General features: G+C 46.7%; 50 protein-coding genes (2 of these 50 running past the window's edge). 11 read left to right on the top strand and 39 right to left on the bottom strand.

Translation table 11 applies throughout. From position 1 onward, the window contains the following. From J3P40_RS05255 to J3P40_RS05225, 7 genes are all read right to left on the bottom strand, one after another. Positions 1 to 259, bottom strand: the beginning of a protein-coding gene (locus J3P40_RS05255) for a DUF6266 family protein (RefSeq protein WP_256003563.1). The gene continues 425 nt to the left of window position 1, outside the view; the window shows 259 of its 684 coding nt (coding positions 1-259); the start codon lies at positions 257 to 259; the stop codon falls past the left edge of the window. Next, entirely contained in the window at positions 204 to 842 is a 639-nt protein-coding gene (locus tag J3P40_RS05250; protein ID WP_256003560.1) for a C40 family peptidase, read from the bottom strand. Before J3P40_RS05250 ends, J3P40_RS05255 begins: the two co-directional genes overlap by 56 nt. Next, the gene (locus J3P40_RS05245) at positions 761 to 1,132 is read right to left on the bottom strand and encodes a hypothetical protein (protein ID WP_256003558.1); all 372 of its coding nucleotides are present in this window, start codon (positions 1,130 to 1,132) and stop codon (positions 761 to 763) included. The genes J3P40_RS05250 and J3P40_RS05245 overlap by 82 nt, the downstream gene beginning before the upstream one ends. A 51-nt stretch (positions 1,133 to 1,183) precedes the next feature. Beyond that, complete coding sequence (locus J3P40_RS05240) at positions 1,184 to 1,831, bottom strand: DUF6266 family protein (protein ID WP_256003557.1); 648 nt, start codon at positions 1,829 to 1,831, stop codon at positions 1,184 to 1,186. Between the two features lie 251 nt (positions 1,832 to 2,082). Further along, positions 2,083 to 2,445, bottom strand: coding sequence for a hypothetical protein (locus tag J3P40_RS05235; RefSeq protein ID WP_256003555.1), 363 nt, complete (start codon positions 2,443 to 2,445; stop codon positions 2,083 to 2,085). Between the two features lie 109 nt (positions 2,446 to 2,554). Further along, complete coding sequence (locus J3P40_RS05230; protein WP_256003553.1) at positions 2,555 to 3,613, bottom strand: permease prefix domain 1-containing protein; 1,059 nt, start codon at positions 3,611 to 3,613, stop codon at positions 2,555 to 2,557. Further along, positions 3,559 to 3,930, bottom strand: a complete 372-nt coding sequence (locus tag J3P40_RS05225; protein ID WP_256003551.1) for a PadR family transcriptional regulator — start codon at positions 3,928 to 3,930, stop codon at positions 3,559 to 3,561. The genes J3P40_RS05230 and J3P40_RS05225 overlap by 55 nt, the downstream gene beginning before the upstream one ends. Positions 3,931 to 4,030: 100 nt before the next feature. Here J3P40_RS05225 and J3P40_RS05220 point away from each other — a divergent pair, with 100 nt between their 5' ends. Then, positions 4,031 to 4,369, top strand: a complete 339-nt coding sequence (locus J3P40_RS05220; protein WP_256003549.1) for a hypothetical protein — start codon at positions 4,031 to 4,033, stop codon at positions 4,367 to 4,369. A 3-nt stretch (positions 4,370 to 4,372) separates the two neighbouring features. On the opposite strand, the gene J3P40_RS05215 is transcribed toward J3P40_RS05220, so the two are convergent. Next, entirely contained in the window at positions 4,373 to 5,242 is an 870-nt protein-coding gene (locus tag J3P40_RS05215) for a tetratricopeptide repeat protein (RefSeq protein WP_256003547.1), read from the bottom strand. A 113-nt stretch (positions 5,243 to 5,355) separates the two neighbouring features. Between J3P40_RS05215 and J3P40_RS05210 the strand changes: the two genes are divergently transcribed. Further along, complete coding sequence (locus J3P40_RS05210) at positions 5,356 to 5,700, top strand: hypothetical protein (protein WP_256003544.1); 345 nt, start codon at positions 5,356 to 5,358, stop codon at positions 5,698 to 5,700. Between the two features lie 24 nt (positions 5,701 to 5,724). Here the strand turns inward: J3P40_RS05210 and J3P40_RS05205 are convergent, their stop codons facing one another. Together J3P40_RS05205 and J3P40_RS05200 are read right to left on the bottom strand one after the other, a co-directional pair. Beyond that, positions 5,725 to 6,078 (bottom strand): response regulator, encoded by a 354-nt coding sequence (locus J3P40_RS05205; RefSeq protein WP_256003543.1) that lies wholly within the window; start codon positions 6,076 to 6,078, stop codon positions 5,725 to 5,727. After that, positions 6,071 to 7,591 (bottom strand): PAS domain-containing protein, encoded by a 1,521-nt coding sequence (locus J3P40_RS05200; protein ID WP_256003542.1) that lies wholly within the window; start codon positions 7,589 to 7,591, stop codon positions 6,071 to 6,073. The genes J3P40_RS05205 and J3P40_RS05200 overlap by 8 nt, the downstream gene beginning before the upstream one ends. Before the next feature lie 148 nt (positions 7,592 to 7,739). On the opposite strand from J3P40_RS05200, the gene J3P40_RS05195 reads away from it, so the two are divergent. Both J3P40_RS05195 and J3P40_RS05190 read left to right on the top strand, forming a co-directional pair. Next, positions 7,740 to 8,942, top strand: coding sequence for an RtcB family protein (locus tag J3P40_RS05195; RefSeq protein ID WP_256003541.1), 1,203 nt, complete (start codon positions 7,740 to 7,742; stop codon positions 8,940 to 8,942). A 77-nt stretch (positions 8,943 to 9,019) separates the two neighbouring features. Further along, positions 9,020 to 9,922: a winged helix-turn-helix domain-containing protein gene (locus tag J3P40_RS05190; protein WP_256003540.1), complete on the top strand. Its 903-nt coding sequence runs from the start codon at positions 9,020 to 9,022 to the stop codon at positions 9,920 to 9,922. Between the two features lie 3 nt (positions 9,923 to 9,925). Here the strand turns inward: J3P40_RS05190 and J3P40_RS05185 are convergent, their stop codons facing one another. Further along, on the bottom strand, positions 9,926 to 10,246 hold the full coding sequence (locus J3P40_RS05185) for a DMT family transporter (protein WP_256003539.1): 321 nt from the start codon (positions 10,244 to 10,246) through the stop codon (positions 9,926 to 9,928). 150 nt (positions 10,247 to 10,396) lie between these two features. Between J3P40_RS05185 and J3P40_RS05180 the strand changes: the two genes are divergently transcribed. Further along, positions 10,397 to 11,053, top strand: coding sequence for a hypothetical protein (locus J3P40_RS05180; protein WP_256003538.1), 657 nt, complete (start codon positions 10,397 to 10,399; stop codon positions 11,051 to 11,053). On the opposite strand, the gene J3P40_RS05175 is transcribed toward J3P40_RS05180, so the two are convergent. The 3 genes from J3P40_RS05175 to J3P40_RS05165 all read right to left on the bottom strand — a co-directional run bounded on the left by J3P40_RS05175 (position 11,031) and on the right by J3P40_RS05165 (position 13,199). After that, complete coding sequence (locus tag J3P40_RS05175) at positions 11,031 to 11,855, bottom strand: hypothetical protein (RefSeq protein WP_256003535.1); 825 nt, start codon at positions 11,853 to 11,855, stop codon at positions 11,031 to 11,033. The two genes, J3P40_RS05180 and J3P40_RS05175, sit on opposite strands and share 23 nt — an antisense overlap. A 54-nt stretch (positions 11,856 to 11,909) precedes the next feature. Further along, on the bottom strand, positions 11,910 to 12,683 hold the full coding sequence (locus tag J3P40_RS05170) for a hypothetical protein (RefSeq protein ID WP_256003533.1): 774 nt from the start codon (positions 12,681 to 12,683) through the stop codon (positions 11,910 to 11,912). Positions 12,684 to 12,938: 255 nt separating this feature from the next. After that, on the bottom strand, positions 12,939 to 13,199 hold the full coding sequence (locus J3P40_RS05165) for a helix-turn-helix domain-containing protein (protein ID WP_256003530.1): 261 nt from the start codon (positions 13,197 to 13,199) through the stop codon (positions 12,939 to 12,941). A gap of 113 nt (positions 13,200 to 13,312) precedes the next feature. On the opposite strand from J3P40_RS05165, the gene J3P40_RS05160 reads away from it, so the two are divergent. Continuing rightward, positions 13,313 to 13,537, top strand: a complete 225-nt coding sequence (locus J3P40_RS05160; RefSeq protein ID WP_256003528.1) for a hypothetical protein — start codon at positions 13,313 to 13,315, stop codon at positions 13,535 to 13,537. A 34-nt stretch (positions 13,538 to 13,571) separates the two neighbouring features. On the opposite strand, the gene J3P40_RS05155 is transcribed toward J3P40_RS05160, so the two are convergent. From J3P40_RS05155 to J3P40_RS05095, 13 genes are all read right to left on the bottom strand, one after another. Then, the gene (locus J3P40_RS05155; protein WP_256003525.1) at positions 13,572 to 14,981 is read right to left on the bottom strand and encodes a TlpA family protein disulfide reductase; all 1,410 of its coding nucleotides are present in this window, start codon (positions 14,979 to 14,981) and stop codon (positions 13,572 to 13,574) included. Beyond that, a complete protein-coding gene (locus J3P40_RS05150; RefSeq protein WP_256003523.1) occupies positions 14,981 to 16,282 on the bottom strand; it encodes a TlpA family protein disulfide reductase in 1,302 nt (433 codons plus the stop codon). The genes J3P40_RS05155 and J3P40_RS05150 overlap by 1 nt, the downstream gene beginning before the upstream one ends. Before the next feature lie 24 nt (positions 16,283 to 16,306). Continuing rightward, the gene (locus J3P40_RS05145) at positions 16,307 to 17,380 is read right to left on the bottom strand and encodes a TlpA disulfide reductase family protein (protein ID WP_256003521.1); all 1,074 of its coding nucleotides are present in this window, start codon (positions 17,378 to 17,380) and stop codon (positions 16,307 to 16,309) included. Positions 17,381 to 17,397: 17 nt separating this feature from the next. Further along, positions 17,398 to 18,885 carry a RagB/SusD family nutrient uptake outer membrane protein gene (locus tag J3P40_RS05140; RefSeq protein WP_256003518.1) on the bottom strand — a complete coding sequence of 496 codons (1,488 nt, stop codon included), beginning with the start codon at positions 18,883 to 18,885 and terminating at the stop codon, positions 17,398 to 17,400. A gap of 19 nt (positions 18,886 to 18,904) precedes the next feature. Next, the gene (locus tag J3P40_RS05135) at positions 18,905 to 22,462 is read right to left on the bottom strand and encodes a SusC/RagA family TonB-linked outer membrane protein (RefSeq protein WP_256003516.1); all 3,558 of its coding nucleotides are present in this window, start codon (positions 22,460 to 22,462) and stop codon (positions 18,905 to 18,907) included. A 181-nt stretch (positions 22,463 to 22,643) separates the two neighbouring features. Continuing rightward, the gene (locus J3P40_RS05130) at positions 22,644 to 23,564 is read right to left on the bottom strand and encodes a TlpA family protein disulfide reductase (protein ID WP_256003514.1); all 921 of its coding nucleotides are present in this window, start codon (positions 23,562 to 23,564) and stop codon (positions 22,644 to 22,646) included. A 10-nt stretch (positions 23,565 to 23,574) separates the two neighbouring features. Next, on the bottom strand, positions 23,575 to 24,738 hold the full coding sequence (locus J3P40_RS05125; RefSeq protein WP_256003512.1) for a FecR family protein: 1,164 nt from the start codon (positions 24,736 to 24,738) through the stop codon (positions 23,575 to 23,577). A 96-nt stretch (positions 24,739 to 24,834) separates the two neighbouring features. Further along, positions 24,835 to 25,428, bottom strand: a complete 594-nt coding sequence (locus J3P40_RS05120) for an RNA polymerase sigma-70 factor (RefSeq protein ID WP_256003511.1) — start codon at positions 25,426 to 25,428, stop codon at positions 24,835 to 24,837. A 132-nt stretch (positions 25,429 to 25,560) separates the two neighbouring features. Beyond that, positions 25,561 to 26,634, bottom strand: coding sequence for a TlpA disulfide reductase family protein (locus tag J3P40_RS05115; RefSeq protein ID WP_256003510.1), 1,074 nt, complete (start codon positions 26,632 to 26,634; stop codon positions 25,561 to 25,563). 40 nt (positions 26,635 to 26,674) lie between these two features. After that, positions 26,675 to 28,087, bottom strand: a complete 1,413-nt coding sequence (locus J3P40_RS05110; protein ID WP_256003509.1) for a RagB/SusD family nutrient uptake outer membrane protein — start codon at positions 28,085 to 28,087, stop codon at positions 26,675 to 26,677. 9 nt (positions 28,088 to 28,096) lie between these two features. Then, positions 28,097 to 31,504, bottom strand: a complete 3,408-nt coding sequence (locus J3P40_RS05105) for a SusC/RagA family TonB-linked outer membrane protein (RefSeq protein WP_256003508.1) — start codon at positions 31,502 to 31,504, stop codon at positions 28,097 to 28,099. Positions 31,505 to 31,619: 115 nt separating this feature from the next. Next, positions 31,620 to 32,795 (bottom strand): FecR domain-containing protein, encoded by a 1,176-nt coding sequence (locus J3P40_RS05100; protein ID WP_256003507.1) that lies wholly within the window; start codon positions 32,793 to 32,795, stop codon positions 31,620 to 31,622. A gap of 76 nt (positions 32,796 to 32,871) precedes the next feature. Further along, positions 32,872 to 33,468: an RNA polymerase sigma factor gene (locus tag J3P40_RS05095; RefSeq protein WP_256003506.1), complete on the bottom strand. Its 597-nt coding sequence runs from the start codon at positions 33,466 to 33,468 to the stop codon at positions 32,872 to 32,874. A 276-nt stretch (positions 33,469 to 33,744) separates the two neighbouring features. Between J3P40_RS05095 and J3P40_RS05090 the strand changes: the two genes are divergently transcribed. Further along, a complete protein-coding gene (locus tag J3P40_RS05090) occupies positions 33,745 to 34,101 on the top strand; it encodes a hypothetical protein (protein WP_256003504.1) in 357 nt (118 codons plus the stop codon). A 25-nt stretch (positions 34,102 to 34,126) separates the two neighbouring features. Here the strand turns inward: J3P40_RS05090 and J3P40_RS05085 are convergent, their stop codons facing one another. The 5 genes from J3P40_RS05085 to J3P40_RS05065 form a co-directional block, all read right to left on the bottom strand. Next, a complete protein-coding gene (locus J3P40_RS05085) occupies positions 34,127 to 35,149 on the bottom strand; it encodes a nucleotidyl transferase AbiEii/AbiGii toxin family protein (protein ID WP_256003503.1) in 1,023 nt (340 codons plus the stop codon). Further along, a complete protein-coding gene (locus J3P40_RS05080) occupies positions 35,146 to 35,748 on the bottom strand; it encodes a DUF6088 family protein (RefSeq protein ID WP_256003502.1) in 603 nt (200 codons plus the stop codon). Before J3P40_RS05080 ends, J3P40_RS05085 begins: the two co-directional genes overlap by 4 nt. Before the next feature lie 236 nt (positions 35,749 to 35,984). Continuing rightward, on the bottom strand, positions 35,985 to 39,215 hold the full coding sequence (locus J3P40_RS05075; protein ID WP_256003501.1) for an error-prone DNA polymerase: 3,231 nt from the start codon (positions 39,213 to 39,215) through the stop codon (positions 35,985 to 35,987). A 5-nt stretch (positions 39,216 to 39,220) separates the two neighbouring features. Next, positions 39,221 to 40,729, bottom strand: coding sequence for a Y-family DNA polymerase (locus tag J3P40_RS05070; RefSeq protein ID WP_256003500.1), 1,509 nt, complete (start codon positions 40,727 to 40,729; stop codon positions 39,221 to 39,223). Between the two features lie 2 nt (positions 40,730 to 40,731). Next, on the bottom strand, positions 40,732 to 41,466 hold the full coding sequence (locus J3P40_RS05065) for an ImuA family protein (protein ID WP_256003499.1): 735 nt from the start codon (positions 41,464 to 41,466) through the stop codon (positions 40,732 to 40,734). Positions 41,467 to 41,571: 105 nt separating this feature from the next. Here J3P40_RS05065 and J3P40_RS05060 point away from each other — a divergent pair, with 105 nt between their 5' ends. Then, entirely contained in the window at positions 41,572 to 42,213 is a 642-nt protein-coding gene (locus J3P40_RS05060) for an alpha-ketoglutarate-dependent dioxygenase AlkB family protein (RefSeq protein WP_256003498.1), read from the top strand. Positions 42,214 to 42,911: 698 nt separating this feature from the next. Then, on the top strand, positions 42,912 to 45,437 hold the full coding sequence (locus J3P40_RS05055; protein ID WP_256003497.1) for a type I restriction enzyme HsdR N-terminal domain-containing protein: 2,526 nt from the start codon (positions 42,912 to 42,914) through the stop codon (positions 45,435 to 45,437). 38 nt (positions 45,438 to 45,475) lie between these two features. Here the strand turns inward: J3P40_RS05055 and J3P40_RS05050 are convergent, their stop codons facing one another. The 3 genes from J3P40_RS05050 to J3P40_RS05040 form a co-directional block, all read right to left on the bottom strand. Next, positions 45,476 to 46,747, bottom strand: coding sequence for a DGQHR domain-containing protein (locus tag J3P40_RS05050; protein WP_256003496.1), 1,272 nt, complete (start codon positions 46,745 to 46,747; stop codon positions 45,476 to 45,478). A 2-nt stretch (positions 46,748 to 46,749) separates the two neighbouring features. Beyond that, complete coding sequence (locus tag J3P40_RS05045; RefSeq protein ID WP_256003495.1) at positions 46,750 to 47,091, bottom strand: hypothetical protein; 342 nt, start codon at positions 47,089 to 47,091, stop codon at positions 46,750 to 46,752. Between the two features lie 347 nt (positions 47,092 to 47,438). Beyond that, a complete protein-coding gene (locus tag J3P40_RS05040) occupies positions 47,439 to 48,410 on the bottom strand; it encodes a hypothetical protein (protein WP_256003494.1) in 972 nt (323 codons plus the stop codon). Positions 48,411 to 48,777: 367 nt separating this feature from the next. On the opposite strand from J3P40_RS05040, the gene J3P40_RS05035 reads away from it, so the two are divergent. Next, complete coding sequence (locus J3P40_RS05035) at positions 48,778 to 49,056, top strand: hypothetical protein (RefSeq protein WP_256003493.1); 279 nt, start codon at positions 48,778 to 48,780, stop codon at positions 49,054 to 49,056. A 44-nt stretch (positions 49,057 to 49,100) separates the two neighbouring features. Beyond that, positions 49,101 to 52,781 (top strand): ATP-dependent DNA helicase, encoded by a 3,681-nt coding sequence (locus J3P40_RS05030; RefSeq protein WP_256003492.1) that lies wholly within the window; start codon positions 49,101 to 49,103, stop codon positions 52,779 to 52,781. Positions 52,782 to 53,312: 531 nt separating this feature from the next. Here J3P40_RS05030 and J3P40_RS05025 read toward each other — a convergent pair. The 4 genes from J3P40_RS05025 to J3P40_RS05010 form a co-directional block, all read right to left on the bottom strand. Next, positions 53,313 to 53,711, bottom strand: coding sequence for a DndE family protein (locus J3P40_RS05025; RefSeq protein ID WP_256003491.1), 399 nt, complete (start codon positions 53,709 to 53,711; stop codon positions 53,313 to 53,315). Beyond that, positions 53,704 to 55,776, bottom strand: a complete 2,073-nt coding sequence (locus J3P40_RS05020) for an AAA family ATPase (RefSeq protein ID WP_256003490.1) — start codon at positions 55,774 to 55,776, stop codon at positions 53,704 to 53,706. Before J3P40_RS05020 ends, J3P40_RS05025 begins: the two co-directional genes overlap by 8 nt. A gap of 2 nt (positions 55,777 to 55,778) precedes the next feature. Further along, entirely contained in the window at positions 55,779 to 57,098 is a 1,320-nt protein-coding gene (dndC, locus tag J3P40_RS05015) for a DNA phosphorothioation system sulfurtransferase DndC (protein WP_256003489.1), read from the bottom strand. 119 nt (positions 57,099 to 57,217) lie between these two features. Continuing rightward, a protein-coding gene (locus J3P40_RS05010; protein WP_256003488.1) for an FtsK/SpoIIIE domain-containing protein crosses the window boundary here: on the bottom strand, positions 57,218 to 57,671 show its 3' portion. The gene runs 4,835 nt beyond the window's last position; 454 of the gene's 5,289 nt are visible here — the last part of the coding sequence; the start codon falls outside the window, past its right edge; the stop codon is at positions 57,218 to 57,220.

Below are 57,671 nucleotides of genomic sequence, written 5' to 3'. Positions count from 1 at the left end.
ACTGCTGGTACCCTATGGTTATAACCTCCCTGATGGAACGCAGCCAGCTGCTCACGTCCGAAAGCAGTTTTCGTTGCCTCAACTGCTTTTCTGTAGGCTGCTGATTTGATTTGCCGGGCAGACTCCGGAAATAGTCAACACCCCGCCAGGACACCCCTACCACCGTACCCACTTTGCCATGAAAGCTCCCGTTTATACCATTCCTATATTTTGCCACGCTTGCCTCCATTTCTTTTTCCGGATTGCGGGCGACCCGCATTGTCCAGCCAGTTTGCCAGCTTAGCAACCGTTCGTTGGTGCCTTATCTTTCTGTATACACCTTCACCATCGCGTGCCCCGCTCATGTTGGTATTTCCCTCCGTGCCAAGCACCCAGTCGCCCTGCCAGCCCGTTACAATTCCGCAATGGCCCACCCGTCCCAGCGAGGGATAATACAGCCCATACACAAGGGCTTTTTCCTGACGCGCCGGTATATCTGCCAAACCGTTTACCATCTCCCGTCCACTGGGGAACAAGGCCGGCGTCCAGGCGGTACGTGGATGAGCGAAACCCGCTTCAGCAAACACCCAGCTTACATACGCCGCGCACCACGGCGAACCCTTTCCGAGACCCACGTACTTAAGATATGCTTCAACACGCCGACCACAATTTTCACAACCTTCCTCCCTAACGCCGATCTCCTTTTCGGCGATTCTGATAATTCTTTCCTCATCATTCTCCTTTTTGTACATCAAAAAACGCTGCTCCGACACCCGGGCTGCTACAACACCGCTGCCAGGCAGCCAACCCCCGCAAACAAAAGCAAGGCAAAACAAGCCAGATAAAAACTTAACTGTACCCATACATCCATCTCCTTAATTTTTAAAGCCAAAACACCCGGGCTTGGCAAACCCAGGTAAATCAAAAAACCCTTCAGCAGCCACAGACTCATCCCTATCACCATCAGAAAACAAAGCATGCTGATCACGATAAGCACCACAATGCCCGGATCTACATAGCCCGACCTCACATCGAAAGCGAGCACCATACGCTGAACCAGCGGCCATAGCAGCACCAGCGTTGTAAACACCAGCACGCGCCTGGTCAGCTCATAATTGCCTTTGCGAAATACGCTTAATAATAAACCGCCCATAAAATATTCATTTAAAAAAGGCGGCGCACATCGCGCCGCCTGATACTACCACTACGCGATATCCATATCGCCCAGATACACACTGTCACTGGCATGCTTGCCATCAGCGCTTACAAAGAACACCCAGATATCTACACTGTCGCCGCTAAAATCCGGTGGGAGTGAAAGCGCATAGCTTTGGGTCGACCGCGCCACGGAGTCCTGCACCACAACGAAGCGGTCTTTCACCGTATTGTACACCACAATCGTGACCTTGTCAGTGCCATTGGTGTTTCCCAGACCAGTACCTGCATTGTTCAGCCAGCTAAAATCAAGCTGCGCATCTACCGCGGCCGAAACATCCATAACCGGTGGCTCCAGCAGCGGGCCGCGGCTGAGCGTGATCTTGCTGTAGTCGAGCGACAGGTCCGGATACACACCAACGATCGCCTCGTTCAGGTTATACTGCATCGCGGCGTTATTGGCCGACTGCCCCCGCTTCCTGTTCCTGAATCCAGCCTTAAGCACCTGCCCTATCGGGCGGAAAAACCCGATCATCAAACCAAAAGCAGCACGCTGTGCGAGCTGCGCCGCCGTAGCCGGCTTACTCGATTTCGACGGCAAACTTCGCATCGTCCATTCACCTTCACGAACGGCACCAATCACCGTCCCAACTTTTCCTGAGAATGGCCCCAGGATACCTTTACCAAATTTTCCCATAATGTTTATTTGTTTTAAAAAGTCAATACACGAGCGCGTTAATCTCTTTCTGTTACACGATTTGTAACCCAATATGTCAAAGAACTTACTTCAGCACCCCCCGGTGCCTAAAATTGCTTTTGTTATGTTTTTGCTGAGCTGACCTTAGCGCTTTGTTGCGGAGCTTCAAAGGAGGCCTTTCCGGTGGGCAAAAAAATTGCTTTTGCTGAGCTGACCTTAGCGGCTTTGTTGCGAAGCTTCAAAGGATGCAGTCAGCGAAGCAAATGCAATTTTTTAACAGCATAATCAAACTCCGCAATACTGCAGTCACAAGCAAACTCACACCTCACTTCACCTTGAAAAGCATCCAGCCTGCGCCACAAATTCACAGAAACCATCCGCGCCGCACAGGAAACCTCCAGTACAAACTCATTGCAGGCCTCATCAAGCAAATCAAACCAGCTCTCCCGGCCGCCACCAGCAATTACCGCACGGCGCAACTGCTCCAGTTTGGCTACGAAAGGCAGCACGCCAACCAAACGCGAAAGCTTAAACGCAAAGCCATTCGCAGCAAAAACCACTTCGGCCTTGTCATCCGCTACCGCTCCTAAAGAAATCTTAAATCTATCATCCATAATACCTGATCGTTTAACCTGACACAAAAGTCGCCTTCTGAAAATCAAACAGATCAGGGTGTGGTAACAATGGCACTGGCCGACACAACTTTGTCACCAGTTGTCGGACTTAGTCCGCGAAATGCCTCTCGCGGCCGTTACGCAACGACAAAAACCATCCGGCTGCAACACTTAGAACAATCGCAATAACGGGATAACCCATCTCGAAACCTCTGCGTTCCAATAGCATGTAACCCGCCCCCACTTCCATCAAAAGACCCGACAGAAATGCAACAAAAAGGTATCTTACATTCGAGCGGCGGTTGTAGGCAGAAATTAAGTAGGAGGCAGCAAGGTATACCAGTCCGAATATCACGCTGCGCAACACCAAAGCTTCAATATGCATTGCCCTTGTAGCAGCCGCAAGTAACTCCACCATTACGCCAAAAACCAATAAAAACGAAATCGCAGGCTTTTGCAGGAAAGTTTCCGGCTTTATAGCTTCAACCTTATCAACGCTAAATATCAGACACGCTGCCACACCAACCAGGCTCACCGAAGCCGCATAATAACTAAACTCTATCCAGCGGTCGTTGAAAACATAGACCGGCGTGTTAAAGGTTGAAAGCTCAGGCAGTGCGCTGTTCACATATCGGCTAAGCATAGCAACAGCAATGAGCATCAGAAAAGTTGATGCAATAAACCTGAGCGGCCTGCGCTCGATCTGCATCTCAACGAAGTAGGAAACAGCCCGTTTATATCTGAGTGAGCGCCATATAGCAATGATAAATGCAACGTGAAAACCGGTGATCATAAGTACTGAAACACCGGAATCCTGAAAAGCGTCATGTACCAGGAAATAAAATAAGGCGAGCAGCGTAAAAAAGGCGGCCGGTATTCCGTAAAACAAATTAAATCCAACCATTAAATAAGCCCAGACCTTGTTCGTTTTTACAGAAGGATTTACCTTGCTGTATTCTTCAGCCAGCAAGTCCTCATTACCAAGACGCCGGGTTGCGATAAGGAATGCCTCTTCCTCAGACAAGCCCTGTTTCGACAGGACCTCCGTCGAATCAAACAGATGTGCGCTTAGCTCAGTGGCATCGGAACTCGTGAGGCTCCCTTTGTTGCTGATTACCGTGATGTACTGGTCGACGGCTTGTCCAAGATCGAATTTGGAAGATTCCATAACTTATGTATTAGATCGTTAATATAATTTAGCTGAGAAAATTGAGTCTCAAGTTCCTTTATTCCTTTTTCAGTCAAGGTATAATATCTGCGCTCACGCCCGGAGTCGACCTTCTTCCAATCGCCGTCAATCCAGCCCTTAACCTCCATCTTTTTAAGCACCGGATATAAAGTACCTTCCGCAACCTGGAGTTCACCTCCCGTTTTTTCCTTGAGTTCCTGGATAATCTGGTAGCCATAACTCTCCTGCCGCCTTAAAATCAGCAACACCAGCGGTGCCAGCGAGCTGGCCATTAGGTCTTTATTTAACTCAAGCATATGCAAACATACATAGAAGTTCTAAGTAATGCAACATGTATTGATTTTTCTACTGCGTATGAACGATTTTTTTTGTAACTTAGCTCATATATAAACTGTTATGAAAAAAACGCTTACCCCAATTGCCGCACTTACCTTAATCGCCCTGGCAAGTCATGCCCAGCAGACAGAAGTCGAGAAGCTCGACTCGACACATAAAAAAACTGACATGGTTAAGATCAGAAGCTTTCACATCAGTCCGGGCAAGTCCGGACCTTTCGTTAAAAAGATGGGAACAGATACAGTACATGGCCCAGTTAAGATGCCCAACGGCTACCGGGAATCTGGAATCGAACCCGTTTCCATGCCCACTTACCGGATCGGGGAACCGGGAGAGCCAAAAGTCCGGGGACTGAACATTCAAAACCTTGAAGAACCTAAAAAGAATAAGAAGAAGTGATGCTTAAAGCTTTTGCTTCATGTCGTTCAAATTCCGCATCATCACAGAATTTGGATTAGCAATAAGTTGTTCCGCTTTCTTATACCACTCCTCAAATTTACCTTTGTTCCGTACGCTAAAAAAGCCATACGCCATATTGTAGGCCATTTCCATTTTTTGCGGGCTTTGCCCAGCAAGATCAATCCCTGCTGAATAAGTCTTTTCGGCGTCCTCCAGTTTGCCTAGATTCATATACGTATAGCCAAGTTCGCGGTAAAACCAGAAGTTTTTCGGATCATGCCTCATCGCCACGTTTAACACTTCGGCAGCTTTATCAAACTTTTTGGTAGCATTATAATTAAAAGCAAGTTCAAATTCAAGGCCTGCTGCATGAGGCTCTTTCGCGTATGCATTAAGCAAATATTCTAATGCCTTAGCGTAAGCACCTACATGGTTGTAGTGCCGGCCCCAGGTAACAATGTTCCTGGTCTCTTCCATGTTTACCTTATAATGCTTGAGGAATGCTGCTTCTTGAGGGAGATTCAACTGCTTCAGCCGGTCAGCCGACAATGGAGAAACCTGGGCAATGTTTGTCTCGAGCCGGACTTTCGCATTTCCACTATTGCTGAATGGCTTGGGGGAGAAGGTTCCGTCGTCCATGACCTTAAATGTACCTTGAAAATCAAAAGTAAAACCCGCTGAGGAATCGACATAAACCACTCCGTAAGCATAAGCAGAATCTGTATGCTTTTTAGGGAACACCACCCACTGATTTTCCATGTCGTAGAAGTTCTTATTGAAAACAAGATCGGTTGCAGCTTTTTGCTGTGCAGACAGAAACAGGGGAGCAATACTTATCAGCAGAATGAGGCATTTAAATGTAGAGAAATTCATAAGCGGTAATCAACGATTTGGTCAACCTAATATAACAATATTAAATAAATTATCTAAAAGCACTTTGAATTACAAAGTTATTATATATACCTTTGTATCAAACATGTAGAACTATGACAACATCAGTTAAAAACATCGAACCCAAACAACCACTCTTTTCTCCGTTACTGACCCGCAGAATGATCGCCTGCGCACTCGTAGGGCTTATAGTGGTCAGCATATTTGTGATCGGAGCCGGGGAAGGCAATCCGGCCTGGGGTAAATACTGGCGCATTAAACCTTTACTGCTTACCCCAACGCTTTGTGCTATTGTCGGCTTATGCTATGACATTACGCAGCCGCTCAGAGATATTAAAGGCTGGAGAGGTAATGTACTTTTCATTTTAAGTCTGCTTGCAATGCTGGTTGGCTTATGGATGAGCCTGATCCTCGGCTTAAACGGCACCATGTGGGACTAAGTACCGGGTAGATGCATAAGATCGTCAAGAAAGCGAAATCTTGTCAACGAGCGCATCAATATCAAATGGCTTGGCAATAAAGCCATCGGCACCCGCGGCCATGGCAACAGACTGGCCGTCGCGGCTGGCCGACATAATGATCACCTTGGTTTCCCTGGTGCGCTCGTCTTCCCTCAACCGCTTCAGCACCTGGTCTCCGGAAAGGCCGGGCATCCACAGATCCATCAGCAGCAGATCCGGATTAAGGTTAAGCACCCGATCCAAAACCTTTCTGCTGTCTGTTTCTGTAACTACTTCAAACGGGGTATCCTCAAGTACCATTTCAAGCATCTCTAGGATGTCCGCATCATCATCACAAATGATAAGCTTTTTAATCATTCCCCACCTCCCTGCTTTCTACCGGCAACGTTAAACTGAACGTGGAGCCGCGGCCCGGCTCACTGTCTACCCAAAGCGTTCCGCCATGATGCGATACGATCTGCTGACAGATATATAAACCAATACCCATACCCGGAAATTTTCGTTGTATATCGTTCGCCCTGTAAAAACGATCAAAAACCCGTTTCTGGTCGTCTGCGGAAATGCCGATACCATAGTCCGTCACCGCAATCTTCGCATATTCACTCACCTCCGAGAGATGCACGCTGACCGCTTTAGAGTCTGGCGAATACTTGATCGCGTTAACGATAAGGTTTGTCAGCACCTGTGCAAGCTGCGAATCATCACCCAAAACATTGCGCCTCACCTTGCCTACCACCTGAATCTCATGATTGGGATGATTCGGCCGGAGTTCATCCGCAACCTCAGATACCAGCAAATTCAAATCAAGCGACTCCTTGTTTACCGTAAAAATGCCATTCTGTATTCTCGACATCTCCAGCAAACTCGTGATAATACTATCCAGGCGCGCAATCTGCTTTCCTGTCTTTTCTACAATCGTCCGGATCTTTGGCTGGGTGTCTAGGGGAAGATACTTTTTGAGGGCCTGATGATAACCCTTAATCGTCGTCAGCGGGGTTTTAAGTTCATGACTGGACACCGAAAGGAAATCGTCCTTTCTGTTTTCGGCAGCGCGTACCTCCGTAATGTCCTCTATAGCCAGCAAAATGCGGTCCTTATAGGTGCCCTCCAGCTCAACCCGGTGCGCATTTAGCAACATAAGTTTCCTTCCGATATGCGGAAAGTCATGCTCCACCTCAAAATCGAGCACCGGGTTATTGGTAGGAAGGATACGCTCAAGCAATTCCTTCAAACGTGTGATGTTCCACTGTCCGTTTCCAAGCTCGTACAGACTCTTCCCCTCGGTTTCCCGCTTCTCCACCTTAAATGTTTTCAGAAAAAAATCATTTGCAGAAATCACCCGGTAGCCCGAGTCAAGTACCAGCAGCCCCTGTCTTATCGTTTGTACAATACTGTCCAGGTACTCCTCGCTTTCCCTGAGCTGTGCCGTACGCTCGGCCACCTTGCCTTCTACCAGCTCACGCTCATGGATCAGGTCTTCCTCTGCATTCTTTCGGCGGGTCACATCATTCTGAACGCCTACAAAATGCGTCACATTCCCGCTTTCATCTCTTATAGGAGAAATATACAGCTCATTCCAGAAGAACTGACCGTTTTTCCGGTAATTGCGTATCTCAACAGTCACAGCCTCACCGCTGTCAACAGCCGCCCGTATAGCCGCCCTTGAAGCCTGCTCGCGTTCGCTGCCCTGAAGAAACCGGCAGTTCCTGCCAATAACCTCCTCACGCTGGTAGCCTGAAAGTTTAACAAAGGCTTGGTTACAATATATGATCGGATTATCCGGGAGTTGGTTATCCGTAACAATAATCCCACAGGTAGAGGCGTCGAGGGCAGCCCGCAGCAACTGGTTTTCCGCGTTAGAATTATTCATAGTTATTCGAGATTCTAAATGCTGAAAAATCTAAGCAATTGCTTTGCCAAACAAGTAGTTTTACGGACGGCTTGCGGAAAACACGGAAAACTTGTTGCCTTCAAGATGCCTATCAATATTTGGCTCAGCATTAGCAGATATCTCGAGTATGGAAAAGGAGAAGATACAAAATAAGGAACTGACCGAATTTCCAATATGGGGTCAGGAACACATCGAGTCTGGCGCCCTTGCACAAATGCGGACCGCCATAAACCTGCCCATCGCGGTTGCAGGTGCGCTTATGCCCGATGCACATCAGGGCTACGGCCTCCCTATCGGCGGTGTGCTGGCTACAGCAGCCAACACCATCATCCCTTTCGCCGTGGGCGTCGATATTGCTTGCCGAATGTGCCTGAGCATTTACGACCTGCCGGCCGAAGCCGTGGATACAGAAAAAGATAAGCTAAAAAGGATATTGGTAAACAACACCTATTTCGGCATGGGCTGTACCACCAAATCATACTTCGACAGTTCCTTGTTCGACAAGAAAACCTGGAACGAGACCAAAGTGATCCGCAGCCTGAAAGATAAAGCCTATGCACAACTGGGTACCAGCGGCACGGGCAACCACTTCGTGGAATGGGGGGAGCTGACGATTGCAGAAGGAGCCCTGGAAGAAATTCCCGCAGGCAGGTACCTGGCCCTGCTGTCTCACTCCGGTTCGCGTGGATTTGGGGGTTCTGTGGCCGACCATTACAGCAAGTTAGCCATGAGCAAAACAAAGCTGCCTGGCGATGCCAAACACCTGGCATGGCTCAGCCTGGATGAGGAGGAAGGCCAGGAATACTGGATTGCTATGAACCTCGCCGGTGAATACGCAAGCGCGAACCACTACGAGATACACAACAAGATCGCGCGCGACCTGGGTGTTAAACCGATCGCGATGATCGAAAACCACCACAACTTCGCCTGGAAGGAACAGCTGGCCGACCGTACAGAAGTGATGGTGCACCGCAAAGGCGCCACACCAGCCGGCGAAGGCGTCTTAGGCATCATCCCCGGAAGCATGAGCACACCCGGCTTCCTGGTACGTGGCAAAGGTAATGCAGAGAGCATCAACTCGGCCAGTCACGGTGCGGGCCGACTAATGAGCAGAAGAGCAGCATTTAAAACGCTCGACCGAAAAGTCATTGCAGAGAACCTGGCCGAGAAAAGGATAACCCTGATGGGCAGTGACGTAGACGAAGCACCAATGGTCTACAAAGACATCCATGCCGTCATGGCCGCACAGGACGACCTCGTAGAAATACTTGCCAGATTTGAACCCCGAATCGTAAGAATGGCCAATCCTAAAGAAAAACCGGAAGATTGATATCCCGATATATTCAGCAGCATGCGGCACAGATTGCAAAATAAAAATGCGACCTTTACGAATAAAAACCTGACCTTATGGACTTTGGCCAAGATTCAAAAACGCCGGGCAAACGCAGATATCTCTTCGCGCTGACACTGCTTCCCCTTATCGCTATCATCTGGGTGATCCTTGGCCCCGGGGAAGGCGACGATTTCAGACTGGCCAAAAGGGAGGTTTTGCTACGCAGTATCGGACATGAGCTACTCTTACAATCGGGCGACACCAGTTCAAGGGTGCTCCCGGTTCAAAAAGTCGCTGAACACGAATATCAGATTACTTTCGAAAAGGCCTTTACTTTTCAGCCCGATTCATTGGTCAATACTGCGCAGCGTGTGCTGGGCCGGGATCCGCATTCGGATGAGTATATCGTCAATGTACTGAACCCCCATAATGCCGGTGTAGCGTATGGATTTGCAATCGCTAAAAATAAAAAAGACGATATCGTCGCCTGCAAAGGAAGAAAGCAACCCACAGCGCGCTATACGATAAACATCAAATTTAAGCCCGCAGGAACATTTGCGACAAAACGTGAATACTTTCTGGGCGGCCTCTCCATGTTGGCTTTTGTGGGCTTGGTATTTCTCAAATCTGCCAGGCCCCCGCGATCCACACCATACACTCAGCACACCCGGATCCACAGATTAGGCGCCATTTTGTTTGATCCGGAAAGCCAAACAATTACCCTGGATGGCACAACCACCGACCTTACGGGAACTGAAACAAGGCTACTTAGCATCTTCGCAGAGTCACCCAATGAAGCCATACCCAGAAGCCGCCTGCAAAAAGAGATCTGGGAAGACCAAGGGGTTATTGTTGGGCGCAGTCTCGACATGTTCATATCAAAACTACGAAAGAAGCTCGAACCCGAGCCTGATGTCAATATCGTTGTAATCCGCGGAAAAGGCTATAAGCTCGAGGTACGCAGCGCTTTTATGTAAGCCCTAATCCACAGAAGAAAACTTCATTAAGATCAGGCCTGCAACAATCAGGCATGCCGCAATCACACGGGTAGCGGTAAACTGCTCACCGAGGAACACTACGCCAAGGATAAAGGCGCCCATAGCACCAATCCCTGTCCAGATGGTATACGCGGTACCGAGGGGAAGCGTACGCATAGAAATTGACAGCAGACCAAAGCTCGCCACCATCGCCGCAATGGTGATCAGCGATGGGGTAAGCCGGCTAAAACCTTCCGACTGCTTCATTGCATAAGACCACACAACCTCCAGGGCTCCTGCAAGAATTAAAAATAACCAAGCCATTTGCTTAATCAGGATAATATCGGGTCGTCCCGAAGTATTTTTCCCACTATGGGGGAGGCCGTTCCTCCTAAGAACTCCCTTTCGGGAGACTGCAAAGATAAAAAAAATAGAAGGTTCTATTATTTTTTTGATATTGTACCAAAAATAGAAATGACAAGATTCATCCCACTCCTGGCCTGCGCCCTTATCTTCTCATCCTGTGGAAACAAAAAACCATCCGGCCAGGCCCTTGAGACCGCATCGGATTCCGTAGAAACCCGGCAACCCGAAAAAATGATTGTTACCCATACCGACACCCTGCAGTTCATTCATTTTGAAGGAAACTTCGACTATTGGTATAACATCTTTCTGAACGCTTCCAAAGACACCATAAGCCTGGTTACCGATAGCGCTATCGACGACCGCTTTAAAAACACCCTGTTCGAGGTCAAATGGTTCGCTGATACCCTTTATGAGGCGGGCGACAATGACAGTAAATACACCGCGAACCGCATGTCGCATTTCAGGCCCCTCAAAGGAAAACCCTTTGTAGCGCCCATTACCGAAGAACAGATTCTGCGGGACATCAGGAATATCCCCGAAGTACGCAGCGGTGCAGATCAGGCAGGTATAGCAGAACGACCCAGCGAAGGGAAAAACTACTACCTTGTTGAAACCGGATCAAGGGAAGAGGATAATTTTTCAAGATTCATGATGTTCAGGGTCTACATCTATCCGCATTACGAAATCAAGGTTTACGATCCTGCGCAGGACACAGACTTCAGCCTTGAAGCCTGGAGAAAGCTCAGCGCTTCTGTTTCACCATAAACACCCGGCCCTGGCCAAACGAGGGTTTGTAAACAAGAAACGCAGGAACTTTTCTGGCAAACGATCGGGGAAACTTACAGTAAGACAGGTCCGTCCCGAAATCATGCGGTTCCTGAAGCAGAAAGCCATCCCTCGTTGCGGGCGATCTGAAACGGATCGTCTCTCCTTCTACATGCAGATCAAAATAACCCGTTCCTGCCCAGGCCGGAGCAGATCCGACACCTGTCGGACTACCCATTCCCCGAAACGGGTTCAACCAGTGCGTTCTGAATTCCTCCACGCCAAAATGCCGGAGCTGCAGCTCTGAGCGATCCGCCTTCCAGTTCGGGAAATTCGGGATATGGTCTGGTAACAGAATACTATGCTTACGCCATTCCTGCTTAATGTTATACATTTCGCTGATGTGGCCAGACGCCCTCCCGTCAACGTCGAAAAAACAAACGTGTTTCAGTTCGTCCATCATCCCACTTTTGTCCACAACATACTCAGTCGTGGCAACCATAAACAGGTTCTTCAACGTGTCAAAACAAACATAGCCTCCATCTTTCGGCCAGTATCGTCCGGGCTCCAGTCCGGGATATGCTTTTCGCATTTCCTCAGAACGGTCAGCAATCCCTTCCTCACGCACATATTCCAGTTTCTGGCCTTTCAACTCAAGCTCCAGCAAGACGAAATTTTCACTCCCTGCCCCCTGCCCCAAAGCCGGGTACTTCTTTTCCAGATTTCCCGACTTAATCCGGTTGATCAAGATCAGCAAAACGGGAATAAGCAAAACAATTAAAATAACGGTGAGGACTTTCATAGCTCTTTCATTTAGAAAATTCAAGGTCAAAATACCTATCGGTGAGTTTCCAAATCATAAAACATACCATGCATACACCGGTTGCGATTCAAAATCCTTGATTTTTAACACACCCTGTCGCATGGCTAAATACAGGTCAGTCCTATCAATCAACATCGACGTTGGATATAGAGAGCCCCAATATATCGGCGACTTCAGGACTTCCGTAGTTTTAAAGCCTCTTCCCAACTTAAGGAGATGCTGTGAAGTGACGATCAGGAGCTCATCCCCGAAGCGCTCTATAAGTATGGGTGCATCGACAAGCGTGGTAAGCAATCTGCAAGACCATCTATCGCCTTCTTTAAAAATTTCCAGAATCTGCCCGCTGTAGCTACCTAAATGCGCAAGCCCTTCAATAGCCAGTAACTTTCCGTTATATTCAATGATGGAACGAACATTGATACGGTCCCGAACCACCAGCAGTCCTCCATCGAGACCAATAAAAAACAAACCGCCGCCAAACTCACCGCCATCCTTCCCCACCAGAAAGCCGTCAGAAACTCTTTTTACAAAAGACTGTCCCCTCTCCAGCCCAACTTTACGTTTCACATCAGAAGTAATAAGACCTGGTGGAATGCTGTCACCTTTTTGCTGCCCATCTTTGTTTTGAACAACTTTCCATTTGCCACCGGTCAACTTAAAAAGCCAGTTGTCAGCCGAATGATTAGCCGTATAGAAACGTTCGCCGACAGGAAGACTATCAAGTTTCCAATTCATCAAATCCGGCACTTGAGCGTCCGATACCAGAGAAGATAATACCAGCGCAATTAATATGGAGAAAGCTTTCATATGACAAGAGATATACCCAAATATAACAATTCCATTCCGCGCGTGCATGATCCAGTGCGGCAAGTCTTGTCAATTTCGGCATTCCCGGTGATCAGACCATTCACAGTGCCACATCAAAAACCAGTTGTCCCTATGGCCAGATACCAAACCACGGACGCGAAAAGCACTATAAGAACCCAATCAACTGAAGTGAACGATTTAAACATAAGGCAGATTTTTGCTAGCCAGAAAGCAATGGTCGTGCCAATGAGGACCCTACTCCTCAAACCCTTCCGAAAAAAACTCTTCCAGGGTCATATCAAAAGCTTTGGTAATCTTCACCAGTGAAATGTATTGCAGGTTCATACCTTTCTCGTAACGCCCCCATTGTGAGCGGGAGATCCCATGGTCATAAGCGAATGCCTCGTAGCTTTTGTAGTTTGCTTTGAGACGAAGACTTTTAATTCTCTCGGCCAATTTCCTGATATACTCCGCAGAGAAGTCTTCTTTGGTTGAGATATCTTTGTCACCTTGCATGATGCAAAACACGCAAATAAGCCCCTTCCGTACAACCACTTATAAGAAACGCCTCATAAGTGGCTTTTTGTGTTTTCTTTGATTAACTTTGCCGTAAATTAAAATAGTTCAAAATGAAAAATTTCAGCCACCCTATACTTCAGCGAACATTTGCTGATTTAAACTTCAGCCCGAAATTCCTCGAATTTGCAGCGGAAGAACAGTTCCCCACTCCTGCAGACATGCTGCAGCTATCCGTATTCCAACTTGAAACACGTGGCATGGATGAAGATCTCATTTTCGAATTTGTACGCTTTCTTGAGAAAGCCGGACTAGGCGATTACCTCACCGAAAAGTAATCGCCCGCCGGATTAGCCCGAAGCCTGCAGGGGATTATTGGTTCCGCGCCATTTCAACCATCTGAATCACTTCTTCGGCAGCGGCTTCTGCCTTCCCTTCAAATCCTGCTACACTGAACCGTATCCTGCCGCGGCCGTCAATGATGAATTTAGCTGGAATACCGTCTATTTTGAAGGCATCAGCTGCAGCACTGCGTCGTGTAACAGGATCCCGGGGATCCATGTAAAGGTCAAACTTGTAATCTCGCTTGCTCAGGAAGTTCTTCGCATCACTGAGCGGATCCGGAGCATTCTCCCAGCAATGTATAAACAGGAATTTTACGTCAGGATCATTGGCGTACCGGTCAACTGCCATTTGCATGGCCGGAAAAGATTCTACGCATGGCCCGCACCAGGTTGCCCAAAAATCAAGCACGATCGTTTTTCCCTCAAAGTCTGCCAAAGAAACTTTCTTACCGTTCACATCGCTTATGGAAAACCCGGGAGCAGGCTCGTCCACCAATAACGTGGAAACATGCGCTTTAACCTTATCTCTAAACGTCTGCTGAAGTGTGGAGATATACGCCTCTGCATCTTTTTCCGGATACAGGCTTGCATAGGCTTTCCTGACCTGGTCTACATAGCGTTTTTCGAACTTACCTTCTTTCACACTATTAGATAGGATAGGCAGCGCCGCCTCATACTTCCCGTTCAGACTCGAAAGAAAACCATAGTTCTCCACCAGTTCAGCATCCCTTTCACCGGAATGCTCGTAGGCTTCCATCGTAAATGGATAGGCTTCTTCATTTCTCCCTGCCTTGAACAGTAGTTTCGAGTACGTCTTTATAAAACTATAATACACAGCTTTAGGATCTGTCCTCATACCTGTACCTGCAGCGGGCAGGTCTTTCGTAGCTTGAACGGCTTTCAACCGCCCGGAGGCCATATTCAGCGCGGTCGCGTTATCGAAAGCGGCGATGATATCCAGGGCTTGGGTAATGGCGGCTACCCTGGTTGCAGGAGCTTCAATAGTATTGATGTGCTTCATGATACTAGTCGTATCAGGAATCTCGGCATACATGCAGGCAACCAGCGTTTTCTCCATGTCAAGATTTATCCCGGGATAATCCTTCTTCATTGACTGAAGCAGGCGCTCGGCCTCCTCGACTTTAGACAATTTCATAAACGGCCGCAGTCGGACCATCATCGCCTCCTGGCTTTCTGGATATTTCCGCACCAGGCGCCTGCTTACCTGCACGCGCTTTACGGAATCCTTCACATAATATTGAATTAAGGTGTTCAGATCGCCGGCACTTCCGTTTTCCAGCGTCCTGATCTTTGTTTGCAGCGCTGCTTTGCTCTTCTCATTCTGCAAGGCCTTGAGCTGAGCATTTTCTTCAGCTTGCGTTTGAGCCATTGCGCCGGTCGACAGCACCAACAAGGCGGTTAAAAGGTATATTTTCATTACTTGCCCTGAACGGTTTTATCTGATGAACTCCGTGCCTTGATGATCTCCACCATAGCTTTCAGCTTGTAGTACTCCCTGTCGGTAGAACCAGCATATCCCACCGCATAGAAACGGATATTGCCCGCCGGGTCGTACACGATCTTCGTGGGCGTGCCCTGGATATTAAAGGCGGCGTTTTCTTCGTCACGAAGCACGTCGAGCGTAATGCCGCGCCTGGTTACAAATGTTTTCACGGTGGGATGGTCCTCGAAAAGATTCACCACAAAAAGCTGGAAGGGCTCGTTTTTATAGTCTGCAACAACCTTCTCAAATCCGCCGAATGCCGCAACACATGGGGTGCAGCCGGTCGACCAGAAATCAAGTACTACGATCTTACCGGAGAGTTCTGAGAATTTAACCTTCTTCTGGCTCAGATTTTCCAGAGCAAGATCCTGGATAGGCTTAGCCTGAAAAAGGTCCATCTCTTCACCCCCGCCCGGAAGCGCGAATTTAGCCTGCATCGTCTTTTGCGCTTTCGCTATGTAAGACTGCTCTACCTCCTGATAATATTTTTTGTAGGCCTCATCCTTCAACGCTTTGATCTTTTGTTCTGCGCCATCTGTACTGCCATGTACCTTCTTATAGATGTCCATGTAAACCGTTACCATCTTCGGATGAGAATCGGCGTGGCGGAAGGCTTCCGTTAAGGTGTCGAGTGCTCTCTTATGTTCACCTCCGGCCGATAGGATCTGGCTGTAGCGGGTAAGGTACCTGGCTTTGGAATCTTTAAAATACTTCATATTCCGGATATTGTCTTTCTGGGTACCTGAACTGGCAATATTCTTTTTGGCGATATCCAGGTTGCCCAGCTTGGCATTGGCCAGCGCATTAACCTCGAGCAGCACCTGTGTCCTTCCCAATCCATCCGCTAAACTTCCCTGCTCCATCTTCTGCAGCAGCTCGCGCGACACCTGTTCCACCATTTTAATGTGCTTATCGTCATCTACAAAAGCCTCCAGCGCATAACCCATATCCATCAGGCTTACCGGCGATATTTTGGGATTGCTGGCCATATAATGGTGATAGCGCTCAAAATTTCCCTTTGCAAGCCATCCTGCTGCGAGCTGTCCGAGATATGCATCATACATCCGGGGTTTGCTTTTATCCGCGGGACTCTGTTTGAGCATGTCGTTATAATACTTTTCCTGTTCTTCCACAGCGGCAATGACGCTGAAGTCGTTCAGGTTATATTTTTTCTTCTCAGGCTGCTGCGCCCAGGCTGTGCTGGAGATGAGCAGCAAAAACATCAGTTTCTTCATTTTTTCCAAGTTTTAATAACAATCTTATTTAATTACTTCAGCGAGTCTCGCATGCAGGTTTTCGCCGCGCAGGTCTTTACCTACGATCTTCCCGTTCGGATCGATGAGCACGTTGGCCGGAATAGAGCTGATCTGGTACAATTGGTTCACCTCGCTTTTGGAGGCTTTAAAATCACACAGCTGCTTCCAGGGCAGTTTATCTTCAGCGATTGCCTTCAGCCAGCGGCTTTTATCTTCATCCAGCGAAACGCCCAGCACCTTAAAGCCTTTATCCTTAAATTTCTCATAGGCTGCCAGTACATTCGGATTCTCAGCCCGGCAGGGTACACACCAGCTAGCCCAGAAATCTACCAAAACATAGCTGCCTTTATAATCGGAGAGCGACACCGGTTTGCCTTCCACATCGTTGATGGTAAAGCCAGGGGCATCCAGCGTACCCGATAAGGCCAGTTTGGCTTGCTCGAGCCTGGGTTTCCAGCGCAAAACTTTCTCAGAATTCTTCATGCGTGTACTCAAGGCATCGTACATGGGGCCAACCACATCCGGCTGTATGCTGCTTTGCGTAAATATGTCCATCAGGTCAACGCTCACATAAGCGTCCGGATATTTCCGGGCCATATCCAACACCATCTGCTCAAAAAGTGCCATACCTGCAGGGGCATCCTTTGCGCTGCTTCTCGACATGACTGCATCACCATAGAATCTCCATGCCTCCTGCTCCTTTCCTCCGCCCTTGTAAGAGGCCATGCCTGCGGTATCAAAAGTGACGGTGATGTTTCCATCCAGGTAAAACAGCCCAACATTCTTCATGTTATTACCCTCCTCGCCGGTACGCCTTTCGCCTGCCGGACGGGGAACGATCAGGTTTAGTTCTGCCAGTTGCGGCCTGCCAATGCTACCGGCAAACTGAAACTTTCCGCCTTTGATAAGCGCGGTGTCCGCGCGATATTCTCCGCCTTTGTCGTCCGGTGGGTAAGACATCACCGCCAATGTGGCCTTGTGGCTTGCCGGCACTGTACCCTTGATATGGTACTTTGTTTGCGCCAGGCCGATTACAGGCAGCATCGCAGCAATTGCCAAAACTTTTATGCTCTTCATATTCATGCTGTATCAGATTAAGGGTTTTCTTCCAGACCTTTACTTTCATTGAGCATACGCTCACCAAATTTCAGCGCGAACCTTTCCGGCTTAAGCTGGTGTGTGGAGGTTACGGCCCCGTCCGGACCGTAAATCCTGTGTGTATAATCAATATGATCGTTATATACAGGATCAACAGAGAGCCGGCGCATATCCAGCCAGCGTAATCCGGTGATCGCAAACTCACGGATGCGTTCATCCAAAATAAATCTCACCAGGTTCTGCTGACTTGAAGCAACGTCTGACGGAACAAGGGCGTCTGTGCCGGAGATTCGTTTGGCCCGCAAAAACTGCAGATCGTTTACTGCGCCCGGCAGATCATTCGATCTTGCCCGGCACTCCGCACGCATTAAATACAAATCAGGCAGCGAGGGTCCTACATTGATACCCAAAAAGAAGTCCGTATTCCGGCGTCTCATGCCAAGCGGATATGCCGTGGTCGTAAGAAGCTTATAAGGTGAATACAAGTTCACACGCATGTCAGTTTCGCTATACAAGGCAGCTGTTTGGGGGCTGAAAACAAATGCATCAACAGCTTGAAACTGAAACCATCCTGCATTGATATTATAGATGATTTCTTTATTGTTCGCTGCAATAGGCACATTATCCAACCCAAAAAAGCCTTCCGGAAACCATGATCCTGCCGCTTCCTGATCATCCGGGTTCAGCACCACGGTATAATCGTAGAGCTCCATAGGGATCTGAGCCCGGTTAACTTCTTCAAACGCAGCATCCAGATGTATTTTAGCTGCAGCGAAATTATTCATCGCCATATACACCCTCGAAAGGTAAAATTCTGCGGCCAGCCTGGATATCTTCCGGCGATGGGTAAGTCCGCCCAAATGAGGCAAAGCTTCGTTCAGATCACTGATGACCAGATCATACCCTGCCTGTAAAGTTCCTCTTTTAAAATCCTTTTGTGTCACATCTGCCGCGGTAAGGTTTGGGATACCTAAATCAGTGTTCGCAGTAGTGGCATTATAGGGCTTGGTAAAATCGGACAGGAACATGAAATTACAGATGGCACGCCCGGCCATGGCTTCGGCCAGCAAGGCACGCTTCTGTGCTTGGGTTCCGCCTTGAGAATCCATAACTTCATTAATCACTTTATTAAAAAGGTACAGCTTCCTGATGTAGTTCGATTCGCCTGTGATCTCTATGGGCAACTCGGCAGCATCGTATACCCGCGCTTCATACCTGAACAAACGTTGCTGCCGGAGCAAGGCAGAGCCTTCCAGGTTACTGAAATCAGGCTGCAATGCAGCCATTTCATCGCCCTGATATACGCCGGCAGTGAATATGGTCGACAGATAATTTGCATTCAGTATCTTCTCATAGTCGGCTGTAGTAATTGCAATAGCCTGACCTTTAGGTACAATCTCCAGGAATTCTCGTTTGCAGGACGTCTGAACGACCAGCACCATCAGTGTGAATGCACCTAAAATATATTTTTCGAAAATTTTCATATCTGATTCTGTTTGATAATTAAAAACTTATGTGTGCACCCAGACTTACTGTTCCCTGGGCATCGCGCGTCCCGCCTAAAAATTCCGGGTCTATACCGTTTTTATTGGCCGTCCATAACAATAGATTGTTGACCTGGAAGCGGAAGGAAACGCCTTGTGCATGAATTGATCTTACCAGCGTCTGAGGCAGGCTGTAAGACAAGGTGATGTCGCGCAGCTTAACATAGGCGCCATTTAGTGCATAACGCTGAGACTGATTAAAGTAACCGATATTGCGGGCACTGGCCAGATCACCTGAAGCTACATATCTTGGTATATCCGTTCTTTGCTCATCACCCGGGGCCTTCCAGCGGTTCAGGAATTCCACTGGCAGCGTATTGTTACCGAGAATGGATTCATTTGTTGCAGGATTGACGTTATTCGTAATCGTATAGCCGCCGCTGTAAATCATGCTGGCACTGAGGTTGAATGATTTATACTGGAAGCTGTTCTGCAGCCCGCCCGACCACACAGGCTGGGTGGTACCGGCGTACAGGATATCTTCTGGTCTGGTTACATTGATTTCCGAGGTTACTGTACCGTCTGCAAGTCTCACTTGCGGATCGCCCTCCGCATTCAGGCCTCCATAATTGTAGATGAACAGGGTATGTAAAGGATAATCTACCATCCTTTCCCTTAAAGTCAGCTCATCTCCTGTAACCGGCGCATTCTGACGCAGAAGCGTCAGTTTGTTTTTGTTGTAGCTAAAGATCAGCCCTGTACTCCAGTTAAAGTTTTCCGTACTGATGTTTGTGGAATTTATACCAATGTCTATTCCTTTATTATCTAAATTTCCATAATTACCGATCACACTGTCATAACCCGTGAACGGCGATGTGGCCAGCTCGCCGATGAGGTCCTCCGTCTTCTTAATGTATCCATCAATCGACCCGCTCAGCCAGTTTTCAAACAGGGAAAAGTCGATACCCGCATTGTAAACCGTTGTGCCTTCCCAGGTCAGTTTGGTGTTGGCGGGCGAGCTCAGCAAATAGCCTGCCCCGGTCACATAGTTCGGGTTACTTTCAGCAGTCAGAATATCGTACGATGACGCCGCTCCGGCAAAAGGGGCATTACCCGTGATTCCGTAAGTCAGGCGAATATCCAGCTGATCAAGCCAGCTCGCCGTTTCCATGAATCTTTCGCTGCCTAAAGCCCATTTACCCCCAATGCTGTATACCGGTCTGTTCTGTGCAGATTTATCCCGCCCGAACAAATTACTCTCATCGATTCTCCAGCTGGCGTTCAATGTATATTTCCTGTCGAACGTATACCCCAGGTTAGCAAAATAAGATGTGGTTCTGGCAATGCGCCCCTCCGAACCGCCAACATTGTTTGGCAATGTAGCGAAGCCGCTTACCCCACTTATTCCTTCACCTAAAGCGGCCATATTTACCGGCCTCGAAGTTTGCAGCTGATCATCCCATCCATAATAAGTGGCTGTTGCGGTGACCGGCGTGCTGCTGGTGGCTTGCTGCCCGGCCATGAGCGTGAACTGATGCTTTGCCCAGTCGCGGTTAAATACCAGCTGGTTCCGGAGCGTCCATGCCCTCGAGGAAATCGATCCGGTAATAAGCCTGCCACCTATTTGCGGAAGGTTGTAAACAGGAGTTGCCGTAGCGTTCGGCGCTTGCGTAAATTCCACAACCTGACTCCGCATTGCGTAATTGTCCTGGAGCCTCACTTCACGTGTATTGGTATTGCCCAGATTATAACCGTAAGTGCCCTGGAAATCCAGTCCTTTCAAAATGTTGACTTTCAGGCCCCCGACCAATCTGGCGAAAACTCCGTTGCTGCTATCGTAGGCCCTGTCCTGTTCAAGCAATGGATTATAGTCAAGATTGATGCGGCTGCGCGACTGATATCTTGCCCTCAGTGAATCTGGTAAGGGAATATTCCTGTGGTAACCTAGATAATTTATGTTCAGCGGATTTCCGTTCGCATCCCTAAAAAGCTGGTAAGGAACAATGCTGCGTTCAGGCTGATACGTATTGCCGTTCCTGGTCACCGTATTGGTCAGGTCGGCAGTTATCGAGGCCGTAATCCTTTTGTTGATGATCAGGTTGTTGTTCAGATTAATTTTGTACTGATTAAATTCTTGGCCGAGTGTGTCGGTTTGCAAGCCGATGTGGTTTAATGACCCATAGAAGGTGTGTACTTTTCCGCCTCCGGAAACAGAGAGCGTCTGGTTTAACGTACCTGCATTTCTCACAAAAAGGTCTGCAATCTGACCAGTATTGGAGAGTCTGGCAAGGCTGTCCAGTTTAAAGTCGGCCTGTGCCTGGCTAATGAGGTTTCGGGCGCGGTCATATTGGATCTGCAAGTGGGGCAGGTTTCCGAAGTCGCGGTTAACCGTCCTCCAGTCCGGGTAATTTGGAAGAAATTGCGGAAACAGTTCCCTGGAGAGTGCAATAAACTGCTGGGAATTCATGCGCTTTACATAGTCAAGGTCTGGCCGGCCCTGAAATGCATAATACCCGTCGTAGTTGAACGACAGCCGATCGCTGGCCACTCCCTTCTTCGTGGTAATAACAATCACGCCGTTTGCTGCTTTTGCACCCCAGATAGATGCTGAAGTGGCATCTTTCAGGATGGTGATATCTTCGATATCCTGCTGGTTTACCTGTTCAATGTTGCCTTCAAATTCGATACCATCGATCACAATTAAGGGCCGGGTAGAAGTTAACGGATTATCGCCGGTAGGCAAAGAGCTCTGGCCCCTTACCAGCAAACCGCCAGGACCCCGGGTGGTCAAACCCGGAACCAATCCTTCCAAACGCGTTAAGATATTTGGCGTACTCGTACGGTTCTGCATCACTTTAAGGTCTGGTTTCGCAAAAGAGCCCGCAGCACGTTCCCGTGATATCTCCTGGTAGCCCGTATTGAATTTTATTTCCACTTCATTTAAGCTGCTGCTTACCGGAACCATTTTAACCGTACCCAGATCGCGGGCTGCGGTAAGCTCGACCGGTTCGTAGCCTACGTAGGCGATGAAAAGGGTGGCCTTATCATCTACGTTTTGCAGGAAAAATTCTCCCTTGTCATTCGTCGTCGTTCTAAGCTTGTAATCCTTGACAAAAACAGAGGCACCCGGAAGGGGCTGTCCCTGCTCGTCTACCACTTTGCCTCTTACATCGATCTGTTCAAATGCCGCAACGATCTTATCGATCAGGGAAGGCGGCGTCTTCTTTTTGATCGTTACGATCCGGCCGTTAATGGAGTAAGTAAGTGATGCGCCGTCAAGCACAGTTTTTAGGGCCTGGTCTATATCAGCATTCTTTAAGTTCAGATCAATGCGTTTGTTTTCCGGGATGATTTTCCCGTCATAGAAAAAATCATATTTCGTCTGCTCCCTGATCGCTTTTATGGCCGATTGGATGGAGACATTTTTTCTGCTGATGTTGATCTGTTGCCCGAATGTAGCGGCACTGACCTGCAGGATGGATGCTATCAATAATACGGTGGTTAATCGCATAATAAGCACGAGTTTAGCGCCCCGGTACTGTGGCTTCCCCGGGCATCTGTTAGAAATTTTATACATTTGTTTAGTTTGGTTTTAACACAGCAATGCGCTTTTCGACGGGCAGCTTGCTGTAAATGGTTTTTAGTTGATTCCAGACTGTCTAGTCCCGGCTTCGTTGGGACTAGTTTTTTAATTTCTATCGTAGTTTTCTCTTCATATGTACGGGTTTAGGTGGTGAATTAATGATGGCTATTTGATGTTATTTAAACAGTTGCCGGATGGTTTTTACCAATTCCTCTCCATGAAGGTCCCGGGCAATGATCTTACCCTCCCGGTCTATCAAAAGATTTCTTGGGATCGCGGTGATCTGGTGTTTTTTGCTCAGCGGTGATTCAAAACCCTTCAGGTCACTGAGATTTGTCCAGGTATAGCCGTCTGCCTGAATGGCCTTTTTCCAGGCGGCGGCATCCGTATCCAGGGAAACGCCGATGACGTTAAAGCCCTGCGATTTGTACATATTGTACACCGGGATCAGCTCCCGACCCAGCTTTCGGCAGGGGGCGCACCAGCTGGCCCAAAAATCAATAAAGGTATAGCGGCTCTTGGAAACCGATTCCTCGGAAGAGACCATCTTACCCTCCGTATCTGCCATCGAGAAATGGGCATATTGGGACTTTCCTTCAACAGCACTGGCAGCTGCCGGCGTTTTTTCGCTGTCGACCTTATCCACGGCTGCGGCCGCATGATTGATGGCCAGGCTGAACTGCTTTTTAGAGGGTGGGAGACACATCTGCTTGGTGCAGGCCATGTACTTTATGGTAAAGGAGAGCGAGGTAGGATCTTCCGATTTGAGCTTAATGGTTTGCGAAAATGTTGCCCCTTTAGCAAAATAAGCGAGCGTCTGCCCGTCTTGCTGTTCATCGCCCTTTTCAAGGATGTCCCCCTGAAGTTCCACATTGTCATGCGCCTCAAATATGATCTCCGTGGGCAGGCCCATGCCGCCGAACGACTCCTGGGGATAAATGTGATAAGGCGCTTTAACGCTAGCATGCAGTTTCACCAGGTAGGTGAGTGGTGCCGTACGCTCAGCGCTGAACTCCCAGGATACCGGATGCTGGTCCTGCGCTCCTGCGCTCAGCATCAGGAAAAGAAAAAATATAAACAGTGAAAGTTTTTTCATGATCTATAAGCTATTGTGTAACAAAAATGGTTCGGCCCGACACTTTAAATTTCACCAGTCCGGAAGATTCTATGGACTTCAGCACAGCCGAGAGCGGCTTTTTCCGGGAGATCCAGCCCCCTGATTCCAGGTTGTCCGGAACGGCCTCATCATAAACAATTTCCATATCATACCATCTGGCGATCTTCCTCATGGCCGTCTTAAACGCGATGTGGTTAAGTGCGAAATCACCGTTTTTCCAGTCAACCACATTCTCAACCTCCACCCTGCGTACCGACAGCTTTCCTGCACTTAATGCCGCTTGCTCACCTGGAACAATTTTTACTTTGCCGCTGCCCGCGGTGATGTTAACCGAGCCCTCCAGCAACGTGGTGGCAAGTACAGGCTCATCGGTATAGGCGTTTACGTTAAACTGCGTACCAAGGACCTGGATCTGCTGACCTCGGCATTCCACAATGAAGGGATGTTCCCGGTCTTTGCTAACGCTGAAATAAGCCTCACCTTCCAACCGCACCATGCGTTTGCCTTGGCTGATCAGATCAGCGGCATAACTCAGGCTGGAAGCAGAGTTCAGCCAAACGTCAGAGCCATCCGGCAGACGAACCTGGTAAGTTTCTCCCCTGGCGGTAGAAAGTTTGTTTATTCCTCCCTGCCCGGCATTGTCTTTAATCTCGTAGATCAGCTGCCCGCTGGGCGACTTGCTGATCAGGACGCCAGCCTCCCTGGCCAGTTCGCCATTAGCAGCGTCTGATAGGCGGATGGTCTTGCCATTGGCCAGGGTAAGCGTCGCACTGTTCTTCCCTGGGCCCACATGCACCTGATTCTCCAAATCGTAGTCTGTTTTAACAAACGGCCGGGTTTTAAACAGTGAAATGCCCAATGTGATGATGGCGACGGCTGCCGCAGCAACCGCGATGCGGGGCCAAAGCCTCACCTGAGTTTTTTCATGTACCGGATACGCTACAATGTATTCGAATACCGCGTCGGCCCGTTCTCCTTCCGGAAACCTGAGGTCATCCTCCGCCAGCTCATTCCAGTGTCGCTCCATCCGGTCCGATAACATTTCTTCCTGCTCGGTATCCAAAACGACCTGACGGAATTCCTCCAGTTGTTCAGGAGACATGTCTTTATTTAAGTATCGCTGGTACAGCGAGTTGAATTGATTGGCATCCATAAAAATGATAACCGGTTAACGGCCTGTTTCCTGTATAGACACCTGACACCCTAAGTTCGGGGTACCTGCATCTGAAAATTTTCAGTTGCCTGTAATTTACATGAGTTTTAATATGATCAGGATCGCTGCAAGATCGGTGTTCGCTTTCACATACGCACGTACCGATCTTAGTGCCCGCTTCACATGGGTTTGCACCGTCAGGGGGGAAAGATTCAGGCGTTCAGCCGCCTCCTCATATTTGAGGCCCTGCTGCTGACACAAGATGTAAGCTTCCCGCTGTTGTCTAGGTAAGAGATCAACGGCGCGGTTAAGAACGTCCCGTACATCACGGATGAGGATTTCGTCCTCAATATCCGTATTCTCTTCCCTCCATTCTTTCCCCAGTGCCTTTTCGATTTTACCTTCCAATACCAGCCTTCGCAGCACATTCAGCGACCGGTGCTTGGTGGCCGTACGCAGATAAGCATGGAGATTACCGATGCTAAGAATGCGGTCGCCCATCAGCCACAACTTCAAAAAAACCTCCTGAAGTACTTCTTCGGCCTCTGTCTCAGAATGCAGCAACTGCAAAGCATAGGTATACACCTGCTTCCCGTAACTATCGTAAATAATACGGAAAGCCTTCTGATCCCGTCGGGCCACATCGGCTAGAAGCCGCTCATTGTCTTCCGGCGAAACACCCATTGCCATTGTCTTCTCGAATAAAGCCTAGATTGAGCAGCAATAGTAACAATAATTATCGAGGAACAAAAAAGGGGTGCTTACAAAAGCACCCCACCCTGTTGTCGCTGGTCCAATGTCATCATGTATCGTTTCAATTTATCAATCCAGCAGTTCCCTCAGCTTATTTTCCAGCATCTCTCCCCTTAAGTCCTTCGCCACGATTTTTCCTGACGGATCCACCAGTAAATTGCTGGGGATGGCCCGGATACCAAAAAATACCGACACCTCATTGTCCCAGCCTTTCAGGTCCGACAGCTGTGTCCAGGGCATTTTGTCGTCCCGTATAGCCTTTTTCCAGTTGGCCGCTTTGTCGTCCAGTGAAATCCCCAGAACAGTGAAGCCTTTTTCTTTAAAAGTATTATAGGCTTTCAGTACATTCGGGTTTTCTGCACGGCAGGGCATGCACCAGCTCGCCCAAAAGTCCACCAGCACGTACTTGCCTTTAAACTCGCTGAAGCTTACCGGCTTACCGGCAGTATCCGCCTGTACAAAATCTTTTACCTGCGCCCCGATCTGGCTGTTGGCCATAACACTTAATAGTCCGGCAATTCTCTTCCCGGCACGGGTCTGTTTTGCCGATTCGTGAAGCATGGCGTACAAGCGGATTTTCTCCTGGTATTCACCTTCCAGCCCAACCAGATACACGCTGAATGAACTTTTAGGGTGGTTGGCAATAAACTGTGCCGTTCTAAGTGCAAACTGCTTTCGGTTTTCATCCCGCTGCTGCTCAATCGCAGCTTTTTTCGCCTCGGAAGTGGCACTTTTTAAGCGCACATACAGCGAATCCCACTGTACCCTTAAGTCCTTGGTCATGGCTACAAACACATCATTATCGCGTTGCATCGGTGCGCCGGTCAGTTTGTAAGATGCCAGGGAGTCCTTTATTCCGGTGAGGTTCATGCGACCGGGCTCGGCAAAAAAATAATAATTGTTACGGCCGGTTATCAGGGCAATCCGCACAGGTTCTTCCAGGTCCGCTTTCCAGGTAAAGGCATCATTGGATGCGGTTAGGGTATCTGTTGCAGATACCCCGTCCTTATTGTAAAAGATTTCAATGGTGCCGTTGGCAAGTCCCTTGAGCTTTCCCGAAAGCACGGTGTTTTGTGCTCGGGAAGTCATGGTCAGGGTAAGCAGTGCAAGGAATACACCACTCAGGTATTTCAGTTTTTTCATCAATGTGTGTTTTACAGGAATAATAAAAGCCTCTTAGTGTTTAGCGGTATCCGTCATTTTGGTCGAGGGAGGTGTTAAGGTCCCGCTGAGCCTGGGGCACCGGGTACAAGGCTGCCTCTGGGGTGTAACCGGCCTTCACGGCGTTCAGTACAGTTGCGGCTGAGGTCGACGGTGTCACGTTACGTTTCAGATCAAACCAGCGGTTTCCCCATTCAAAACACAACTCCACCTGGCGTTCATGCATTATGGCATTTAATACCGCATCCTGTGAGGTCACATCTGCCGTGCTGGCTTCCAGACCCGCGCGCTCGCGGATGATATCAACATCTGATAAAGCGTTGGCGAGGTTGTTCAGACGGGCAGCGGCTTCGGCCCGGATCAGCAGCACTTCGGCCAGCCTCAAGATCATGTATCCTTCGAGCGGCAGATTGGTTGCCTGTCGGTTACGATACTTGGCGGGATAGCTGAGCGGGTTACCGTTAACGACCGTGGTACCCACCCAGCGCTGCCGGCGCTGGTCTCCTGCCTCAAACTTGTTCAAAAGAAAAGGCGTCACCAGATACCTTGGCGTAGATGCTCCGGAAGGTATAAAATTCTGCGCCTCGGCGGTCTGCTGATAGGAGTTTTTCGCTGGTATCTGCCATATGGCTTCTTCACTTCCGTCCAGGAAAACCGCGTTTAAGGGAACCTCGCTCAGGCGGTAAACATTCGAGCCGACAACATCATCGGCCTCATCATACGCCGCCTGCCATTTGCCCTGGTACAGGTATACTTTAGCTAGTAAAGCTTTCGCGGTATACAGGTTCGGCCGGTACCTTGCCTCTGAGGGGTAATCGGGCGACAGCCTGTTGAGCGCGTCATTCAGGTCCGCTGTAATCTGTGCATACACCGCATCTACGGAAGCCCTGGGCAAACGTGCGTTTACGCGGTAGTCGGTCGACGTGACCAAGGGCACCCCGCCGAAAATATTGACCAGGTTAAAGTAATACAATGCCCTCAGCACCTTCATCTCCCCTGTTAGCTGATTTACGAGGGAGGCCGATAACTTATTATTGTCAGAAATTCCTTCCAGCACATCGTTCACCTGGTAAAGGGCCTGATAGGGATATTGCCACAAGCCAATAATGCTTCCGTTTAAGGGGGTAAGGGAATAGTTATAGAACTGTGGCCTGTCTGAAGAACTGAGGGTGGTCGACAGCTCATCGGCGGAAAGTCCTGTCGCTATGGTAAAGTTGGCATCGCTGTAGCCAAAGCCTTTCGACTGGTTATAGGTATACACGCCGGCTACGACCGACATCACTGAGGCGCTGTCTGCAAATTGCTGTTCCCTGTTAATAAAAGATGGCGGGTTACCCGGTAACTCGACCAATTTTTTACAGGACGCAAGTATGCCTAACATGATCAGCAAATAACCTGCGTTAAATATATTTTTATTAAATGACCTTGCTTTCATGACAACGAGTTAAAATTTAAAGTTCATACCAAATGCGACGATCCGTTGAATCGGGAAGGCTGTATACGTGCCCGGCTGTTCAGGATCGCCCGCCTTATAATTCGTAATCGTAAACAGGTTCTGTGCGTTTATATAAATACTGCCGCCGCGCACATGCATTTTCTTCAGAAAATTGTCCGGTAGGGCATACGACAAGGCGACCGTTTTTACGCGCAGATAGGTATTGTTGCTGTAAATGCCGTCCGACTGCGTAAAGGGCGGAATCGTACTCAGTGAACCGGAGTAAAAGCTGCTGCCCAAGCGCTGTATAGTAGCCTGATCATTGGGGTTTTTCCAGTAATTGCCCAATATTTCTGCGGGTTGGTTCACCATCGATCCCGGGAAGTCACTGTAATAAAGCCCTGCCAGATAATTCGGCGCATTGCTGCTGGAGAACTGGCAGAAAACGTAGAGCCCGAAATCTTTGTACGTAAAGTTATTACCAAAACCACCCATATACTTCACCTCCATATTTCCTATCGGCACCTGGTCGCCGCCATTGGCTACCCTGCCCGATTTCGGACTGGAAGTCACATCGCCGTTCCTATCGTAAAACTCATAAAGGCCGGTTTCTGGGTTTACCCCTTTATACTTGTAGCCGATGATCGTCGAGACGGGCTGTCCGACAATATATTTGTTGGCATATGCCGATGACTCCAGGTTGGGAAACTCGAGCAATTTGTTCCGGTTTAAGGTTAAGTTGAAGGTGGTCGACCAGGTAAAGTGCCGTCCTTTAACATTGGCGGTTGTCGTCGTAAATTCCCAGCCCTTATTTTGTACTACCGCATCCAGGTTTCCATACACACGGGTGAAACCACTTTGTGCAGCCAGAGGCATATCTACCAATTGGTTGCCTTCCCTGTTCCGGTAATACGTCGCGTTCAACACTACCCTGTTATCGATGAAACCAAGATCCAGCGCCAGGTTCAGCGATTTCTTGGTGGCCCAACTGAAATCCGGATTGTAAAGATTATAGGCATAAGCCTGTTTGATGTCCTGGAATGCCGGTACACCAGATAAGTTCTGATACAGCGCCTGGTAAGAATAAGCCCTGGAAGCGTCACCTCCCGAGGTGCCATAACTTCCGGATAATTTTCCATAGGTCAGGATTGGAAAGCTATCAAACAGGCTTTCTTCTGAAAATATCCAGCCAGCTCCCACAGAGCCGAAATTACCGAACTGCCTGCCCGGACCGAAATTGCTGGAACCGTCTCTTCTGCCCGACACCTCCACAATGTACTTCTCGTCGTGCACGTATTTAAGTCGCGCAAAGCCCGCACTGTACCTGAGCAGATTTAACGTTTCGGAAGGATAGGTCGTCGTAGCACCGACAATGGTCCGCAAAAAATAATCGCTCGAGTAGCCGTAGCCCTCCACGCGGTAGGCATCGCTGCTCACCTTCTTATAGGTACCACCCAGTAAGGCGGTCAGCACACCTTTACCCAAAGGCAGAGTATAATTCAGCTGCGGCTCCACGTTAATCGTCTGGGCCACGTTATCTCCAAAAGCTGCACTTGGCTCCGCCCAGGTAGGCTCCTGGGAACTGGCCGGGTTTTCAGAACGCTCCACCGTACTGCTCCGGTTAAAGCCGATGTTCGCACCTAAAGTCAGGCCGGCCAGCACCTTGTAAGAAACATTTAGTGCCGTGTTAAAGTTGTAATTCTGAAGATATACAGGCCGCAAAAGCCCGGCGTAGAAATTCTGCCCGTCCAAAGAATATCCCTTATAGTTCCAGATCAGGTTGCCCGAGGCATCTTTAAGATCGGGCAGATTCGGGGCAAGTACGATATTCTGGTTCCCGCCATAAGCGGCAGAGTTGTTCTGGTCATAGCCATAGTCAGTGACCAGGTCGAGCGCAAGACGGTTATTGGCCGAACTGCTGTGCAAAGCACTATGTAAGGTGAATCGCTGATCTGAAAAATCTCCCGGATAATTATAGTTAGAGCGTGTATAGCCTGCCGCCACCAGGTAGGTGTTCGACGCAGTTCCGCCAGATACGGTGGCATGGAAGTCGGTATTATTTGTTGTCCTTCCCCTGATGATCTTTTGCCAGTCGGTATATTTATTCTGGTCGAAAAGCGTTAAGTCAGGGGCATAACCCATGTAATCGTCCGGGTCACCGGAAGGTGTAATTTCATCCGCGGCAAAAGCCTCTCTCCGCAGCTGAAGATATTGCTGCGTGTTCAGCATTTCCACCGGACGGGCCACGTAGTTAAACTGCGTATTCAGGTTTACATCCAGGGTGGTTTGGCCCGACCTGCCCCGCTTGGTGGTGATCAGAACCACTCCGTTCGCACCCTGCGAACCATAAATAGAGGTGGCAGCGGCATCTTTAAGGATGGTGATGCTTTCGATGTCGTTGGGATTGATGCTGTTAAACGGACTAATCCCTGTGGCCTGACTGATACCGCCGGTAAAGGATTGTGCCGTGGCCAGACTGTTAAGCTGGTTGATGTTCACGTTTTGCTGGGCAAAAGGCACACCGTCGATAATAAACAGCGGCTGGTCGTAAGGCTTTACCTGCAGGGTAGTACCCAGCGTATTCTGGCCCCGCACCTGCACCAGCGCTGTAGAACCGGGTACACCATTGGTGCCGTTCACGGCAAGTCCCGCAACCCGGCCCTGCAAGGCAAGCAGCGGATTGGTCACCGGCTGCTTCTCAATCTCACTGGCATTTACCGAAGCGACGGAACCGACACTAAAGCGCTTCTCCTCATTGCCGTAAGCGATAACCTGCACCTCGTTCAACTTCGACTCGATCAGCTCCAGGGAAATATCCCCAAGCTCTGGTCTTACAACGACTCTCCTGGTCAGATAACCCACATAAGAAATTTCGATCTCTGCTTTTTCATTCACCCCGCCCAGATAAAAGGTTCCGTTCGGGCTGGTCTTCGTGCCGTTAGATCCTCCTACTACCGAGATGCTGGCGCCTGCAAGAGGCTTGCCGTCCCGGTCTACAATACGGCCGCGCACATCAATATTTGCAAAAATGGCGCTCACCTTCTCAAAAATGGAAGGCTCCTTCTTTTTAATGACGATCGTTTTTTCGAGAAGTACATAGGTAAACGGCTGGTTTTCCAGGCAGGCACTTAAAGCGTCCTGAACACTGGCGTCGTGGATGTTCAGGCTAACCGGCCTGGCGTTCCGCAGCAGGTTCTCCTTCACGACAAAATCGTACCCGCTTTGCTGCCGGATCGCGTTGAAGACCTGTTCAAGCGACAAATCTTTTCCTTTCAGCGAGATCCTCTGCCCGTAACTGGCAGCCGCGACCTGCATAAAGGTGAATAGCAATAATACGGTGGTTAGTCGCATAATAAGCAGGATTTTTGCGGCATAGCGTTTAGGCACCGCACGGTTGTTGGTGTAAATTTTATACATTTGTTTGTCTTGGTTAGTTGATAAGTCAATTTTTTTCGCCTGATCCGGACATTGGCCAGCTGTGTTGCAACCACATCTGGCTTTTTCATGGATCATTGAGAGATAGTGTTGGTAGCTATTTCGTCACAGTAACCCTCCTTCCTTCTATCTCAAAGTGAACTTCCCCTGTTGCTTCTATGACTTTTAATATGGCAGATATATTTTTAGACCTGGAAACCACGCCTACCAGTTTCAGGTTTGAGGGGGCAGACGGCGTGTAAACGATTTCCACGTTATACCATCTTGCGATCTTCCGCATCAAAACATCGAAATCAGTATCCCTCAGCACAAAATCACCGTTCTTCCAGGCAACAACACCTGCGGTATTTACAGCATTTACCTGGATCTTACCAGCGGGGGTCAAGGCCGACTGCTCACCGGGCCGCAGCCTGGCCTTCTGTAACGACAATACGTTCACGCTGCCCTCCAGCAAGGTGGTCTTAATGACCGGCTCGTCATCATAGGCGTTAATGTTAAAATGGGTACCCAGCACTTCTACCGTCTGATTTTTAGAGGACACCAGGAATGGCACACGTTGTGCAGTTTTCGCAACCTCAAAATAAACCTCACCGGTGATCTCCACTTTACGGGCTTTCAGTCCCGCAAAGGAGGCTGGATATCTGACAGACGAACCTGCATTCAGCCACGCTTTAGTCTGGTCGGGCAAGATCAGCTGATACTGCTGTCCTTTGGATGTAGTCAGCGTATTAAAAGATTGCTCCCCGCCCTGCGCTTCAATTCCCTTGGTGTGGTACAATACCTGACCATCCGTGGTCTTAACAATGCTCGTCCCGGATTCTTCTGCAAGCTTACCTTCCAGGGCATCAGAAAGGCTGATGCGCCGACCGTCACCCAGGGTTAAGGTAGCGCCATTTGTCCCGGCCGGTATGTCTTTCGAACGGCTTATACCTACAATTTCCCTTTCCCTCGTATTCCAGCTAAACCACAGCAGCGCAACCGATCCAACGATCAATAGCATAGCTGCGGCAATGATCTTATAGGAGAAAGGATAACGCTTTTTGGTTTCAAGCTTCTGGAGCGTCTTGTTCCATACGGCATCCTCATCAAAAGCATTATACTGAACCAGCAAATCCCGCAGCCGCTCCTCAGTACCGAACTGCTCGCTGAGATAACTGCTGTTTTCAGGGGAAGCGGCGATCCATGCGTTCAATTCAGCCGCCTGTTCTTCGCTCAGTTCCCCTTTTAAGTAGCCGGCGATAAGCCTTGAAATATAAAATGGTTCTTTTAGCATCGGTCGGGTTTGGTTCCTGCGTTTAATATAGAAACGAAGCAGCCTCCGGTTCAACCCATAAAACCTGAAAAATATTTTAGCGGCTTTCAATAAAAAGAAGCAGGGCTACTATGCCCATTGATGAAATGCCCCTTTTCAGCATTGCCGTTTTGAGCAAATTTACCGCCCTGGTTTTATAATTACGCACCGTTTGCTCAGACAGGCCCAGCCGATCTGCAATCTCCTCGGTCTTTTTGAGATCAAAATAAATCAGCTTAAAAACGTCTTTATAATTATCCGGAAGCATCTCGATCTCCTCGTCCAATATCGCAAGGACCTCCGCCGTAATCATGTGATTTAAAATCGTGTCTTCGCCTCCCTCCTGCGCATCGGAATATGCTTTTTGCGCACGGGTTTTCACCTTAGCGCGACGTATAACGTCCAGACAGGCATTTCGGCAGCTGATATAGAGAAAAGCTTTGATGTTTTCCTCCGTTTTAAAATCCCTTCTTCGCTCCCAGAGTTTAGCGAAACACTCCGCTACAACATCTTCAGCCTCCAGCGGATCGTTAATAAGACGGTTAGCAAAAAAGCCGAGCGACCTTGCATGAAGCTTAAAACAAAAAGACAAGGCCGAATGATCACCACTACGTAGAGATTCCGTCCAGTTCTTTTGCCCCTGCCATGCCATCATAAGCCTTGTATTTTATGATGCAATATCTTTAATTATTTTGACTTCGCCAGATTTCAAAGACCAGCTACTAATTCAATGCATGCAAAACAGGCTTCTCCCATTCCCGCGGGAAATTGGCCGGCGCAGCCTGATGATTAAACATACCCAGCCATAACCATAAAAACAAATATACTTATGGCTGATTTTAATTTTTATATCCAGCCACAAGTACTTATATAATACACTAAACCATTTCCCAAAAGCAAATGTTCCTCTACCAGAACTAAAATCACCCCTATGAACTCCAGGCCCATCTCAAAAACAGCCCATGGTCTCATTGACTATGCATTCGCTGCAGCACTTTTTTCAGTTCCTAAAGCAATCGGCTGCAAGCCGAAGACCGTAAACCTCTACCGTGGAATCGCTGCGGAAGTATTCCTCTATGGCGCTATGAGCAAACATAAACTAGCACCTTTGCCACTCATTCCCATGAAGGTTCACAAGGTGATTGACATCGTTAACCTAAGCATGCTAAGCCTGCTCACCAGTTATAAAGGCATCCGAAAAAACCCTAAGGCCGTCTGCTTTAACCTAACGATGGTCGCCATGGGTATTACCGCTGTATTACTTACACGCTGGAAAAAACACACGTAATGGCAGCATTTTTTTGGACCGCGAATTATTCGTGCAGGGCCTGGTTAAAACGCTGGTTAAGCTTTTTTATCAATTCGAATAGCTGTATTTCATCTGGCGCATCGCCATAGATCATATTTTCCAGCATTACCTTATAATCTGATTGGTACCCTTTCAAAATGTGGTCAGGCGGATAAAAATTTATATGCGGTTTATGGAGCAACCTGTAATCAACACCAGATAATTTGCTATAATAACTGCGGTGTTTTATGATAGCAGTATAAAGATCTTTATCGGCCAGTGCTTTCGTTCCAATTTCCGTGTCCATCATCTGCACAAGATCATGAAAATGCCTTGACATCCTTTCCGTCTTGATTGGTATTCCTTCTCCTCTATGAAACTGTTCATGCAACAAAAAGGCTTTTTCAAGGAAGGTTTTATGAGGTTCTACCGCAAGCACGGAAAAAGGGCGTTCCGGATAAACCGCGCTCGGAAAGTATTCACTTAAAAGGGATTGTATAGGCATGGCGCTATATGGCTCAAGTTTAGAACGAACACTGACCTCAATCTTTACTGTATCCGGCAGATATTGGTTAGGTTCATACAAAGAAGTATACTTTACATACAGCTCCTGTGGATCTTTGTCTGGCATAGCTGTTAAAATAATTCCTTCGGTTACTGTAACAGTATCTTCTGGAAGCCCTAAAGCGGTGAACTGTTCAATCAGCGCCTGCTTTAACTGATTGCTTGTAAACTCGCATCCAGCCTTTTTCAGTCGTTGCAAATAGCTTCTCCCTGGTGTTTCCTCGTATGACATGCCGAAAAGATTCGGTGCCATTGCGATATCTATGTCTTCGGAAAAGCGCCTGATCAACTTCCAGCACTTGCTCAATGAAGTACCACCCTTAAAAATGAGGGAATCAGCATACTGCGTTTGGAAGAGCGCCTTAAGTGTAAGTGTTACCCACCAATCTTTTTCCAGAGCAGTTGGAATGACACCACTTTGTATCTGTGCTTGGGCCAGAGTTGTTCTGCGCTGGTCATCGCTTAATTTAAGCCATTCTATCATTTAACCGAATTTAGCTTTATTAAAAAATCATGAACCTTGGCTGATGCGAGTTTCAAATCATGCTTCAACATTGCGGGATTTTCATTAAGCAATAGGCCGCCCAGTTTTTTAGCCGTAGTTTCATCAATCTGATCCACCCCCAACTCCTCCAATGCGAGAATGATCAATCCACTGAGTTCTCCCCTGAAAGCCATTTTTTTTGGCGTAGTTGGCTTAAACCTGATTGTATTTCTACCGATCTTGATGAGCCTTCCATTCCCATCTGTTAAATAAACAAGTTTGGTTGGCACCTGTACACTCAATCCCAGTTTGTGAAGAGCAAATGCTCCGGCGGGTTTTATTTTTACCTTTTCCTTTTTTGCCAGTGCCGATGCAATATCCTCAATTGAAGGCAGTACTTCTCCGAACAGGGAGTCTTTTTTCGGAAGTATATATAATCCATGTCCCAATCGCCTAATCGTTCCTTCGGCAGCAAGCCTAGATAAAGCCTTCTTAATGGCATTTTCAGATCCCTTGCCCCTAAAATCAGAAGGCACAATCAATTCCCCACGTCTATAACGTTTAATGTTACCCTCGATGGCTGCATGCGTAGTAATCATATTATTTCCTTTCAAAACAAAGATAAACAAATTTATAAATGTCACCTTTTTAAAAATTAAAGTGACATATAAAAGTGCAATTTTGTCACCTTTTTTTAAATAAAGGTGACCTATATTCTAATTAAATAGAAAATATAACATTATATATCAGTTTTTTAAAATAAAAACACACTTAATCAATTATTATATTTACTGGTTTATGAAAAATAACCAACATACAAATACAATGGGTTAGCTCACCTAAAATTCCTCCCCCCATGAAACGCCTCCTTCGTAACCTCTTCCCTTACCTGCGACCGCTTATTCTGGCTCGGATAAGGCACCTCCTTCTCATCTGCCCTGGATAAAGTCAGCACAGGCAGATCATCCACCTCCCGCTGCACCAGCTTGCCCAGCATCTTCGTCAGATCCATACACTTGCTCACAATCACATGCACCACGCGGCCTTCCCGCTGCAAACGCCCTTCCACCATCAGCAGCCGCGCATGCAAGATCTCCTTCCGGTACGTCTCAAACAGCTTCTCGAACACCACCAGGTTGGCATAACCCGTTTCATCTTCAATGGTAATAAAACACACCCCTCCGGCAGTTCCCGGCCGCTGGCGCACCAATACCAAGCCAGCCACCTTTACGAGCTGACCGGCGCTTGCATCGTTATTGATCGCATGGCAGGAACGGATGTTCAGCATCTCCAGTTGCGGACGCACAAAGCTCACCGGGTGGGCCTTTAGCGACAAGCCCACACTCGCGTAATCCTGCACCACGTGTTCTCCCTTAGTCATCAATGGCAATTCGACCTGGGCTTCCAGCTGACTTTCCGAAACCTGCCCTTTAAAAATCTCCACCGGCATATCCGCCAGGGCCGTCACCTCCCAAAGGGCCTTACGCCTATCTAATCCTAAAGACCGGAAAGCATCGGCATCCGCCAGCACCTGCAAAGCCGCCAGGGAAACACCCGCATCGCGCAGGGCTGTTACGGTCACATACCGCGAACCACGGCCGCCGACCAAAGCTTCCACGTCTTCTTCCCGGATCCCCTTGATCTGCCGGAAACCCAGTCGCAGCGCGAAATACTTCCCGGACTGCTCCTCCAGCACATTATCCCAGAAAGAATAATTCACATCCACCTCCCTTACCTCTACCCCATGCTTGCGTGCATCGATCACAATCTGCGCAGGCTGATAAAAACCCATCGGCATACTGTTCAGTAAGGCCCCGGCAAAGGCATCCGGATAATAATGCTTCACCCAGCAGGAAACATACACCAGCAGGGCAAAGCTCGCGGCGTGACTTTCCGGGAAGCCATAACTCCCGAATCCCTCCAGCTGCTTAAAGATCCGCTTGGCAAATTCTACGGTATAGCCTTTGGCCACCATGCCGCTGATCAGCTTCTCCTCCCACTGGTTCACCATCCCCTTAAACTTAAAAGTCGCCATGGAGCGCCTCAGCCCATCTGCCTCAGCAGGGGTAAAACCCGCCGCTACAATCGCGATCTTCATCGCCTGTTCCTGGAACAGCGGCACACCCATAGTCCTGCCCAGGATCTCCTCCAGTTCTTTAGAAGGATAGGTCACCGGCTCCTCGCCATTGCGCCTGCGCAGGTAGGGATGCACCATATCACCCTGGATCGGACCGGGACGCACAATCGCCACCTCGATCACCAGATCATAAAAACAGGCAGGTTTCAGGCGGGGCAACATCTGCATTTGGGCGCGACTCTCAATCTGGAATACGCCCAGCGTATCGGCCAGCTGGATCATGCCATATACCGCATCGTCGTCCTGGGGGATGTTTGCCAGGGTTAGCTCGCGACCGTACTTCAGCTTCACCAGGTCGAAAGCCTTGCGGATACAGGTCAGCATCCCCAAAGCCAGCACATCCACTTTCAGGAAGCCCAGGGCTTCAATATCATCCTTGTTCCATTCAATATTCGTCCGGTCGGCCATCCGCGCATTCAGGATCGGGCAGAGGTCCGTCAGCTTGCCGTTGGTGACCACAAAGCCGCCGGTGTGCTGACCTAACTGCCTCGGGAAGCCCATCATCTGGGCGGTCAGCGCGAGCGTCTTTTTCAGGTGCGGATCATTCGGGTTCAGCCCCGATTCGGTCACCCGCTTGCCTTCAAACCATTCGTCGGTAAACTCCCATAGGGAAGAGGATAGCTTGTTCACCGTATCCAGCGATAAACCCATGGCCTTGCCTACATCGCGGATCGCGCCTTTCTGGTGCAGTTGGGTCACGGTGGCTACAATCGCCGCGCGGTCGCGACCATACTTATCATAGATGTACTGAATGATCTCCTCCCGGCGTTCATGCTCAAAGTCCACATCAATATCCGGGGGTTCATTCCTGGCCGATGAAATAAAGCGCTCAAAGAGCAGGTCAAACTTCATGGGGTTTACGGAAGTAATGCCCAGACAAAAACAGATGGCCGAGTTGGCTGCCGATCCCCTGCCCTGGCATAAAATCCCACGGCTCCGGGCTTCGCTGACAATATCCTCCACAAACAAAAAGTAGTTCGCATAATCCATCTTTCGCACAAATTCCATCTCATGGGCAATCATGTTCACCACCTTTTCCGGCACCACTTCCCCGTAAAAGGCATGGGCGCCCTTCCAGGTCAGATATTTCAGTTCTTCCAGGGGCGTCCTACCGCTCGCATTAATCTCCGAAGGATACACATACCGCAGTTCATCCAGCGAAAAAGTGCAGGCAGAAACAATCTCCGAAACCGAGCGCAAAGCCTCGGGATATTTTCTGAACAAGCGATGCACTTCCGCCACCGGCTTCATATACCGCTCCGCATTGGCGTGCAGGCGGAACCCGGCATCCTGGATCGTGCATTTCTCCCTCACGCAGGTCAGCACATCCTGCAATTCCCGCCGCGAGGGATCATGATAATACACATCACCCGTAGCCACAATAGGCAGGTGAAAACGTTCGGCCAGCTGCTGCGTGCGAAAGATCAGCTTTTCATCATAACCGGTGTACATCCGGGAAACGGAGAGATAGAGCCGGCCTGGCAATTTCCAGGCGTAGTCCCGCACCGCAGCGATAAAAGATTCCTCATATTCAAAACGCCTGTTCAACACCGAGGGCATCACCAGGATATACAGCATCCCTTCGGAATGGGCAAAAACATCGGCTCTCGACAAATGGCATTCCCCTTTCTCTGCCCGCATATTGCCCAGGGTCAGCAAAGCGGAAAGCCGCCCGTAAGCAGCTTTATCGGTAGGATAAGCCAGTAAGCTCGGCCCGTCCAGTAGATCCAGTCGGCAAGCCGGGATAAAGCCGATCCCTTTCTCCTTACAGGCCACATGCGCCCGCACGATGCCCGCCAGCGTATTCCGGTCGGTTACCGCGATCTTTTTGTAGCCCAGTTCTGCCGCACGCGCCGCCAGCTCATGCGCATGGGAAGCCCCGCGCAAAAAACTAAAATTAGAGGTAACCTGCAACTCACTATATTCCATATCTCTCAGGCAAAAAATCCATGTAAAAACCACTGCCAGCCCTTGCGGTCGTTGTAGTGACCAGAGCGGTACATCCAGAAGCGCTGACCTTTATCATCTTCGATCCGGTAATAATCCCGGTGCTCGCCCTCATCCATCCACCATTCCCGTTCTATCCTTTCCGGCCCGTCGGCACGGATCACCTGGTGCTGCTTGCCCTGGTACACAAAAAACCTTGGCGGATGATCCGGAACAAGAGCCATCACCTCCACCGCCACCGGTCGCTCCAGCAGTTCCGTCGGACGGGGCTTGTCTACACGCCAGTCGTCCAGGCGCACTTCCGTGACCGAGCGTGCATGGCCGATGCTCCGTTCCGGCCAGTACCTGGAGGCGGGGATATAACGGTGCACGGCTCCGGGGCCAACCTTACCGGCTACCCGGTCGATGAGCTGCAACACACTTTTGTTGTTCAGGCCAGGCTTCGAACTCCATAAGGCCTCCTGCGGCACTTCCATTGCATCCACCTGGCTGGCTTCCAGCTCAAACAACTCTATGCCCAAACCCGGGCGGATCTGGTCAATCTTCAAGGCAAACAGCGCAAGCAAATGACTCACGCTGTGCGAGGCCGTGCTCGTCCCGATGGTCACCTGCACCAGCTTGCCGTCGAGCCGGTAGCCCGACAAGGTCCCTTTACGCAAGCCCTTGCCTTCTGCTTCCAGGCGTTTGCACAGGGCCGACAACAATTCTTTGATGGCCAGCTCAATCCCTACGCGGGTGCGGATCGGTTCCAGGCAGGGCAAACGCTCCCGGAAAGCCACCGGCAGTTGCAAGGGCACCAGCACCTCGTCTTCCGTACCCAAAGCCTGGGCGATGCGCAGCAAAAAGCCTTCACCGAAACGTCTGCGCAGTACCGAGCGCGGCATCCCCAGAAAACTCTTGATCTGGCAAAAACCCAGCTTTTTCAGCTTAGCCAGCGTATGCTCTTCCAAACGCAATGCCGATGGTGGCAGCGGAGAAATAACCTCCACGATCCCGCCTTCAGGCACCAGCGGAGATACCTTGCCGAAACGCGATACCGCCCATGCCGCGCCAGGGGTGTCGGCAATTGCGCAGCGCACGGAATAGCCCTTAGACTTCAGCCTGGAAATAATCTCTTTCAGATAACCCCGTTCACCGCCCCACAAATGCGTACAGCCCGAAGCATCTACCAGTAAACCATCTTTACCAAACGCATCCACCGCCACAATGGGCGAATAGCGGATACACCACTCCCCCAAAGCCCGAAGCAACTTTTCCGCACGGCCAATCTTATCATCCAGCACCTCAAGTCCCGGACAAATCGCCCTGGCATCCGCACCGCGCATGCCTAAGCTAACGCCTCGTTCGGCGGCCAGCGGACTAACCGCCGTTACCAGCATACGCCCGTGATCGGGCAATACAAAAACAAAAGGAACCTCCGCCAGCTCCGGTCTGCGGATCACCTGCCAATCGCTCAGCAAATGATAAAACCATATGGAAACATAGCGGCGCCCCATCACTAACCAATATTTTCAAAGGGCAGGTATACCGGCGCTTCTGCGGCAGAACGATCCAGCTGTACAAAACCATCCCCCTGCCATTCCAGTAACCATTTACCCGGACTCCCGCTGCGCACCTTCAGCAGCTCCACCTCCCAGCGCGGAAAACCAACGCCCGGCATCCCGCTCTCCTCTATGGAAGGCACCGGAACAATTCTCCAGCGCGCGGTAGACACCGTGCTCGCCATCCGCTTCAAGTCCTTACGGATCACCAGGCCCGGGATCCCGTTCTTTTCCACCGCCAGTTGCAGGCGCCTGGAATCAATGAGCGACAAACCATCCACTTCGGCAACCACCGCGGCCAGACCATCGCAACGCAAAGCCTCTTCCATAATCCACAGCACCTCCTTTTCCGACTTTACATCTATGAAGATGATGCGGTCAGGCTCCAGACCAAAAGATGCCAAAGCCGCCGGAAACAACCTTCGCCGGGTACCAATCCAGACACAGCCCGCCCCGTCAGTCATCAAACTGCCAAGCAGTCCTGCGATAAAGCCATCCGCAGCAGCCGCTTCGGCGGGGGTGTGACAAATAAATTCATGAATCGCCTGGCGCGGAAAAACCCCATAAGGAAAAGCCTGCTCAATCTCCCCTAGCCCCACACGCTCAGCCTTACCCGAAGCCTGCGGCTTGAAGCCCTGCAAGAGGAGCAGATCCTGCTGCAGCTTGAGAAATATTTCCTTTTTTGAATCCATCACCAATTACACAACAAAGTAAAGCTAAAATTGTTAGTAAAATACAAAATGTTGAAAACTATACTAATATTTTTAGTTATTCCCAAGAATTGATATCTTTGTATTATGAACCTTTTTGCAGAGACCGAATTGTTTGACGGAGGCGTAAAAAAGTATACCGACTTTCAATTGCCGGATACCGAATTACGGCTGTGGCAGCATTTTTTCGAAAAGCAGGAAGCAGATAAGTATTATCATACCCTACTCAAAGAATCCCCCTGGCAGCAGCGCTCCAGGAAGATGTACGACAAGATCGTTGCCGATCCCAGGCTGACCGCATACTATGGCGGAGAAAGCGGCCATCCCTGGACACCCCTGTTATTGGAAATTAAAGCCACGATTGAAGAGATCACGGAGATCAGCTTTGACCGCGTACTGCTAAACCTTTACCGCGACGGCAAAGATTCCGTAGCCTGGCATAGCGACAACCTCCCCGCAGACGGCAAACACCATCACATCGCTTCCGTAACCTTTGGCGATACCAGAGTTTTCAAAGTCCGCCATAAATACAACAAAGACATCAGGCAGCTAGACATTCCATTAACCCACGGAAGTTTGCTGCTTATGGGCGAAACCATGCAGGAATACTACGAACACCACGTACCCAAAACAGCCAGAGCCATTGGCCCCAGGATTAATCTTACTTTTAGAATATCGGAGTCGTCTAAGCCAGTTTATGATGTTAGAAAGCTATCTCATCTTCCATAACTTTTGGTAACCGTAGGTTGATTTCACTGAGCTCGTTTCTAACAAAGAGCTCACCCAGACGTGGAATCTATTTTATCATCACTATTGGCTAAATTGTATATTACAATGAATGTGCCTCCCTCATTTCAGTTCAACGTGGCCGACTGAAGAGGTTCGAATAGATCTTATTGATCTAAAAGATAAGAAACATCTAAAGTCTCCTGGTATTCCGCCACAAGCATAGTGATTTTGGAGACCTTCAAATGAGGACTTTCAATCCACTAAACTAGCCTCAATCACACGACATCATCTTCCAAACAGATCACTCCCAGACTTTCTAGAATTGCTTAAATTAGAGCCTGCAATTCGTAGGAACACTGTTTAAAGACAATCCTTAGATGTCAAACGGCCACTTTTTCGTGTAATTAAGACGAGCAGAATTCATGGGTGTGTATTGGAGACTTTTGTGAAATTTCCACGTAAAGAACCGATAACAAATGAAAAGATTAGTCATTCCAGTTACACCTTCTATACGCATGGAATAAACTTAAATTCACAGAATATTTTATCGATGAACAGGGCTCTAAATCGAATTGTATTTTTGAAAGACGCTAAGTCTTTGGAGTAATGTTCTAAAACTGTAAATTGGTTGATCAGCGATAAAATTTTAACATCTTACACATACTGTCTAAAATATCGAAGATACAACTTGGCCAATAATGAATATTGAAAAACTATCAGAAGACGAGGTACGAACCAAGATCGTAAACGACTGGTTGAAAGACTGCGGTTTGGCAGCCGACCAGATCCGTATCGAGTATTCAATTAATCTGCGTCTCGGAAAAGGAATTAGACCTGTGAACTCACGTACTGACCTACTAGTCCAAAACTTAGCCGGCGATAATCTTCTAATTATTGAGCTTAAGAAGCCAACCCATAAATTAAGGGATGCGGATAGACAACAAGCAATTTCATATGCAAGATCGCTAGCAGAAGGCGGTATTGCTCCATTTACCATACTAACTAACTCAAAAGAGGTCCAAATTTACGACTCCATTACCGGTGATGAGATCGGCACTAGCGTACCAGGAAATCACCCAGTCATAAAAAATAATTTTAAGGTGAGTGGCGATGTTTTATTAGCGCGGTCCGAAGCCTTAGCATATCTCATTACGCTATCGAAAGATAATTTAATGGCATTTTGCAAAGGGCAAGTCGATCATCGTATGACCTTGCTGAAAAGTGATAATCCCTGGAGTGAAAAGAAATATATTCCACAACTTTATGTCAATAGAGCAAATGCTGAGCATGAGATTAAGACCAAACTCTTCCATCCAGAGTTTGATAAGGACATAGTTTTGGTGGTTGGCCCGCCTCAACATGGCAAGACCTGTTTAATGTGCCATACGGCCGATCAATATTTATTACAAAATATTCCAGTTCTTTTCTATCCAGCTATCGGATTAGATAAAGGACTTCTAACCGCTATTCAGGATGATTTTTGCTGGACTTTTGGGGAGCGTCTAACCCCAATCGAGATAGTTTCCCGGTTAGCCAGAATAACAGCTAACATAGAATCCCCACTTTTAATCATTGTTGATGGCTGGAACGAAATGGGAGATCACGCTATCCGCATCAACAACGAAATACAACGGCTGGACAATAAAAACATCAAAGTTTTGCTGAGCACAACATCTCCATCCTTAGGGCAATTACTTATTGATGACGCAGACAATCTCTCTTATGTCGCAGTGACTACCCGGTTGAAGAATAGTCTGATAAAACGGATATCGTCCGAACCCTTGCAAAATGTGGAAGAATTGGATGTGGTTCAAATCGGCAACTTCACTTTCAACGAAATGGAACTTGCCAAAAAATTATATGGCGAGATATTTAATGTCACTTTTGCCAATAGTGATTTACCTTATGACCCGTTTTATCTACGCATCGCTTCGGAACAATATACAAATTGTAGCGTACCTAACTTTTCAACACTCACTGATCTTATCGGCAATAGCTTGGTACGGAAGGCGCGACGGCGGGCCATCAAAGAAATTGAGCTCTTTTACCTACTGAAGCAGTTAGCGAAAATCATGCTAAAATATGACACGCCTTTCTTAAGCACCTTACTTGTTGGACAACTTTCCAGTCAAGACAAATTTTGTGCATGGGCGGAAAGTGGGATACTACAGATGATCAATACTGAACCGATACCTCATATTGATTTTTACCTGACTCATCATAAAAGTTATGCAATTGCAATCGTACACCGAAGGTGGCAAGATACGCTGTTGTCGGGAGAGGAGAGCCAAATCAATACCGAAATGAATTTGGCATTGAAAACCGTAGCGGGTCAAACTGCACTTTTATGGTTCCTCAGTGTGCCCGAACATGCTACAGCATTTAAGGCCATTTTTAAAACCGGCAGCTATTTCGACAATATCTCGCCTAAACACCTTAAAGTTTTTTCAGATGCGATTGCTAATCAAATTAACTTTAATCAAAACTTGAGCTTCGATTGGTTAGACCCGTACATAGAAAAATTGTGCGCGTCATCGCAAGACCAAAGTACAAATATCGAACAGGTCACCATTCTGATTTATTCGCTCGTCAAAAGTCTCGACAGGAGTCTTCAAAAAGACAAATACGAAATGTGGATGCGAATCTTATTAAAGACCGATAACAGCATTGATGAGATCGGGATTGAGGAATCTTACGTCCACAAAATTTATGGGGAGGACATAAGGTCTGTTGACGGATATGATTTTTTTGTAGACGGAGACTTTGATTTGCCCTTATTTGAAAAATTTATCTACGATGGTGATATCGTCGTAGCAACAAGAGCACTCACTTTTATGGCTTACGCGTCGCCATATTATACGCAAGAAATTTTAATTAATGTTATCAACCATCATAAAGGTATTCTGGCCCAAGAGGCAGTTGAAGATCTCATTAATGAATCTTGTAAGATTATAATAAATAATTTAAGCACCCATTACTGGGGTGACATGTGCCGTGGCTGGTTTACAGATGCAGAGCCTGGTGATCAGGAAGTTTTGGAAGAATTCAAAAAACAAAAAGCGGCCTGGTCTCCAATATTGAACTTTTTAAGGTACAATATGGCACTATATGCAACAATAACCAGTGAACTAAAAAACTTGGCAGAATATGTTATTACTTCTGCTGATGCAGAAATTGTCGATGAAAATGGACACGATCCAAATCAACTAACGTTTGATTTATGACTTGTGAAATTTCTTAAATAGCAACGGCTGGCTAAAATTCAGGGAATTTCGAGTTCACGCCGGATATCATCATATAATATATTAATAGACTTACTGGTAAATGGATATCTTTTTTCCTGACCATTGTCCAGCCAGTTGATATTTTTCACTGCTGATAGGTAACGCATATAAATTTCCTTTTTATCCCGATCAGCCTCTGGGATAACCGGAAGCAAATATTTTAAAACTTTCATTAAAGCCTGGTATCCGACATTGGTTTGCAAAACATTGACTTCCTGGGTACTGCCTATATCCCAGTAAAAAACAGGGCCAGGCCCAATAAATGAATCTCGAACAGCCTTGAAAAATGTATACATGATCCGGATAATCATACGGTCGTTATCCTGCGCATAGTAAGGACGAAATGGAAGATTATAAGGATTGTTACTTAACGCCCCACGCTTTTTATTACGTTCTATCTCAGCTTCCCGCTGGTTATGACAAATATTATAAAGGACTGATTTTACCATAGTCGCCTGAGAAAGTGGTATGTCAACGCCGCGTTGGTAGTTACCTCCTACCAATTTGACTCGCTTAAAAAAGGGAGATTTTTCCAAACCATTTAATGCTAGAATAACTTCCAACGCGGTTTTTTGCGGCGTATCTTCTAAGGTTAGGCCGAACAAGCTGAAAACCAAGTTTTCAGGCACTTTTGTTTGTGTTTTGTTGATGATTGAAAAAATCATAGCCTGGTACTCCAATATAGGATCTATGAAAAATGTGACAACTAATTCCAGATTCATTAAGCGATTCAAGATAGCCTGGTTTCTTACTTTATCAGTCTCCTGTCGGGGATCTGCTAAAGCTTTTTGGAGTCTTTCTATAGCCCGTTCAAGACCTTTTATTCGATGTTGTCCGTCAACTATCGTTAAAAAAACAATTCCCTCACTTTTCTCGAGCTCTTCTTTAACAATCCTATTGAGCGTTAAAACCATGTTCCCCTCCTGATCAAGTACCTGGTTATCGATAACCTGCTTGGGAATTGCTAGAACAATATTAGTAGGAAACATTGCCGTCGGATCGGTGATTAAAAAATCCGCGATACGTTCGATTTTAGCGCTATTAGTTTTACGCTGAATTTGGGGATTATACACTGGAGAAACCTGGCTAAGTTCTTCAAATGCCCGGTCTTCATCATCTACTTCCGCATAACCTGTGATTAGGCGCTCTGTATATTTGGTAAAATTTTTAAACTGGCTATACCGGAAAACACCCAATAAAAACTCCTGGTTGTTCTGAATAACTTTTCTCGCTTTGATTTGGTTGTCCATACTTATAGATCTTCTAAATCATTCTGACGTTGCTCAACACCATCATGTATCTTGCCTGCAAAACTTTTGATATTCTTGCTTTGCAGAATAAACATCTTATAACCAATTGAGGCACAAAACAGAAAAATATAAGCAGAAAGTAGAAATGAAGTCCAATGTGTTAATGCTCCGAGTTTTAACCCGCTCATAGTCTGAAAAATATACATTGTCGCAGTTAAAAACAAAAAAATCATTGCCACTGCCATCACCCTTCTGCGAATGATGTGGAAATTGGGATATTCTTCCAATTGTACCAGGAGATAAGGCATGCCTGCCGAAATAATTCCGAATGAAATAATCGGCAACGACCCATTGTTAACAAATGTAAACTATAGAGAATTGTCTTGGGGATTTAGTAGAATATTTAATAAAAGAACAATCGTGTAGGGGACCACTGGCAAAAAGACGGTAATCAGCTTGTAAGTAATGAATTCGCCAGGAATGTCATTCTCTTGATTGTCTTCACTAATTAATCCATCTAAATCTTGACGATTCTTGACATTGAAAAAAAAAATCCAGTCAGTGAGGCGAAAACCAGTTTTATTCATAACAGATCATGTTTTGGGCATGTTACCACTAACAATATTAATCATATTTATTCACTATTTATATTTTACCTACATGCTGCCATTAAGTATTTCATTCGTTCAGTTTAAATATAAAAAAATAGATGTTCTTCGACCTGGACCTTTTTAAGAACTGCCATGGCACTTGAATCATTGGCGAGTTCGGCCGGGTAAAATGTTTGTACACGCAGGTAAGCTGACGTCCCTCCACCTTTGATGTTTCGTTCAAACTGTTTGAACCAAATGACATAGTTGCGCCCATTAAGTTGAAAGTATATATTTTCGCGGGCAAAGCTCGCGCCACCAAAATAGGCATCATAAATACGAAGAAACTTAAAAATGGAGCGTGGCAGATTGGCTACCTCTATGGCAGGATCGTGATGAAAAGTAAGCCCAGGTCTTCCAAATTTATTGTATGGTGAAAAATGACGCATCAGGATGTGCGTATATGCAAACCCATCCACAATTGTCTCCTGTCCGCAGAAAACCATTGTATCTTTACGTACATCATACTCCTGATAATATTCTTCTACTTTGATAAATACAAACTTACTTTGCAGGATAACTGCACGTTCTACATACAGTCTCCTGAAATGGCCTTCTCCCATTTGCTTTGACCAGGCCATTGATTCCTTCCATTCTTGCCTAGCCTGCTTGGAGAGAAATTGCATAATCGTATGTTTATGATTTGTTTTTTGAATTTGCTGCTTCCAGGCGTCAAACTCACGCTGCAGATACGCAACATCGATTTGTTTTTGTAGCATCGGCACAGGCCCGCGCGGAGAGTTGATCACACCTGTTCCATCCAGATCCTGTGCATAAAGCATATAGATATTCCAAAATTTGTAAATATCAAGTTGCACATATATTTTTTCCAGCAGAACTATCGCCCCCTGTTCAAACGTATAACTAGCTTCCAGTGAAGTGCCCAGATATTTTGCCTCCGCAAAAGTCAGTGGTTGTCCGTTAGCTACCGCCTCCATCAGGGTAGCATTCATTTCCGCCCGAGTTTCTAGCGGCAAGTCCTGACGGTCAAGATGGTCTCGGGTATAAAACATCAGTGCTGAATGTGAGTATTCTAATATATAGTTAAAAGTGAAAAAACATTAATCTCAGTATGCAAACCACGTACTTAGGACAGGGTTGGAATAAAAATGCTCGGTTTCTAAATGTTTATTTATAAATTCACAATCCAAGCGCTGGACTAGGACATCCAATTTAGTGCTTCGCAGATTAGATTAAAAGATTATTCGCTCGATGAAACTAACGTCTGACCAGTGTACACGACTATTTTTTACAAATCATTGCTTCTACCACATTACACCCACTGATAATCTTTTGGATATTCTAAATCGGGGTTTAGAAAGGCGCAATTCAATAGGCATATGCACATTAATCGTTGCCGATAGCGCAATCGTGAAGTACGTGATCGAAACCCAGCTCAGGAGCTCCGGTGAAGAAAATTTCTCCATCATAAAAATTTGTCCACAAAAGCACCAGTTGGTTTTCCAGGATCTTCTATTGGACAGCTCATCAATGATTTCCAACCCGCTGCATATGTACATTCTCAAAGAGAAAATAGTTATCTTCCAAGACGACATCATTGATGAAATCCATGTCCCTTTAATTGACCTGAGTGATGAGCGAATAGTTACTGATTGTGTCAAACTGGCTTTTGAAAAACTGATTGCGACATTGATTTAAATCCGTAATTTACCAACAAATTCCCAAATATTTATCTCAACACTATGCATCTCACCGTTAGAATGGCCTGGCACGACAATAAATGGAATGGAAAAATTTGTTGTAATCCTGCTGGCAATACCTATTGTACAGGGGTGCATTCGCTCTTATCGGGCCGGATTGAAAAGCGAAAAGACACTGAAAAAGAGCAACAAGAAGGTATACGTGGTGAATATGTAGCAATGAATTTTCCTCCGGCAAATGTTCCGCCATGTTACTGGAGTATTAATGCATTCGGTGACCAAGACATCCCGGTGGAACATCAACACGCCTTTACATCTATTGAACAGACTGTTCCTGAAGTACTCAGAAAGTTTTCAGTGATCACATGGCCATTCAAGTTATCATTTGTTCATGGTGAAGAGAACAAAAAACTACACGGCAATTACTGGCCCGATTTGGATAGACGAATTGAACATTATATAGCAAAATTTAAACCCAAAAGCTCTATCATTTTCTTTTATGCGAATTATGACAACCCGGTCTCTGGAGATGAAATGAAATACCTCGTCCTTGGCTGCTCTCCGATAAAAAATGTCCCTACCCCCTTACATTTTCCTTTAAGCAGTGACGAGCTTGAAAAGTGGCGAGCACCAAAAAGGCGAAAAATTGGCGATCAATGGGTCATCGATGACCGGATGAAAAACTTTCCTACTATGAACTGGATGCTTCAGTTTAGCCATGATCCTGAAAGCGCCATATTGCTGCCTTACCATGATTATCTTAGCTACATTGAGCAACATCCCAATGCTTCTAGGCTTTTGGAAGATATCAAAGTAACCGTCGACGAGGAATCGCTCGTTAAAGGCTTTAAATACGTCAGTATGGATATTGATGACGACAAATCATTATATCTGCTCTATAAGATCCGAAAAGCCATCCTCAAAGTTCAGGAGCATGGGCAAGCTGTTGTTCCCGGTGATCAGCGAGTTGAACTAGATAAAATCAACCGGCTCATTGCCGGCGTCTGGAAAACGCGAGGCATATATCCGTCATTGACGGCTGTTTTAAATTACTTTATCGAGGATAAGCATATTGCATCAGCCATCGCGCTGGCTATCGTTTCAAACATTGATACAGGAACTGACCTGAATGACATATTCTGCCGAATTACTAGCCAAGCATTTCCGGCATATCTGGAAAGCTTTGAAGACACCCTACTTGATCTGGCTGAAGACCGCCAATTTAAAAAATATACATTGTCATTGGCCAAGCTGTCTTTATTTGTACTTACTCAGGCGCAAGTATTTAAGATTATAGAAGACAAAAAATTATTAAATGGCATTGCGGAAAATCCGTATTGCTTATTTGAACAGTATCAGCCTGGAGAAGACAACTTGGATATTCCGGATATGCAGGATGAGCCTATCGACGTTTTCAAAGTGGACATGGGTATGATTCCGGATAAAAAGTTTGTCACCCGTCATCGGCGCTTACAAAATCTAACAGAAGACAGCCCGCAGCGACTGCGGTCGGTGATCGTTAATTATCTGTGGTTGCTTGCGCAGTCTGGCCATTGCTACAGTGCTGCAGAACAAACTGTTAAAAGCTTATATGAACATCCTCTGATTTACAAAAACGGCATCAAACTGGATGATCAAGCGATCATCAACATCGAAGACGATTACAGGGATCATTTCATCGAAAAATTAGCCATTGAAACCGTAAATCAGCATAACTTCATCTACCTTAAGATTGTACGGAATGCGGAGAAGTTTCTCGAAAACACAATCGATGGATTGATTGCAAGAGCACCACATGGCTTAGTCAATATTAACATGGCTACACATATTAACAGTAGTCTGCAAAAACTTGATCACATACTCATTACAACCGAACAAAAAGAGAAATTCAATTCAGAACGCGCACAGCTCTATCAAAATGTATTTGAACGATCTTTCTTCTTGTTAACCGGCAGGCCGGGTGCTGGCAAAACGTATGAAACCAGCCAAATTATATCACATCTGGTTGCTAAAAACGAACAAGTTGTCATCCTCGCGCCTACAGGAAAAGCTGCTTTGCGGCTGAGTGAAAACATCAAACGTTACACTGCCTTGGACAGCATTCAAGCGCAGACTATTGACAATTACGTATTTCAGCAAGGTTTTGGCGATATTTATGAAGATTGGGAGAACTGCTTTTTGGTACCTGAAGAGCGAAAGTTGGTCATAGATAACTTGATCATTGATGAATCATCCATGCTAGATTTGAAGAAACTTTCGGTGCTATTCTCCATGATTCGGTTTGATCACCAGTATCCAAAACGAGTTATTCTGGTCGGAGATGAAAATCAACTACCGCCTATTGGGTTTGGAAAACCTTTCCACGACCTCATTACCCACGTCAAGTCTATGAAGGAATTGAATGCCCGTCATTATATACACTTGATCTCAAACTGCAGACAAGAAAACGATGAGCAAATCTTGCAGCTCGCTGAAGCATTTGCTGAAAAAAACAAATATTATGAAGCATCATTCAATTTAATCGATAGCGGGGAAGGTCAAAAAAGTAAAGGGCTATTTGTTTACAAATGGTCGGATGAGCTGATATTAAATGAGAAGATATTGGCTGCAATGGATACGGTTTTCCATTTGGACTTACCTTTCCCCACTCCAGATAACAGCAACGAAAAACTTAATTTACTATACGGCCTTTATAAAACTGGCTTCGTTAATAACCAAAATTTTGACTTTCAGAATAGCCTTAAACTGGAATCACTGCAGCTGCTCAGTCCTTATCGTACAGATTTCTTTGGCACGCTTGGCTTAAATAAAATGGTGCAAAAAATCTTCCGCTATATAGACAAACGTGAGCGGGAAGACGACCTTTTTCATCATGGAGAGAAGATCATCAGAATAAACAACTGGTATAAAGGCTACGGCGTAAACCGTCAGCTAGTTTTGTCCAACGGCTCGGTCGGCGTCGTTAATCTCAAATTTACTGAGAATAAACATGGTGCCTGGGTAGTCGAAAAGAAATACTATTTCAAAGATCATCAATACATGTTAAAATGGGTAGATAAAGAAGAGCATTTCGATCTGGCCTACGCAATTACGGTGCACAAATCCCAGGGCAGTGATTTTAGAAATGTATTTTTAGTAATTCCAAAACGCACAGCCCTGCTGAATAAAGAATTAATTTATACCGCTTTAACCCGGTCCAAGTTCCGGCTATTTCTCTTTATCCAGGACAGCGAGGAAAATTTGCTGATGAAAGCGAAAAAGACGTCTCAATTGCTATTGAGACGCACTTCGGTATTTAGATTTCCGAAAATTAATAGTGGAAAATTCTCTCCTGAACCAGGTGTAACAGTCGTGTCAAAAGTTGAATTTATCATTTATCAGGCTCTAAAAAGAAGCGGTCTAACCTTCAAATATGAGCATCCCCTAGAATTGAGTGGGTTGAGTTATAAAATCCATCCCGACTTTACAATCTATCTTGAAGACGGAACAATAGTCTATTGGGAACACCTTGGTATGCTTGATATCAGGAATTATTACAATGACTGGCAAGATAGATGCAAGGAATTTCGACGCCATGGGTTACAAGACCAACTCGTTACTACTGATGACCTGAAAGGCATCAATATTGTCAAGCTGGAAAAAGTGATCTCAGATATCAAAGGCCGTCATTTGGAGTTGACCCTAGGAAGCCAATTTTCTGATCATCATTACGAGCTGAATTAACGGTTTAGCTGCACTCAGCGATCATGTCCCACCGTCTTTACAAAAATTATTTAGCAAAGATAGCCCGTTCTGCCATCTCAGCTACTCATTGTGTATATTACAATGAAGTAGCCCCCTAATTTCAATCCTACGTCGCGGCCTGAAGGGCTTCTAAAGTGTAGGTCTTAATAGGCCTTTTTTTGATCCCGAAAATAAGAAACATCTAAAAGCTGTTGTAATTCTGGCGAAATGCCGATATTTTGGAGACTCTTAAGTGAGGATTCAAGCTATTCAACTAGCCGAGCCTCCACGACATCATCCACACAGATTACTGCCAGACTACAGAAAATGCTTAAAAATACCTTGTAATCCATAGAATCACTCACTTAAAACAGTAGATTTCAAAGGGCTACGTTCGCGTGTAGATAAGGGATCAGATCAATGGGTACGGAACGGGCACTCTAATTGTATTACTGGACACTCTCGCTGAAACTTCCGTATACACCAATGCGATTGATCTTGTGGTAGAAGAAGGGGATTAATCCTAAGGAATTATACCCCCAAGTGCGCTAACCCTAACTCTACTTGATTAATTATAAAATCATTGCCTGAAATGGAATTTTTAGTTTCGATTTCGTCATAAATTCCCTGCAAGCCGTCATCGATGTGCATTTTAATGTATCGGGCAATATCCTTGTCGCTTTTATAAATATTGTAATGCACACAAATTAACGCGATATAAATTTCCGCATAGTCGCCGAAAAGAACTTTTACATTATACTCTTTTCCCGAAGAATCCTGAATCTGAGTGAGATCCATGGTTTTCTTTTGAGAAAGAGAGTAAGCAAATGCAATCCTGGCGATCACATTTTCAGCCCCGAGATTTAGTTTATTAGTCAGTTTAGTGACTAGGTCCCTGTTTACTTTTGATGTTTTTATACTGCTAAACATGATATACGGTTTGATTAACGTGTAAAAACAAATGCTCCGGCGCTACCTCTTTAAACTTGGACTGGTATTTGAAATCCTGTTGGATCAGGTACGCTTTGCCAACTTGAGGCAACAACCATTGGAATTCTTGCTCGTTAAGCTCCTTGTGCAATAAGGGAAAAAGAACAACTTGATCAGCAATATGAGGATAAAATTCTTTTATGATGTTCCGTGAATGCTGTTTGTCGAACTTTTGCAACGGGCTATCAATGAATACTGGGAAATGAATGTTTGATTCCTGAATCAACGCCGTAAGCAATGCTGTAGCATACAACTGCTGCTCACCCTTTGAGAGCAAGTCTTTCTCGATCAATTGATTGTGCTGGTCGTACAAATCAATATCTATCAAATCGCCCTGGATACTCACATTGACACCACCTACAAAATTATTTTTGTGCATCAGGCGGTTTAATTCTGTATGTATGTTATTTTCTAGCGAGGCTTTCTTTTGCAGCTTTAGCTTTAAAATGAACTTATCCAGGTTTGCAATGGCACGCTGAGCAACAACATCTTTAAGCTGGTCATTATCCTCCAGTTTAACATGTTTCGACAGTTCAGAAACTTGTCTTGATACAGACTGACTATCAGTACTCAGTCCAGCGATTTTTGCATTTAGCCTCTCAATCTCATCCTCTAATAGCCTGATTTCCAAATCCACCTGTACCTTCTTCTGACGGATGGCGCTCACTATTGTATCCTTTTCCTTAGATTCCGCATCTTGCAATTTACGGTAAACAATATTGTAATTACTTTGAAGACGTTTTTGGTCGGCTATGATTTGTTTGAAGTACTTACTAAATGAGTTGGACAGATTATCGAAAATACTCAAAAATTTATTCTGCTGCTCTGAACTAAAATCTAAAAGGATCTTGGAGCTTACCGGTGTATCAGGTAATAGTGATTGCTCAATCAGTAAAAGCAGGTCATCCTTTTTAGTTTCCGGTATTTCCAGGTTCTCCGACTGGGCCATCAATTTCATTTTGATGGCTTCGAACTTTTGCAACAATAAGCTTCGTGACATCACGCTCTGCGTAAGCTCGTTCTCCAGTTGGCTTTTCACTTGAAGCACGTTGGATGCAGCAATTGCGAAGGGAGCAAGTTCCAGCAGATCATTGAACAGTGATTTATTCCTGGACAATCTTTCAGTCAATTCATTTTGGGACTCCCTTAATGTTTTAAACTGCTCCATTGTCATGCCACTTCCCTCACGAATCAATTGTTCTTGATACCTGTCTGAAGCTGATTTTTTTTGGATCAAGATTTCAGACTTCTCGACAATCTCCTGATGATGAAGATTTACCAGCTTTTCATTTTGAGCCAATTGAAGCTGTAATCTGGCCAATTTGACTCGATCGCTCTTGCTGGCAGACTTGTTTCTGAGCCGCATCCTGACATTTTCTAAGTTATGTTTCAGATCCGTGTATTTCTTGATACCTAAAACCTCTGCGTAGGCCTGGCTTAGAAACTTCTTTTCGTCTGCGGTCTTAATATCCGATAATGACACGATTTTCTCCGCGTCAAAAAAGAAGAACTTCGCAATCTCTTTGGGAAGAATAAAGTCATTGATAAAGATCTCTGGCCCCACACTTTTGGTCAATTCATTTGTGATCCCGTCGATTAATATTTCGACCTTTTCATGGCCGGTTTTTATATTGTATGACCGCTTGATTTCTACCTCTTCACAAGGAACAAAGGGAATTAATAGCTTTTTGAATCTTAAGGTAACGCTAAACACATGGGCGGACTCATAATTTAAGTCCTCATTAGCGGCAAGCTTATTCATTAGCTTTTCGCAATATCTCTTGTAACCGCCGGACTCTGTGATTTCCTGGCGATAACGCAGGTCAACATCAACCATCAGCTTCCCATATAACCCCCATACCAAGCCGGTTAAAAATGAGGTCTTGCCAAATCCGTTATTACCGGCTACGATAGAGATGTGCCGATTCTTATCCCCAGCTAGTATCACCGGATTATCTCCGTAATAAACTCTGAAATTGTTGAATGTTATTTGCTCAATAAACATTATTATCTGTTTAACCGGGTGTGATTTTCTAAATGATTCTCGATGTCATGGTGCAACCCATAGTTATTAACCAATATGTAACGTGACTTCTGTATCTCAAGAAGTTCGTTGATCAGGTCAAAATCCCGAGAGTTGTCGCAGATTTCTTTCAGAATCTCCTTTTCGAAGACCTCCTGATTATTAAAATCAGATCGATCTAAGTCGGTACCGTATACCTCGTTGTAAATATCTGCTACACTATAATTAAAAATGGAATCGCGATGCCAGGTTACCTGGATGGCCACTAATTCTTGGTAGTTGATAATTATTAAATCTTTTTCGGTACGCTGAACTTCCTTTTGCGCTTGCAGCAGAATTCTGAGCATTTCAGCCCTCTTCTCAGGAATATATGGTCCCCAGCGTTCCTCATTTTCATCTTCCTCATTTTCATTACGTCCCCATTTCTGACGCCATTCCCGGTTGTTACGATTCTCCTGGAGCATGTCCCTGAAATCTGCAAGGGGCTCCATCCATTCCTCCCCGTTATCAATCAGGGCATCCATCGACTTGTCCTTCTTTACAACGGTACAAACCCAACAGCCAAAACGGCTGTTGCCACAACTTGGCGTCGTTTTATCTATAACTAATGGACAGTCTCCGCCCGTAGCATTATTGTACAATGTGACTAAGTCCCGGTGTGTTCCGCCCCATGGTGGATTTACCTGAAGTAAATACGGCCACAACTCCTCTGTGAGCACTTCTTTAATAGGTGCGAAAACATAGGCATTCGGCAAAACATGTTTTTGCAGACGTTCGCTTTGAATATGAATTTTGCTTTTTTCGATACTCCTTGCCCGTGTCGAGCTCTCATCGCTACGGGTACCGAGCAATATAATTGCTTCGCCTACTTCACTAATTGTCGATTTTATGAACTCTGTCGTTGGGTTGATTTTCAAACGATCCGTACACCACCGGAAAGAGTTATTGGGCGCCGGGTAACCTTTACCTAACAAGTTTACCCAGAAAGTATCTTCTAGCTTAGGCGTTGTCTGATGTACGGTTAATGGCAATCCCTGTTTAGCAGCTTCGGCCTGAATGGAATCCAGTGTCCTATGAATAAATTGCGCAATTTTCGGGTTCTCGACTAGTGTGTCATTACACACTACATAGATTCTCCGCGTACGCAGTTCGGCTGGAATCCTCAATAAGGTCAACCATACGACCTGTAGCAGCATCGTCGAATCTTTCCCACCAGAAAAGCCAATGATCCAGGGTCTTGGATTATCATCGCCCAGGTATTGTTCTTCAATTTCGCAAAGAATCCATTTAATATCTAATGCCATCGTCGCTTTTTTTTAATAAAAATTAAATACCACCTACACGGCCGACATTTAAGTTACCAAATTTAATACATAAGCTAGCTAAAACAGAAGTATGTTAGAAAAAATTACAATTGTTTATATTATTGGGGCGTATAGATCGCTGCCTGCACACGGACCATTTGTCCGGTTCCATTTTTAAATAAACTGTCACCTTTACCTGCAAGTGTTTCTGCCCCGTTATCATCTAGAATAACCCGACTGTCATTTGCTGTCCGAACTTTCAAGGCTATCACACCTGTCAAATTCGATTTGATTACAGAGCTCACAATCGTAGCTAATGGTTTTTGCGTAGCAATGGTTACATGGATCCCGGCTGCACGAGCTTTCTGAGAAAGTCTTTTCAGTAGTGTCTCTATAATACTCTTATTACCGGGATTCTCATCGAGTAGGTCCGCATATTCATCCAGGACAATTAGCCAACGAGGCAATCGTTCTTCCTGTTGTTCCACCATGCGATTATATTCGATGATATCCTTTGCAGCGCGACCAGCTCGAAGCCTAATCTCCCGAAACAGCACATAACGGCGATCCATT

Source organism: Pedobacter deserti (assembly GCF_024436415.1).
Classification (GTDB): domain Bacteria; phylum Bacteroidota; class Bacteroidia; order Sphingobacteriales; family Sphingobacteriaceae; genus Pedobacter; species Pedobacter faecalis.
The sequence above is the reverse complement of the archived record's forward strand: the minus strand, read 5'-3'. Positions and strand labels throughout refer to the sequence as shown.

What these genes read in the sequence shown, in the direction of transcription:
- J3P40_RS05250 (WP_256003560.1), bottom strand. Translation starts at nt 842, where the DNA reads ATGGGTACAGTTAAGTTTTTATCTGGCTTGTTTTGCCTTGCTTTTGTT.
- J3P40_RS05245 (WP_256003558.1), bottom strand. Translation starts at nt 1,132, where the DNA reads ATGGGCGGTTTATTATTAAGCGTATTTCGCAAAGGCAATTATGAGCTG.
- J3P40_RS05240 (WP_256003557.1), bottom strand. Translation starts at nt 1,831, where the DNA reads ATGGGAAAATTTGGTAAAGGTATCCTGGGGCCATTCTCAGGAAAAGTT.
- J3P40_RS05235 (WP_256003555.1), bottom strand. Translation starts at nt 2,445, where the DNA reads ATGGATGATAGATTTAAGATTTCTTTAGGAGCGGTAGCGGATGACAAG.
- J3P40_RS05230 (WP_256003553.1), bottom strand. Translation starts at nt 3,613, where the DNA reads ATGGAATCTTCCAAATTCGATCTTGGACAAGCCGTCGACCAGTACATC.
- J3P40_RS05225 (WP_256003551.1), bottom strand. Translation starts at nt 3,930, where the DNA reads ATGCTTGAGTTAAATAAAGACCTAATGGCCAGCTCGCTGGCACCGCTG.
- J3P40_RS05220 (WP_256003549.1), top strand. Translation starts at nt 4,031, where the DNA reads ATGAAAAAAACGCTTACCCCAATTGCCGCACTTACCTTAATCGCCCTG.
- J3P40_RS05215 (WP_256003547.1), bottom strand. Translation starts at nt 5,242, where the DNA reads ATGAATTTCTCTACATTTAAATGCCTCATTCTGCTGATAAGTATTGCT.
- J3P40_RS05210 (WP_256003544.1), top strand. Translation starts at nt 5,356, where the DNA reads ATGACAACATCAGTTAAAAACATCGAACCCAAACAACCACTCTTTTCT.
- J3P40_RS05205 (WP_256003543.1), bottom strand. Translation starts at nt 6,078, where the DNA reads ATGATTAAAAAGCTTATCATTTGTGATGATGATGCGGACATCCTAGAG.
- J3P40_RS05200 (WP_256003542.1), bottom strand. Translation starts at nt 7,591, where the DNA reads ATGAATAATTCTAACGCGGAAAACCAGTTGCTGCGGGCTGCCCTCGAC.
- J3P40_RS05195 (WP_256003541.1), top strand. Translation starts at nt 7,740, where the DNA reads ATGGAAAAGGAGAAGATACAAAATAAGGAACTGACCGAATTTCCAATA.
- J3P40_RS05190 (WP_256003540.1), top strand. Translation starts at nt 9,020, where the DNA reads ATGGACTTTGGCCAAGATTCAAAAACGCCGGGCAAACGCAGATATCTC.
- J3P40_RS05185 (WP_256003539.1), bottom strand. Translation starts at nt 10,246, where the DNA reads ATGGCTTGGTTATTTTTAATTCTTGCAGGAGCCCTGGAGGTTGTGTGG.
- J3P40_RS05180 (WP_256003538.1), top strand. Translation starts at nt 10,397, where the DNA reads ATGACAAGATTCATCCCACTCCTGGCCTGCGCCCTTATCTTCTCATCC.
- J3P40_RS05175 (WP_256003535.1), bottom strand. Translation starts at nt 11,855, where the DNA reads ATGAAAGTCCTCACCGTTATTTTAATTGTTTTGCTTATTCCCGTTTTG.
- J3P40_RS05170 (WP_256003533.1), bottom strand. Translation starts at nt 12,683, where the DNA reads ATGAAAGCTTTCTCCATATTAATTGCGCTGGTATTATCTTCTCTGGTA.
- J3P40_RS05165 (WP_256003530.1), bottom strand. Translation starts at nt 13,199, where the DNA reads ATGCAAGGTGACAAAGATATCTCAACCAAAGAAGACTTCTCTGCGGAG.
- J3P40_RS05160 (WP_256003528.1), top strand. Translation starts at nt 13,313, where the DNA reads ATGAAAAATTTCAGCCACCCTATACTTCAGCGAACATTTGCTGATTTA.
- J3P40_RS05155 (WP_256003525.1), bottom strand. Translation starts at nt 14,981, where the DNA reads ATGAAAATATACCTTTTAACCGCCTTGTTGGTGCTGTCGACCGGCGCA.
- J3P40_RS05150 (WP_256003523.1), bottom strand. Translation starts at nt 16,282, where the DNA reads ATGAAGAAACTGATGTTTTTGCTGCTCATCTCCAGCACAGCCTGGGCG.
- J3P40_RS05145 (WP_256003521.1), bottom strand. Translation starts at nt 17,380, where the DNA reads ATGAAGAGCATAAAAGTTTTGGCAATTGCTGCGATGCTGCCTGTAATC.
- J3P40_RS05140 (WP_256003518.1), bottom strand. Translation starts at nt 18,885, where the DNA reads ATGAAAATTTTCGAAAAATATATTTTAGGTGCATTCACACTGATGGTG.
- J3P40_RS05135 (WP_256003516.1), bottom strand. Translation starts at nt 22,462, where the DNA reads ATGTATAAAATTTCTAACAGATGCCCGGGGAAGCCACAGTACCGGGGC.
- J3P40_RS05130 (WP_256003514.1), bottom strand. Translation starts at nt 23,564, where the DNA reads ATGAAAAAACTTTCACTGTTTATATTTTTTCTTTTCCTGATGCTGAGC.
- J3P40_RS05125 (WP_256003512.1), bottom strand. Translation starts at nt 24,738, where the DNA reads ATGGATGCCAATCAATTCAACTCGCTGTACCAGCGATACTTAAATAAA.
- J3P40_RS05120 (WP_256003511.1), bottom strand. Translation starts at nt 25,428, where the DNA reads ATGGCAATGGGTGTTTCGCCGGAAGACAATGAGCGGCTTCTAGCCGAT.
- J3P40_RS05115 (WP_256003510.1), bottom strand. Translation starts at nt 26,634, where the DNA reads ATGAAAAAACTGAAATACCTGAGTGGTGTATTCCTTGCACTGCTTACC.
- J3P40_RS05110 (WP_256003509.1), bottom strand. Translation starts at nt 28,087, where the DNA reads ATGAAAGCAAGGTCATTTAATAAAAATATATTTAACGCAGGTTATTTG.
- J3P40_RS05105 (WP_256003508.1), bottom strand. Translation starts at nt 31,504, where the DNA reads ATGTATAAAATTTACACCAACAACCGTGCGGTGCCTAAACGCTATGCC.
- J3P40_RS05100 (WP_256003507.1), bottom strand. Translation starts at nt 32,795, where the DNA reads ATGCTAAAAGAACCATTTTATATTTCAAGGCTTATCGCCGGCTACTTA.
- J3P40_RS05095 (WP_256003506.1), bottom strand. Translation starts at nt 33,468, where the DNA reads ATGATGGCATGGCAGGGGCAAAAGAACTGGACGGAATCTCTACGTAGT.
- J3P40_RS05090 (WP_256003504.1), top strand. Translation starts at nt 33,745, where the DNA reads ATGAACTCCAGGCCCATCTCAAAAACAGCCCATGGTCTCATTGACTAT.
- J3P40_RS05085 (WP_256003503.1), bottom strand. Translation starts at nt 35,149, where the DNA reads ATGATAGAATGGCTTAAATTAAGCGATGACCAGCGCAGAACAACTCTG.
- J3P40_RS05080 (WP_256003502.1), bottom strand. Translation starts at nt 35,748, where the DNA reads ATGATTACTACGCATGCAGCCATCGAGGGTAACATTAAACGTTATAGA.
- J3P40_RS05075 (WP_256003501.1), bottom strand. Translation starts at nt 39,215, where the DNA reads ATGGAATATAGTGAGTTGCAGGTTACCTCTAATTTTAGTTTTTTGCGC.
- J3P40_RS05070 (WP_256003500.1), bottom strand. Translation starts at nt 40,729, where the DNA reads ATGGGGCGCCGCTATGTTTCCATATGGTTTTATCATTTGCTGAGCGAT.
- J3P40_RS05065 (WP_256003499.1), bottom strand. Translation starts at nt 41,466, where the DNA reads ATGGATTCAAAAAAGGAAATATTTCTCAAGCTGCAGCAGGATCTGCTC.
- J3P40_RS05060 (WP_256003498.1), top strand. Translation starts at nt 41,572, where the DNA reads ATGAACCTTTTTGCAGAGACCGAATTGTTTGACGGAGGCGTAAAAAAG.
- J3P40_RS05055 (WP_256003497.1), top strand. Translation starts at nt 42,912, where the DNA reads ATGAATATTGAAAAACTATCAGAAGACGAGGTACGAACCAAGATCGTA.
- J3P40_RS05050 (WP_256003496.1), bottom strand. Translation starts at nt 46,747, where the DNA reads ATGGACAACCAAATCAAAGCGAGAAAAGTTATTCAGAACAACCAGGAG.
- J3P40_RS05040 (WP_256003494.1), bottom strand. Translation starts at nt 48,410, where the DNA reads ATGTTTTATACCCGAGACCATCTTGACCGTCAGGACTTGCCGCTAGAA.
- J3P40_RS05030 (WP_256003492.1), top strand. Translation starts at nt 49,101, where the DNA reads ATGCATCTCACCGTTAGAATGGCCTGGCACGACAATAAATGGAATGGA.
- J3P40_RS05025 (WP_256003491.1), bottom strand. Translation starts at nt 53,711, where the DNA reads ATGTTTAGCAGTATAAAAACATCAAAAGTAAACAGGGACCTAGTCACT.
- J3P40_RS05020 (WP_256003490.1), bottom strand. Translation starts at nt 55,776, where the DNA reads ATGTTTATTGAGCAAATAACATTCAACAATTTCAGAGTTTATTACGGA.
- dndC (WP_256003489.1), bottom strand. Translation starts at nt 57,098, where the DNA reads ATGGCATTAGATATTAAATGGATTCTTTGCGAAATTGAAGAACAATAC.